Consider the following 57,671-nt stretch of genomic DNA (forward strand, 5'->3'; position numbering starts at 1 on the left):
TTTCTCTACACCGCGATGGAGGTGGTGGAGGGGCAGACACTGCAGCAGTGGATGACGGACAACCCGGATCCCGGCCTCGAAGCCGTGCGCGGTATCGTCGAGCAGATCGCGCGGGGCCTGCAGGCGCTGCACCGGGCGGAAATCCTGCACCAGGATCTGCGCCCGGAAAATATAATGATCAGCTGCGCCGGCACCGTCACTCTGATTGATCTCGGTTCCGCGCGCGTCGCCGGTATCGCGGAGGCCGCGGAAGAAAATGGCCAGCTGATTCTCGGCACGGCACTCTACAGCGCGCCGGAATATTTTCTCGGCGACGGGGGCACGCCGCGTTCGGACCTGTTTTCCCTCGCGGTGCTCACCTATCACCTGCTCTCGGGGGAATTCCCCTACGGCACCCAGGTGGCCCGCTGCCATACCGTGGCCGCGCAGCACAAGCTGCGCTACCGCAGTGTGCTGAGCGAGTCCCGCGCGATTCCCGCATGGATCGACGCCACCCTTAAAAGAGCACTGCAACCGAACCCGCTGCGCCGCCACGAGGCGCTGTCGGAATTTGTGTACGAACTGCGCCACCCGAATCCCGAATACCGGACCGCCACCCGTCCGCCTTTGATGGAGCGTTACCCGGTGCGTTTCTGGCAGTCGGTGAGTGGCGTTCTACTGCTCGTTATCGTTTATCTGTTGAGCCTGATTTCCAGCGCGATCTGAAATTAAAAACCGTCACTCAAGGAGAAATGCCATGATCAGCAATCGCCAGCAAGTTACCGAAATGATCCTCGCCGCCAAGGTCCAGAAGGACCTGAAATGGTCCCAGGTGGCCGATGCCATCGGCCTGTCGAAGGAGTGGACCACCGCCGCCTGCCTGGGGCAGATGACCTTCAACAAACAACAGGCCGAAATTGTCGGCGAACTGTTTGACCTGAATGACGAGGCCATCGCCTGGCTGCAGATCGTACCCTACAAAGGCTCGCTGCCCACTGCGGTGCCCACGGACCCGCTGATCTACCGCCTGTACGAACTGGTGAGCGTGTACGGCACCACTATCAAGGAGCTGATTCACGAGGAGTTCGGCGATGGCATTATGAGCGCCATCGATTTCTCCATGGATATCCAGCGCGAAGAGGATCCCAAGGGCGACCGCGTGAATATGGTGATGTCCGGCAAATTCCTGCCCTACAAATCCTACTGAACCATTGAAATTGCCCTGACGCTGGCGGCCGCTGTGCCGCCGGCGTCACACGGTGTCATACTGGCGCAACCTCCCGCTGCCAGACTCGCTACAATACCGGTCCCGAAACCTTTCCGAATCGGCCCGAACCATGAGTCTGAGCACGCTTTCCTCCTCTCCCTCACCCAATGAAAACGCGGTTGCCGATACCGGGTTATCCACGGATCTGGCTGCACAGCAACTGGCAGACTTCATTCGCCGTTATCCGCGGCTTACGGTGCTGACCGGAGCCGGTGTGAGCACGGATTCCGGCATTCCCGATTACCGCGACCGCAACGGTCAGTGGAAGCGCAAGCCGCCGGTGGATCATCGCGACTTTATGGCGAGCTCGGCGACCCGCCAGCGCTACTGGGGGCGCGCGTTGATCGGCTGGCCGGTAATCCGCAATTCGGCGCCGAACCCGGCGCATTTTCATTTGGCAGAGCTGGAGCGCCGCGGGCATATCCAGTTGTTGATTACACAGAATGTGGATCGGCTGCATCAGCGTGCGGGCAGTGCGAGGGTGATCGATCTGCACGGGCGCGCGGATGAGATCCGATGTATGGCCTGCGATTACCGGGCGATGCGGCAGGTGGTGCACGATCGCAGTTACGACCTGAATCCGGATTTCCGCCACTACACGGCGGAGACGGCGCCGGATGGGGATGCGGATCTGGAGGTGGATTTCAGCAGCTTCCGGGTGGCGGATTGTCCGGATTGCTCGGGCATCCTCAAGCCGGATGTGGTGTTTTTTGGGGACAATGTGCCGAAGGAGCGGGTGCAGTTGGCGATGGATGCGCTGCGGGCGAGTGATGGGCTGCTGGTGGTGGGTTCTTCGTTGATGGTGTATTCGGGGTTCCGGTTTTGTCGTTATGCGAAGGAGTGGGGCAAGCCGATCGCGGCGTTGAATTTTGGCAAGACGCGGGCGGATGATTTGATAGATCTGAAATTGAGTGCGGGGATTGGGGAGACGTTGGCTGCTACTCTATCGCTTCTCTAAGGCTCCGATAACTTCGTAAGATACTTTGGCAGCGGCCGGTCACTGGGCCGGACATTTCAAAGCCGCTGTGAATACCCGCAAGCGGGCCCGGCCGCGCCATCGCGGCGCCTTCGGCCCCTGTTTCCGACAGTTTTGAAATGTCCGGCCCTGAGCCCGTCCTGCGCTTTACAGAGTAAAATTCTTAATTACCTTCTGATTCACCAATCTTGTCTTGCGTGCGCAATTCGAAGTCACTTGCGTCATGCCGCTCGTGCAATTGCTCAGCAGGCTCCCCCCAGGTCCGGTTCACCATTTTTCCACGCTGTACCGCAGGCCTCGCCGCAATCTCGTCTACCCAGCGAATGACATTTCTGTAGGTATGCGCTTCAAGGAATTCTGCCGCCTCGTACGCCTGGTTTTTCGCCACCGCGCCATACCAGGGCCAAATGGCCATGTCGGCGATGGTGTACTCCTTTCCCGCCACAAATTGATGCTGCGCGAGCTGGCGGTCGAGGACGTCGAACTGGCGTTTGACTTCCATGGTGTAGCGGTTGATCGGGTATTCGTATTTTTCCGGTGCGTAGGCGTAGAAGTGGCCAAAACCGCCGCCAAGGAATGGCGCGGCACCCATTTGCCAGAAAAGCCAGTTGAGGGTTTCGGTGCGCTGTTCCGGGGTGTGCGGGAGGAAGGCGCCGAATTTTTCCGCCAGATACAGGAGGATGGAACCGGATTCGAATACACGGATTGGCGGGGTGGTACTGTGGTCCACCAGAGCGGGGATTTTGGAGTTGGGGTTGATGTCGACGAAGCCGCTGCTGAACTGGTCGCCTTCCATGATGCGGATCAGGTGAGCGTCGTACTCAGCGCCTTCGTGCCCCAGTTCCAGCAATTCTTCCAGCATGATGGTGGCTTTCACGCCATTGGGTGTGGCCAGTGAGTAGAGCTGCATGGGGTGTTTGCCCACGGGCAGCTCTTTGTCATGGGTGGGACCAGCGATGGGACGGTTGATATTGGCGAACTGGCCGCCGCTTTCCGCATCCCACTTCCAGACCTTTGGGGGCGTGTAGTTGTTGTCAGACATTGAAACGACTCCTGATGTTTCCCGTGAGATCCACCTTAGTTTTGGGGCGGAATCGGGCAGTTAAAGGGCGAGCGTTAAAAACAGGCTGTTCGGGTCTTCTTTGTAGTTGGCGAACGGAGAACAGGGCTCGAAGCCAAAGCGCTGGTACAGACGATGCGCTTGCCTGAAGAATGCCATCGAACCGGTTTCGAGACTCAGACGTGTATATCCTCGCCTTTTCGCCTCTTCAATGAGATGCTGCAACATAGCACTGCCAACACCCCTGCCCCGCGCATCCGCGCCGGTGCGCATGGATTTTATCTCAGCGTGGACTGCCGAGAGTTCTTTCAGTGCCCCGCAGCCGACCAGAGCACCGTCACAATACACTGACCAGAAGGTAATCTCCGGATGGCGCAGTCCGTCCAGGTCCAGCGCGTGTTTGCTTTCAGGAGGCGAGGTCGCGCGCATATCGTCGATATGGGCCTGTAAAAAAGCCGCGATTTCTGGCCCGGCCAAATTATCCAGAACAATTTTGAGATTTCCACAAGACATTCGAATGCATTTCCTGAAGGCCAATAATTTGGGCCTATCGTACCAATTTAATTTTTTTCTCCAAGCAGATTTACCCACCAAAACAGGACGTAATCAGTAGATACAGCAGACTCGATTCGATAGACTCCGGCACAGGCTCGAAATCGGATTTCAACGAGCATTGTTCCAGCACTTGATCAAAAGGAAACAGCGGATGTTTTCCAACACTCCCATTAAGCGCGAACTGCGTATCGCCGGCAATCACTCCGGCAAACCCGTCACAGTCACTCCCCAGGCAGAGCCCATCTACCACGAACTGGTCAAACTTGCCCGCCGCGGCAACCACTGGGCCCAGATCACCGTCAACGCAATCAATCAGCTGGCTTCAGGCCGCCTGCACCAGAACAATATCTTTATCAAACCCAGCGCCATGAACAAAGGTGGTACAGAAGAGTTTGTAATGATCCTGCCGGGTTGCAAGGTGACAGTAGAGAAACTGGAGAGAGATGGGTTCCGGATTCTGTTTTTTGAGGCGGATCTGAATTATGGGGAGTTGATTGATAGAGAGCTAAAGCCCGGCCTTTATAGTGCAAAAAAAGTGGCGGGCGAATGGCTGGCTAAGCTAAGGAAGAGCGGCAAGATTGAACCCGATAAGCATCGGGTCATTTCCGTTTGTGATAGCAATCATGAAGATCCAGGTACTGCAGCTGGCACATCCGCCAACAGAATATCTTCCTCTTCATTGTCCGGAGGCGGGGTGACTATTGACAGCGAAGGCTTCGACTTGCATTACACGCCAAGCAAACGGACACTCGGCAGCCTTCGCAACTACAGGGATGCTATTCGGCCGTTGGAAAATCAGAAAATTCATGAATCTTCAATCCTGCTCGCGAAAACCATGTATGACGCACGTGAAATCAAGGGAGTACGCTGGATTTCTGAGTTCGGCGGCTCCGCAGTATTAACCCAGGCCATGAAAATCCTTGCCGACCAGAATATTCTGCTAAAGCAGCACTATGTGTTTCTGGTCAACCCTACCACATCACCTAATATTGCCTATAAAGCAGCACAGGCGGCAGGCCTGAATTTCGACCGAAAATTCAGCAGTACTGATATTCTGAATTATGTTGGCAACCGGGATCAGCTGGAAGTTATTCTTAACCGCCTGCGCTACGAAAAGAAAAATTACAGTCTTTCCAAGGCATCTGCAGACGTCCTTGAGCATGCTAGAAGTCTGCAGGGTGCTGGGGCGTTTATGGGGACTCTGGCCGCAACCGCCGGACTTTCGGTCAGCGCCCCGGCTTCCGCGGCCGCATTTCTTACCGCACTTGGTGCGGCAGCGGCCACTGCAATTGGTATAGGAGAAATGGGTAATGCCATGATCAGGGCATGGCTACCTAAATACCATGACAGATTGAAAAGTAAATTCTGATGCTCGACCTTATTAAAAATTCTTCTCTCAAATTAAGAGAATTTGAAGGCACTTGTGTCCCCCGTGGCCCAGCGATTGGAAACGCGCGACCCGTCGTCATTCGTCTACCGCAAGGGCTACTTGGGATAGATCTCCCCAAACACCAACCCATGCGAAATGAAAGTGCCGAAGAGCTGAGAATCGTCAAGGACGTGGAAGCACTTATCGGACATGCTCACAGTACTAATTCAATGCCCAGCCAAAGTTGGGAGCACGCACCCATCGGCAATCGGAAATGGGCTTTTTACGGCCCCTGGTTCAGTGGATTCATGGGGCAGGTGAATTTTCACATCGAAGGCCTGAATCTGGCCAAGCCGAATAGCAAACTCAATTTTTTGCACCCCAATGGTTTTGAAAACGGGGTCTTGGGCTACCTTTCAGCGGTTTGGGGGCACGAGCTTCACGACGAAGCCCAAAGCACTCCGTATTACCAATCCCCCATCGACTGGAAACCAATTCGAATACTGCCGGTACCTGCAGTGCAATTTGACGTTCGGGAGACAGTCACTTCCGGGGCGCGCTACCGCAAAGTGTTTTTCCCTGTATCCCATGACAAGCTGATCCATATTCACTTTTCATACCGCCAAGCCTGTGCTGGCTCTCAAGAAGAAAAAGACCAGAAAATCGATCCAAAACCCATGCAGAACCTGATCGACAACATTATCCGCAGCATCCAGCTTACCCCCTCTCCCCAGCTGGAAGCCGAGCTCGCGGAAATCCGTAAAACCTGCCCGAATCTCAGTGTCAGCCCCGAGTGTGCCCCCTTAAAGTGGCCAGCGGATGTGGACAAGGACGGCATCACCATTCTCGAGTACGACAAACACCGCTACGCAGCACCCGGTCGTTGAGCGGGCCCCATATATCAGTCACGCCACCCGGAGCCTGCACCACAGAGGCGGCTCCGGGCCAGTCATTGTTGATGCCCCTCCGGCGCTCCCCCATAATACCGCCCCGAATTTCAAGCAATGCGTCGCCTGTCGCCAGTAGTCCGCAAGTGCCCTTGCCTGGCGGCTTGCTAGTCTTGCATTGACCGGCGCCCAATTTTTGACCTGCGTCAATCCAGTACCCGGGGTCAGTGCGATGGCCCGAACGGAACGCCTATGACCGAATTTACCGTCATCCTGCTCTCCACCATTCTGGTGAACAACTATGTGCTGGTGCAGTTCCTCGGCCTGTGCCCGTTTATGGGGGTCTCCAACAAGCTGGAGACGGCCATCGGCATGGCGGGGGCCACCACGTTTGTACTGACTCTGGCGGCGATCTGCTCCTACCTGGTGAATACCTACCTGCTCGAACCCTTCGGGATGGAGTATCTGCGCACTATTTCCTTCATTCTGGTGATCGCGGTGGTGGTGCAGTTCGCACGCATGTTCATAGAAAAGACCAGTCCGCTGCTGTACCGGGTGCTGGGGGTCTTCCTTCCTCTTATCACCACCAACTGCGCGGTTCTGGGTGTGGCGCTGCAGAACACCATGAAGGCGAACAATTTTGTGCAGTCCACCCTGTACGGCTTCGGCGCTGCGGTGGGCTTTTCACTGGTACTGATCCTGTTCTCCGCGATGCGCGAGCGTCTGGCGGTGGCGGATGTACCCAAGCCCTTCAAGGGCGCGGCCATCGGGATGATGACGGCGGGGCTGATGTCCCTGGCGTTTATGGGCTTCAGCGGATTGGTGTAAGGGGGGCGACGATGGACTGGTTGTCGGATGTTTCCACGCCACTGCTGATTCTCGGCGGTATGGCCCTGATATTCGGTGCCCTGCTGGGCTTTGCCGCGGTGCGCTTCAAGGTGGAAGGCGATCCCATCGTCGACCAGATCGACGCCCTGCTGCCGCAGACCCAGTGCGGCCAGTGCGGCCACCCGGGTTGCCGCCCCTACGCTGAGGCTATCGCCAATGGTGAGGCCATCAACAAGTGCCCTCCCGGCGGCCAGGCCACCATCAACGAACTGGCGAACCTGCTGGATGTGGAAGCGGTCCCGCTGGATGCCGAGCACGGTGTGGAAGACGTCAAAAAGGTAGCGTTTATCCGCGAAGCGGAGTGCATCGGCTGCACCAAGTGCATCCAGGCCTGCCCGGTGGATGCCATTGTCGGAGCCGCCAAGCAGATGCATACGGTGATCGTGGATGAGTGCACCGGTTGCGACCTGTGCGTGGAACCCTGCCCGGTGGACTGTATCGATATGGTGCCATTGGAAGTCACGCTGCAACGCTGGCACCCGAGCAAACCCAAAGACGGCATCCAATTGATCGCCAGTGACAGACCTGAACTGCACACCGATGACCGGAGTGCCGCATGAGCCACACCGAAGAAAGAATGAGCGCTAGCGAGCGCCGCGCGGCCCGCGAGGCACACCTGATTGCCAGCGAAAAAGCCCGCGACCTGTCCCGCGAGTTAAAGATCAACGATTTCCACGGCGGCATCCATCCACCGGAGAACAAGCACCAGTCTACCGGTGAACCCATCGGCAGTATTCCGCTGGCGGCCGATTTGATTGTGCCACTCAACCAGCACATCGGCGCCACCGCCATACCGCTGGTGAAGCTTGGCGACCAGGTATTGAAAGGCCAGAAAATCGCCGAGGCGGATGGCCCGGTGAGCTGCCCGGTACACGCCCCTTCATCTGGCAAAGTGGTGGCCATCGAGCCCATGGCGGTACCACACCCCTCAGGTATGGAAACGGACTGTATCCAGATCCGCACCGACGGTCGCGATGAATGGTGTGCGCTCACTCCGCTGGAAAACTACGCCGGGTGCGATCACGATGAGCTGCTGGAAAGAATCCGCGACTGCGGCATTGCGGGCATGGGGGGCGCGGGCTTTCCTACAGCGGTGAAGCTGACCCCCCGCGGCAGCGCGGAAATCGACACCCTGATCATCAATGGCACCGAGTGTGAGCCCTACATCACCGCTGACGATATGCTGATGCGCGAGCGCGCGGAAGAGATCATCGGTGGAGTGGAGATCCTTGCTCACCTGCTGGACCAGCCGGAGCGGGTGCTGATCGGCATCGAAGACAACAAACCGGAAGCCATCGCCGCGATGAAGCAGGCCGCGGAGGGCACCCGCTTCCATGTAGTGGTCTTCCCCACCAAGTACCCTTCTGGCGGTGAAAAGCAGCTGATCCAGATTCTCACCGGGCGCGAGGTGCCAAACGAGGGGCTGCCGGCACATGTAGGTATCGTGTGCCAGAACGTGGGTACGGCACGTGCCGTCTACCGCGCTGTCCGGTTTGGCGAGCCGCTGATCAGTCGGGTAACCACGGTGGTGGGTGAGTCCCTCAGTCATCAGCGGAATATCGAGGTGCCGCTCGGTACCCCCATTCGCCATATCCTTGAATGCCATGGCCTAGACCGTAAAAAGCTGCAGCGCATTGTGATCGGCGGACCAATGATGGGATACACCATCGCAGACGAAACCGCGCCGGTGGTGAAAACCACCAACTGTATCCTCGCCCCCACCAACAAGGAGCTGCCGCCGCCACCGCCGGCTCAGGCCTGTATCCGCTGCGGTCTCTGCGCCGAGGTCTGCCCGGCGAGCCTGTTGCCGCAGCAACTGTACTGGTATGCGCGCGCGGAAGACCGCGACAAGTTGCAGGCCTACAACCTGTTTGACTGCATCGAGTGCGGCGCCTGTTCCTATGTCTGCCCGTCGAGCATTCCACTGGTGCAATACTATCGCGCCGCCAAGGGTGACATCCGCGAGGCGCGCGCGGAAAAGGAAAAGGCCGATCGCGCCCGCGAGCGTTTCGAGTACCGCAAGCTGCGTATGGAAAGGGCGGAGCAGGAAAAGGAGGCCAAGCGTCTCGAGCGCAAGAAGGCGGCCGAGGAAGCGCGCAAACTGCGCGAACAGAATGCCGACAGCCAGGAAGCCCAAGCCGCCAGGCAGGAGGCCGATGTGGTGGCCGCGGCGCTCGCCCGGGTAAAAGCCAAACAGGCCGCGCCGGAACAGGTGCTGGCCCGCGCCCAGCGCACGCTCACCAGTGCCGAGCACCGGGTCGAGCGGATGCAGCAGAAGCTGGCGGACGCCGATGACACACAGCGCCCGCAGCTGGAAGCCCAGCTGAAAACCGCTGAACTGAAGTTGAAAGAAGCCCGCGACAAGCTCGCGGAAGCCGAGAAGCAGGTTGCGGCGCACCCCCTTGAGGTCAGTAACCGGGAACCCGCCGCGAAACACGCGCCGGAACCCTCAATTACCGGAGACAAACTCGCCGTGGCCGGTGCTTCATCATCCGCTGCGAGCGCTGCCATCGAGAAGGCCAGGGCCGCGGCCGCCGCACGAGCCAGCATGAGCCCGGAGCAGAAGCTTACCGCGGAAATCGAAGCACTGAAGTCGCGGGTGGAAAAAGCCAGCGCGCGGCTGACAAAGGCCCGCAGTGAAGACGATCCCAACACCGCCGCGTTTGAGAGCGCACTTGCCAAGCTGCAGGAAAAACTGGCGGACAAACAACGTCAGGCCGGCGAGCAGGACTGAAGCAAGGGAAAACAGAGAAATACCATGTCCCTGATGCGAATCACATCTCCCCACGCCCATTCAGGTCAAAGCACGTCCATGGTGATGCTGCAGGTGGCTGCGGCCACTATCCCCGGCGTGCTGGCGCTGGTGATCTACTTTGGCCCCGGGGTTTTGTTCAACATTGCCTTGTGTACGGCCACCGCCCTGGCCTGTGAAGCGGCGGTGATGAAGCTGCGCAGCCGGCCCGCAGGCTTTTATCTGAAAGACTACAGCGCACTGGTCACGGCCCTGCTGCTGGGCATCGCCCTGCCCCCCTACTGTCCCTGGTGGATTCCGGTCATCGGCAGTGCCAGCGCCATTGTGCTCGCCAAGCAGCTCTACGGAGGTATGGGTTATAACCCATTCAACCCCGCCATGGTGGGCTACGTGGTGCTGTTGATCAGCTTTCCGGTGGAGATGACCCGCTGGGCCGGGCCGGCGGAGCTGATCCAGGGCGCGCCGGGATTGGATGAAACCTTCGCACTGATCTTTGGCAACATGAATGTGGACGGCTTTACCCGTGCCACGCCACTGGAAATCGTGCGCCACAACAAGTCCACCATCCTCACCCAACTGTACGAGATGGAACCGGTGTTCAATCACGGTACCCTCGCGGGACTCGGCTGGGAGATGGCCAATGTGGGCTTCCTGCTGGGTGGAGTATTCCTGCTGTTCCGCCGCCTGATCACATGGCACGCGCCAGTGGCCATGCTCGCAACGCTCGCAGTGCTGTCCCTGGCCTTTTACGATGGCGGCAGCTCCCTGAGTGAGGGCTCACCTCTGCTGCACCTGTTCTCCGGCGCCACCATGCTCGGCGCGTTCTTTATCGTGACCGATCCGGTGAGCGGCTGTACCAGCAATAAGGGGCGCTTCATTTTTGGGACCGGCGTCGGCCTGCTGGTGTTCGTGATCCGCGCCTGGGGCGCCTACCCGGATGCTGTAGCCTTCGCAGTGCTGCTGATGAACTTTGCCGCGCCGTTTATCGACAACTACACCCTGCCACGCACCTACGGTCACAAGGCCGCACGCAAGGCAACCGACCTGGAGGAACAGTAATGCTGACGCGCTCCATCGGTATGAATGCGACGGTACTGGCGTTGTTCGCACTAGTGACAGCCGGCACCCTCGCGGTCACCCAGATCACCACCAAAGAGCCCATTGAGCGGGCCATTCGCGAGGCATCCGCGAGAGCCTTGCTGGAGATCCTCCCCATTGACCGTCACAGCAACGACCTGCTGGTGGACACCTACCCCATCCCCAAGCAGTACTGGGCGATGCTCGGACTGAAACAGGGCGGCGATATCAATCTGGCTCGGCAGAGCGATGGCGCCATCGACGCGGTGATTGTTCCCACCGTGGCACCGGACGGTTACTCCGGGCCGATCCAGATGCTGGTGGGGGTCAATCGCGATGGCTCGATCGCCGGCGTGCGAATCACCAACCACGCCGAGACGCCCGGCCTTGGGGACAAGGTGGAAGTAAAGAAAAGTGACTGGGTGTTGTCGTTCAACGGCAAGTCTCTGGACAATCCGGGTCGGGACATGTGGAAGGTACAGAAGGACGGCGGCGCCTTCGACCAGTTCACTGGCGCCACCATCACCCCGCGGGCGGTTGTCAAGCAGGTACGTACCGTTCTCGACTTTGTCGCCGAGCATCAGAACGCGATCTTCAGCGCGCCGGTGTCCAAACGCGCCGTAGAAGTAGAACCACCGCCGGTTGAACAGCCACAGCAGGACCAGGGGGAGAACAACTGATGGCCACCCCGAGCTACCGCGAAATTACCCACAATGGCCTGTGGAAGAACAACCCCGCGCTGGTCCAGCTTCTCGGCCTGTGTCCGCTGCTGGCAGTGACCGGCTCCGTGGTCAATGCCATCGGTCTCGGCCTCGCCACCACTGCGGTACTGGCCTGCTCCAACCTGGCAGTCTCCCTGGTCAGGCATCAGATGCCGGAAACCGTGCGCCTCCCCGCCTCGGTGATGATCATCGCCACCTTCGTAACCTGTGCCGAACTGCTGATGAAGGCCTTTACCTACGAACTTTACCTGGTGCTGGGCATTTTTATTCCGCTGATCGTGACCAACTGTGCGATTCTGGGCCGAGCCGATGCGTTCGCCAGTAAAAATCCCGTGCTGCCCTCGTTATTGGACGGCCTGATGATGGGCGCAGGATTCAGCGCAGTACTGATTGTGATTGGCGCAGCGCGGGAAATCATCGGCCGCGGCACCCTCTTCAGCGACATGGACTTACTGCTCGGCCCCATGGCGGCAAACTGGACACTGCCGGTACTCGGGCAGGATTATTCGGGCTTTCTGGTCGCGGTATTACCCCCGGGCGCATTTCTGGTAGCGGGACTGTTGATTGCCGCCAAGAACGCTATCGACGCGAGTGCAGAGAAGCGCCGCAAGGCTCAGGCCAGCGTAGTGACCGGCAGCAAGCGGGTGAGGACCACCGGTAAAATACAGTAACTCGACCGTCCCACGCTTAGAAATTTCTGACGCCCCCCTTAAGAGAAGGGTATCAGCTGACATCGTTGCGTTGAGTGTCCCGCTGCCCCCATAAAATGCCGGCCAAAGCGCCGGTATTTTCATGACCAATTATCCCCGTCAATCCAAACCAATTTTTCCGCCGGGCCCAACCAATTACGGAATTTTCGAAGCATTCTTCAGTAAATTTCCGGCTGTAATGAAATGTAATGGGATTTACCTCACAAACCAGAATTCCTTGCTAGTCACTGTACGGCACATCGCTAAAATAGCGCGGCCGTTCCAGAATGGCTCACCGGTCGAATCTATTCATGGTAATGCGTCGGCAACATTCGTTAGACTCATTGCACAACGATAAGACCCGAACATTCTGAGAGCGGAATACTGTGTACAGGCAATATCGCCCCAATTTTTTTTACCACGCTATTTTTATCCGGATCCCGTTTTACCTGATTGCCGATAGCACTCCGCTCACTGCCGTAAAGGAATTAACCTCGCCATGACGTTGGACAATGGAAAGTCTGAACTGGTCTATCAAGGGCGCAAAGCCCAGCGCACCGACAGCCGTCAGCGCCGCAAAGCCATTCTTGAGGCCACTCTGCGCCTTATCGTGAAAGAAGGAATCCGTGGCATCCGCCATCGTGCGGTTGCCAAGGAAGCAGCCGTCCCTCTCGCTGCGACCACTTACTATTTCAAGGATTTAAACGATCTGATCAGCGATGCCTTCACTTTTTTTGTGGAACAGAATATTGATCAGACCCGGGGCCTCCAGGAGGAAAGTTTCGCCGCCGCACGACAGCTGACGCCGGAGCAGCTTGCCTCGCCCGCCGGACGCCGCCAGCTGATCCAGCAGCTGACGCGTTTTGTGCTCTCACATATTCGTGCCCAGGCAACAAGCCGCGATCACCGGGTAGTGGAACTGGCCTTCAAAAATGAAGCATTGCGCAACGACCAGCTGACCCGCGCCGTCCGCATGGCCAACCAGTCCACAGAAAGAATGATCGTGGAATTTTTTGAATTACTGCAAGTGGCAGACCCCTCAGCCGCCGCCCAGATTGTTCATGGCACTATTCTGAATCTGGAATTCCAGGTGTTGTGCGGCGCGGTTTCTATTGAATCACCGCTTCTCGAGCGGACGATTACCATGATGATAAAAGGGCTGATTCCCTCTGTACGGGAGGAACGCAGCGAGGATCAGCTGGTGGAATCCCAAACCGCCTGATTCCCCCCATATATTGCGCCACTTACCATGCTGGCGGTGACGGTCGACCTATCAGACTGTCCCGTCATCATGCGCGGACATCCCTTCACCGCCATCCCACAATTTTCACCCCGGCGCATCCGCCATCCACTTTCCTCCTCCACTTCGGAAGTGGCAGTCAAATAGACGCATCCCATTCCCGCCTCCCACCAGTGACTTAGGCTTTAGTGGTCAGCCAGCACGTCCAAGCAACTAAACTGTTAGGAATCACATCGGATGTATTGAAGAAGTACCATGGATTTTCGTGCCCTCCACCGACTGCTCTGCTGTATGGTCGTCCTGCTTCCGATCACCGTAGCGTGCGAAAAAGAAACACAAGCGCCAGCACCCGAGCCCCCAGCGACGGAGAATTCCTCCAAACCTGTCGACGCCACCACGGAAGTCCCGACCGACCAGCCGCAAGCGCAAATTCCCGAAGACGGTAAGGAAGCAGCCCTGGAACCGGCAAAGAAGGGGGATTTGCGCCCCGAAGCACAATGGCCACCAGAGACGACCTCCGGCTTTCCTGTCAACGCATTTAAAAACTATCAGGAGTCCGGCGATCTCGATGGGATCGTAAAACGTGGAAAGCTGAGGATTCTCGTTGATATCACCAACACGGATTCATTGCATCGCGCCGCCACCCAGCAGGATATCGAAATTGACGAAGCCCGCCGCCTCGCCGCGCACCTGGGCGTGGAACCCGTGGTCCTCTACGCGGAACACTTTGATCAGCTGATACCACTGCTGGAAGCGGGGAAAGGCGACATCATAACCAACAATATGCTGATCACCGAGGCTCGCGAGCAACGCGTGGATTTTTCCACACCCATAGCAAATACCCAGCTCATCCTCGTCTCTCGCGAAGACTCTCCTCCACTGAGCGAGGAAAAGGATGTAACAGGCAAGAAAATTTACGTAACAAAAGGCACCGCCTATGTGGATGCCGCACAGGCATTCGTAAATAAATACCCTGGAATTGAACTGGTTATTGTGGAAAAAAATTATGTCGAATTACTCGTGAATGTCTCGGAAAGTCTGATCGATTACACCATTGTCGAGACGCAGACTTACGACATGGCAACCCAGTTTCTGGAAAACCTGAAGAAAAACTTTGTGTTTCCCAAGGAGCGACAGACAGCCTGGGCCATGCGCAAGAATTCACCGGAGCTTACCAAAGCGGTGAATGATTTTGTGCGCCAGAGCAAGCTCACCCGGTCTGTGGAACGATCGATCGGGGATCTGGACAAGATCAAGGAACGAGGCTACATCCGCATCCTGACCCGCAATCACCCCGGGACCTATTACATGTGGAAAGGTCGGATCATGGGTTATGAATTCGAACTCGCAGAAGCTTTTGCCAAGTACCAGGACCTGCGCCTGGAAATTGTGGTCGCCCCCTCACACGCAGACCTTCTGAATATGATCAGGGATGGAAAGGCGGATATCGCGGCCAGCCTGCTTTCCATAACCGAACGTCGTGACAACGCGGGAATGGATTTCGGCCGCCCCTACATGCAGGAGCGCGTTGTCATTGTGGGAAGAGATGATGACAAGCTCGATAGCCTTGACGATCTGGCGGGTCGCACCATTTATGTCCGCCATTCCAGCAGCCACTACGATGTGGCCATGGAGCTGAAAAAGAAAGTGCCGGAGGTCAAAATTGAACTGGCTCCGGAAGAACTGAATATACAGCAGGTCATCGATCGAGTTGCGGATAAGGAATACGACCTCGCCATTGCGGACAACGTCTCCCTGAAGCTGGAGCACGCCTGGAGAAATAATATCGTCGAGCTGATCGACCTGGAACAACATGACAACATCTACGCCTGGATGGTGCGCGAGAACAATCCGGAGCTGCTCAAAGCAATCAACAAGTTCTTCGATAAGAGGAGCACCAAGAAACTACGCAAGATTCTTTACACCAAATACTTCGATGCGCCGAAGAAGACCCGTCCGGAAATCAACGAATTGAACGCGGATGGCACCATCTCCCCCTTTGACAAGCACGTCAAAAAATATGCGGAAGAATTTGACTTTGATTGGCGGCTTGTCGTGGCACAGATGTTCCAGGAAAGCACGTTCAATCCGAAGGCAAAATCCTGGGTGGGGGCCCGCGGATTGATGCAGGTCATGCCCGATACCGGCAAACAGGTCGGAGAAAAAAATCTGTTCGATCCGGAAACCAGCGTCCGGGCCGGCATGAAATATCTGGAGTGGCTGCATCGAAAATTTGAAGACAAAGGCATCAGCCCGGAAAACATGATGTGGTTCACCCTCGCCGCCTACAATGCCGGACTCGGGCATGTGTACGATGCTCAGGATCTCGCGGAAGAAAAAGGCTGGGATCGCAGGGTCTGGTTCGACAATGTTGAAAACGCGATGCTGCTGCTGTCAGAAAAAAAATATTATGAAAAGGCGCGATTCGGTTACGCACGCGGAAGAGAACCCTACGATTATGTTCGCAAGATTCAGGCGCGTTACCGCACCTATGTCGCACTGCTGGAGGACTATGAGCGACAGCACGCCGATGAAACCAGCGGCCTACTGGATATGCTGTATCCGGGGTTTCATCCCGCCGCCTTGGGAGCGGCAGATTGGCTGACGGACACGCGTTGAAGGGTATAACAATCAGATGAAAAACGACGGCGGTGAGTCCCGCCGTCGAACGCTATAAAAGCAGGAGATATCAGCTGCAATTTCCGGGCATGGAGGCAATCCACTCCTTGAGCAGCTCGGTTCCCTCTTTGTGTACCAGACTGCGACCGAGCTCCGGCATCATCGCGCCGGGAGAGGTGGACTCCACCCGGAAGTTGAGAATGGACTCATCCGGGCTACCGGGCACGATAGCAAACAGGCGATCCCCAGAACCCGTGCCCGCCGCGACCGGCGGTTTGCATACCCCCAGACGGCGCCTGTCACTTTCCGCGCCGTACAACATCAGCCCAGAGGTATCCGCCGCTCCCGCCGGGTTATGGCAGTGGCCGCAGTTGATATCGAGGTATGAACGCGCGCGCTCTTCCAGTGACGCCGTCTTATCCTTGTAATCCACGTTATGCGGCACCTGGGCCAGTTCCGGCAACCCACTCAGGAAGCCCACCTGCTGCCAGTAAAGCAGCTGGTTTTCCGTTCCCTCCTGGTAGGCGTAATCCTTGTTCAGGTGACGCGCACGGGGACCGATGGGACGCACGGCCTTCTGGGTATGGTTGTCGGCGTGGCAACCGGAACACTGATTGGCATCCGGCACTACATAGGTGAAACCCTCGCTGCTGCCATCCGTACCCACCAGCTGCAAGCGCTTGGCATCTCCGGCGATTTCCAGTACAGCATCGGTCTGCGCGTCGTTCCACACATAGGGCAATGCCTGCCAACCGTCCGCACGCTTCACCAACAGTCGTGTTTCAATCAGCTTTACCTTTTTCAGGTTAAGGCCACTGCCGGCGAAATCCTGCGCGTAGTCATCGGTATTCAGCACACTGCCATCCGCCGCGAGCGGGTAGTAAAACGTTTTGCTGATGATGGTACCCACCGGGTAGTCGAAGTCGTCTTCACCGTACGCTGCACTGGTTCCCTCCGGCATCCACACCGTGCGCAGCTTGTGCGCATAGTCGGTAAACAACGCGGTGTTGAGGTCGTAGGGAGTGACCCGATCGTTGAGCGACAGCTGTCCGTCGATGGCCTCCACCACATGCCATTCGCTCAGGTTGTCTGGAACGGCATTGCGCTCATGGATGGTGACTGCCTCACGGGGTGCACCGCACCCCGTGAGCATCAGGGCCAGCACCGCGCCCCAACAGAGTTTACGCATCAGTTACCTCGTTAGCTGCGTGTTGCTCTTCCTGAGGTTTTTCCTGCTTGCTGTCAAAGTCGAGCACGATCTGCGGCAGTTTTTTCAGACTGCAGTGGTGCTGAGAAATATCGGTGGTGATGTTCTTGTAGTTGTTCATCACATCGACGTTGATGATGCCAACACCTTCGTTTTCGATGCACAGTTTCAGATCATCTGGCAGTTTGCCGTCTACCATTTTTTTCTTGTCCACGGCACCGTCCCACATGACATCGGGCAGGCTGCCGGTGAGGCCGAATTTTGCAATCTTCAGCGCCTTCAGCTCCATGTGGTCGGGAGAAGTACCGCCACCGGTAAAGGTGTTGTTGTAGATGTAGATACCTTCCGGATAGGGGTCGAAGTTTTCCTGGGTGGACTTGTCGCTGTAGTAACCGGCGGCAAAGTAGCTGCTCACGATCACGTTGGCCGTATCGTTATCGGAAATCTCGTTGTTGAAAATTTCCACGTAGTCATTGGAGTTGATCACTACACCAGAACCGGCCGGTACAGCGGCAACTGGCGTACCCTCGTGACCGAAGTTCTCGGTGTTGTTCTTGTACACCTTGTTGTTGTACACGCGAGTGCTGTGACCAGGCTGCGGCAGGTTCGGCATGTTGAATACCAGAATACCGCCGGTGTTGTTGGTGGCGATGTTGTCGTACACATCTGCGCCGATGGTGTTCTCGATCTCGATACCGGCGACATTGAACTCGGCGCGGTTGTTACGCACGATCACATTGCGGGACTGGCCCACATAAATGCCGGCGTCGGAGGCACCGATGGCCACGTTGCCTTCCACCAGCGTGTTTTCAGTCTGTACCGGGTAAATACCGTAGGCGCCATTCTCGGTGGATGGGCCGTTGGTCCACTCCACGCGGATATTGCGAATGATGATGTTCTTGCCTTCGTTCACCTTCAGCGCATCGCCGATGGTGTCCTCGATGGCCAGATCCTCGAGGGTAAAGTCGCTGGCGTTGACCAGCAGACCTTCCGCGCCCTGGATCTGATCCTTGAAGGACAGCACGGTTTTGTCCATACCTGCACCGCGAATGGTCACGCCGTCCACGTTCAGAGACAGGCTGCGGTTCAGCTGATAGTGACCTTCAGGAATTTCGATGATATCGCCAGGCTGCGCCTGGATCAGCTGCTTGAGCAGCTGCTTCTGGAAATCCGCGGACGCCGCGGAGACTTCCTGCCCTCCACCGCTACGGCCGTTGTCCTGGGAACAGGCTGCCGCCAGCGCGGCAATTAACGCAACGCCCAACTTGACTGGTGCTTTCATGGATTCTCCCGCTTTCCTTATTTGATTGTTTTTACTGTTATGTGTCGGACATATACGGCTCGAACCAACACCGAATGGATTGCATCACCGGCAACCCCGATCAGCGCCACAAAGACCACCATTTATGACCAAGAAAATGCTTTTCGTCCCACTTAGCACGGATGTACCAATTTCGGGGCGAAAAAAATGGCGACTGCCGCTAGCCGGATAGTATCCAATGGTCAGAAAGGCAGCAACCGCTAAAACGGAACTCCGTCTCGTTTTAACCAGACGGCGCCCGACCCAATGGTCGCGCGCCTTCGGAAATCTGGAGGATGAAGGGGGATCAGCGGACCATCGGGCAGCCAGAAACCCGCGCGGTCTTTCCCCGCACGGGTCACCAATAACCGGAACGAAGATTCTCCCCGGCAAACTGGCCCGCAGGCGCTATTTCAGTGCTGGAATACCGGTGCCGCCACAAAGCTCCAGAACAGTACGGTGGACACCATCACCACCACCGCCATCACCAGGCAAACCGTCACAACCGCACTGGCGAACAGAAACCCCCGCTCCTCGGACACATTCATCACGATGGGTATTCCCACATACAACAGGTAGACCGCGTAGGCGACAGCCACGGTCGCCAGAAGGATGTCCAGCCAGAGGATCGGGTAAAGACCGGCAGCGCCGGCAACGAAAATGGGTGTGGCGGTAAACCCGGCAATGACCATTCCCTTCATCGGGTGGGTTTTTGCCCCATAGGTTTTCGCCATCCAGTGGATAAAGTAACCGACGGCAATCACCGACAGAATCATGGTGACGTAGAACACCGCCACTAAAGAAAGTGCGCTGTTACTGGTCAGCGTGCGAACCTGCCCTCCGCTGCCTATATTCCAGCCGATTTCCGTGGTACCGAAATACCAGCAGAGTGCCGGCAGCAGAGCCAGAACAATGACGTAAGGTACCTGACGATTGAGCCCTTTTTCAGACAACCCGGCAATTTCGCGCCATTGTCTGCGAGGTTGTACCATCAGGCCATAGAGATGATTCAGCATTCCCATTCTCCTCACTCGCGAGGAACTACACGGCTTGTGGCCGCGAGGGAGAGCCTTTCAGGAGCCACAGACTCCTGTGTCTCAAATTGATCTGGATACTACTTGTCAAAGTGAGGGATACCGCCAAAGGCCATTCCCAACAGTTCCAGTTTCTTGTTTTCTGCGCCTTCAGGCGCCTGCTTGCAGTCTGCCGGGCGGATTTGCGCGGCCACCAGCCCGGTGCTGGCTCGCACTAACCAGCGCGTTAGTGGAATGCCTCCCGGGCTCGATCAAGTTGTAACACCTCGGTCATGCAAGTCAACGCGGGGATCGCAAATGGTAAAAATAAAAACGCGGCCGTTTCCGCTGGAAACAACCGCATTTCGAAGAGTGCTACCGAATCACTCGATCAATTTGTGCCGTCGCAATTATCAGCAGGGGCACAAAGAAATCCGCCGGTATTTTTTTCGCAAAAAAGGAATTGGTGTAGATCGACGTCAGAATCTGGCTGTCTGCACCATTTGCATCCAGCCGAAGCGGTCTTCCGCCCTGCCCTCCTGAATATCCAGTAACATCTGCCGCAAGCGCGTCGCAATCGGCCCCGGCGCCTGCGCCAGTCGATAGCGCTGCTCGCCATCACCCAACTCGCTGATCGGGCTGACAATAGCCGCCGTGCCACAGGCAAACGCCTCGGTACAGGCGCCGGAAGCCACCTGTTCCAGCAGGTCGTCGATGTCGATGGCCCGTTCCTGAACCTCAAGACCCATGTCATTCGCCAGCGTCAGCAGTGATTCCCGCGTGACACCTTCGAGGATCGAGCCGTTGAGCGCGGGGGTGTGCAGCGCGCCGTCCACCACCGCGAAGAAGTTCATCCCGGAGAGTTCATCCACGGTGCGGCGGTTGCCGGGGTTGAGCCACAGGGACTGATCGTAGCCCCGGGCCTTGAGTCGAGAAATACTAAGCAGCGAGGCCGCGTAGTTCCCGCCCACTTTGGCGTCACCAGTACCGCCGAGCGCGGCGCGGCTGTCTTCGCGCTCCACCCACAGGCGCATATTGCCCGCATGGTAGGCTTCCGAAGGACTGGCAATTACATAGAATTCATAGGCGCGGCTGGCGGTAACCGAAAGATCTGCCTGAGTCCCCATAAGGAAGGGACGGACGTAGAGGGATTCACCACTGTTGCCCGGCACCAGACCGGCGCAATGCGCCACCACGGTGTGAACGGCATTTTTAAACAGGGTTTCGGGCACTGGTGGCATACACAGCCGTGTCGCCGAGTGCGCCATGCGCGCTGCATTGCGTTCGGGGCGAAACAGACCGACGCCACTGCCGCAGCGATAAGCCTTGAGCCCCTCAAAGCAGGATTGGGCGTAATGCAAAACCTTGGCCGCGGGATCCAGTGCCAGGGGGCCATAGGGTATCAACTCGCCGTCGCTCCAGCGGCCATCCTGATAGCGGGCGCGAAACATGACCGGAGCCATGACAGTTCCAAAACCCAGCCTTTCCGGCATTTCGAACCCTCTCAGGCTGGCGATGGCTTCCGGTTGTATTGTTATGCTCACAAAGCTCTCCCACAGACGGTTATACAGTTTCGCTTAACCAGCGAATTATGACCCTAAAGCGCACCCTTTCCAAACTCCCCAACCACAAAACAAGAATCCTAAGCAACAATTATCACAAATAAGAAATTAAATTAGGATGTAAAACTCAAGCGAGATGAATAACCCTCCAATGAGCGGTCCGACATCTTCACGCACAAGCTAGACCGGCCTATGCCCCCAGGCTCTCACAAGCGGCGGTAATTCCCTCTTTCGGGAAATTATTGGCACCAGCTTGTTTGAGAATGCCATCCCCTCCTTCCCACGACTGCCAGACTCAGTGAACCCTGAACAGGTTGCCACCTCCACAGCCACTGAAATTCTCACGCCTTCACGCGCTGGCGCCCCACCCCACGCGAGGAGGTAAAGCGCGAAAATTCGTTGGCTATACTCAGAGATACATGGGCGGTGCTCGCCAATTGCAAGAGAAACCAGCGTCAGGTTGAAGATTGTTTAACCTGAAAAGCTCCCCCGGCACCAAAGCCCAGCGTCGATATCGACAACACACCGGGAAACCGGCAGGAAAGTGAACGAACCACACTTCAGGGAGAGAAGTTCCGCGCAGTCGAAGCTGTCGCAGACGTGTTACGCCTGTATTCAGCGTCGGATTGATGGCGGAATTCGCGCTCACTGCGCGTCCACCCAGTGGATGCCGGAGGGCCTGGCACAACATGGAATGGAAGTGGTTCAACCGTGACACAGACAGATACCAGCAACGCTATTGCTATCGGCTTGATGTTTACAGCCTCAGCTCTGCTGTGTGGCCCTGTTGCGGCGGAGGAAATATCCGCTCTCGACGCTGCCGTAAACAACACCAAAGCTCCTCCGGCCGCCTATATAGAAGCCGCCTCTAAACCACTGGAAAAACCGAAACGGCAGCTGCGTCCGTCGAAAGCAGCCGATGAGTACCGCGATCGCATTGAAGAAATGGAAGCGGAATATGGCGCCTACGGCGCCGGTATAGACGAACAGCTGATTGGTCTGGGCAATGCCCTGCAGCGCAGTGGCGCGCACGAAGAAGCCATCAGCCAGTTCCGCCGCGCGATGCTGATCAACCGGGTCAATGAAGGGCTCTATTCCCTGAATCAGGTGCCAATGATCGAGCGCATGATCGAAAGCCAGATCGCGCTGAATCAGTGGGAAGATGCCAACGACAATCAGGAATATCTGTTCTGGCTGCACGCAAAAAACTACGGGGAAAAAGATCCGCGCATGCTGCCGATCATCAATCAGCTGAGCAGCTGGCACCTGCAGGCGTACATTGATGAAAAAGGTGCGACGCTGTTTGAACACCTGATCAATGCCACCAATCTGTACGCACTGGCGGTAGATATCATTTCGCAAAATTTCGGCGCCAATGATCTGCGCCTTGTGGATGCCCTGCGCGGCCTCAAAGCCACCAACTATTACCTCGCCACCTACAGCGGCGAGCCGCAGGAAGCCGTAGTGATCAACACCAGCTTCGGCGGTGGCGATCTAAGCCCGGACCGGCGTGCGCAGCTGGATCATTATCGGATGAACAGCTTCAGCTCCGGTAAAACGGCGATTACCAAAATCATGGATGTGTATCAGAAAAATCCGGCGTCACCGCCCGCGGCTTCCGCCAAGGCCAAGGTCGAGCTGGGGGACTGGTACATGATGTTCAATAAGTGGCACTCCGCCCGGGAAACCTACGGCGAGGCCTACCAGGCGCTGTGGGACAATGGCGCCACCAACCGGGAAATCGAGGAAATATTCGGGCGCCCCGCGGCTCTGCCCACTCTGCCTTTCCTGGAAGAAGACCGCGAGGCACTGGCAAATTCCTACGTTACGGTTTCCTACGATGTAACGGCATTCGGCAAGGCGCGCAACATCCGCATTATCAGTGCCAAGCCGGAAGACAAGGTCAGTATTCGCTCGCGGGTTCGCAACGTATTGCAGAAGGCAAAATTCCGCCCGCGGTTTGAAAATGGTGAGCCGGTCGAGACCACCGGCATCGTACAGAAATTTGTATTTGAATGAAGGAATCGTGTTCGACTGATGTAGCGATGTTGGTTTGACTCTGACGAGTGCCCGTAACAGTGCGAAAAACTGGCAGCGAATAATTTATGCCAGGCAAACCTCGAAAGACAAAAACTGTCGAACGAATAACTGAAAACGGGCCGCTGCGATTTCGCCGCGGCCCGTGAACGCATCAGGAGATGACCCATGGCATTACGGACGATTGCACAGCGCTTTACCCATTCATCCCCCCATTCGCATAGTCTGCGCTGGCAAACGCTGGCGTCGGTATTTGTACTGGCCGCCGTCATCAGTGGCTGCAAAAACCAACAGACACAGCAACAGCCTCCGGCGCAGCCACAGCAGTCCAAGTCCCAGTCGCAATCTTCGAGTTCATCGCAGTCGCAATCACAGTCGTCCAGCTCGTCGTCATCCAGTCAGCCGTCGTCGAGCCCGTCGACGGCCAGCAGCATGCCATCGCCCAGCTCCCCGAGCAGCAGCCGCAGCCCGAGCATGTCCACGGCCAGCAGCCGCGCGCAGCCAAACAGCTCGCTCCCGAGTATCGAATCCGGTGACCGCTCCAGCCAGCAGTCCAGCACGTCGTCACGCAGCGGAGAGGAATCATCGAGACAGTCCCGTTCCCGGAGTAGCAGTGACGGCGAACCCACAGCCAGCGGAGATCCGTCGACGCCTGTGTACAGCGATTCCGACCAGCGCCCCGATGAATCCCGTATGCCGCCGGATCCTTCGTCCAACAAAGAGGGGCAGCCGCCGGATGAGATTGATTTCTCCGAAGAGCAGCAGACGGCAAGTAGCAGCTCCTCCTCAAGCTCGTCTTCGAGTTCCTCCTCAAGCTCATCGGCGAGTGCGAGCAGCGCGTCCTCCAGCAGTAGCGCCAGCAGTGCTTCCGCCAGCGGCGCACCGAGCAGCGCCAGCAGCAGTTCACCATCAAGTAGTTCACCATCCAGCAGTTCTCCGGCGGGAGGACAAAGCGGAGGCCAGTCAACCGCCGCAACTGGAGGCCAGTCCGGCGGTGGTGCACCCGCTAGCGCATCCAGCGCCGGCTCCCCGCCAAGCGGCAGCGGCGCGCCCAATGAAGCGCCCATGAGTTCCGCGGAGCGTGTGGCCGAACTGGAGGGTCGGTTCGAAACCACCATTGCCACTTACGACGGCATGATCCTGCGCGAGCGGGATTACGTGCGCAATCGCCCCGCCTCCGCTGAAGAAGAATCAGCCGAAGACGAAGCGCCCCCGGGGGAATCCCTGGAGGACCTGATCGCCGACGCAGAAGCGGAATTACCCCCGGCGCCACCGGCTGGCGGCGGTGAACCTGGCGGCGGCCCGGAAGAAAATACGTCCAGTGGTCAGGCAACCGGCCCCGGTCTGCCCACCAAGGGGCGCAAAGGAGAGTACAACCACACCAATACTGCTGCCGTTGTGCCGGCGGATATTCCCACCGGGGATGACGATGACGTGGTGGCCCGGCAGATCCGCGAGGCCGCCATACGAGAATCTGATCCGGAGCTTCAGGAAAAACTCTGGGAAGAGTATCGGAAATATAAAAAGACACAGAAATAAAGATGACGATTCATCAGGGAGAGTAGTGAAATGTTTTTCTCGCACGCACGTAGCGCACTGTACAGCCTGACTCTGGGTCTTCTCACCCTCGTCGGCTGTTCCACCACCGAGGTACGCACCACGGCCTACACTCCGCTCACCGTGGAGGATGCCGCCATCGCGGAAAACCGTCTGCTGGATGTGGGGATTGTCCAGTTCGATGCGGGACTGGAGCAGGAGGAAGAGCTGGAAGAAGACGATCTGGTATTCCCGGAGTTGCGCCGCGCGGAGTCCCGTTATGTCGCCGTTACACTCGCGGATGCGGTGCAATCCAGCCAGGGATGGGGGGCGGTACGGGTAATCCCCAGTGAGCGCACCAATATCGATGTTTCCGTCACAGGTAAAATCGTGCAGTCCGACGGCGAAACCCTCACCGTGGACGTCACGGTTACCGACTCCCGCGGACAGGTGTGGTTTTCCAGGCAATACACCGAACAGGCTTCCCACTACGCCTATGACCGCAAGCATCCTACGGAAGGCGATGCCTTTCAGGGTATTTACAACCGTATTTCCAACGACATGCTGGTATACCGCCAGGGATTATCTGACCAGTACATCGCAGAATTGCGCACCATTTCCGAAATCAAGTTTGCACAAAGTTTTTCTCCCACTGCTTTTGAGCGCTTTCTGGTACATGACGATAACGGACTCTACAGGCTCACCGCGCTGCCCGCAGACAACGACCCCATGCTGATGCGTGTACGTCAGATTCGCGAACGGGATTACCTGTTCGTGGACACGCTGCAAGGCTATTACGACACCTTCGTCAAAACCATGGAAACGCCCTACCAGGAATGGCGTGCAATGAGCTACGAAGAAGTGAAGGAAATGCGTGAGCTAAAACGCAAAGCCCGTAACAACACCATCATGGGTGTGGCCGCAATCGTCGGTGGTATTGCCGCCGCCGGCGCCGGTGGCGGAGCCGCAAGACAGGCGGGCAATGTGGCCGTGGCAGGAGGCGGTTATCTGGTAAAAAGCGGATTCGATCGCCGCGCCGAAGCCAAGATGCATATCGAAGCCCTGCAGGAGCTGGGAGACTCCATGGAAGCGGAGGTGGAACCCCGTATCGTGGAACTGGAGGACCGCACCGTCACCCTCTCTGGCTCCGTGGAAAATCAGTACCAACAATGGCGCGAACTGCTAAAAGAAATCTATGAAGTGGAAACCGGTGGCATGAGCGATATCTGATCCGCCAACAGCCACTCCGAATACACGCTGTCGGCGGCATTGCATCCATGCCGCCGACAGCGATCTGAAAATAACAGTGAACGGTGCGGAACATCATGCAATACCGCGATCCATCATCGGACGATGAATCCTTTATCCAGCCCGCCGACCTTTCCTTTGGCGGCACGTCGCAAGCCGATAGCGCCGGCAGTGCGGCAACCTCCGACCCGAGCCGTCATAGAACGACACTGAGGCGCGCGACGGCAAAGCTGGTCCCCTGGCTGTTGGGCGGAACCATGATCTCAGCACTGGTCGGCGTGTTCTGGGTACTGCCGCAGGTTGTGGAAAAGCCAGTAATAAACACCCCGGTTACCACCGGTACCGAACCCTCCCAGCAGAAAGCCGCACCTAAGGCGGAAGTATCTCCTTACACCGAGGCGGAAATCACCCAACAGCGCCGGGATGTCCAACAGGTGCTGCAGGAAATCCTGCAACTGCAGGAGGAATTATTGGAGCGCAAGGTAGAGACCTGGGCGGCGGAAGAGTACTTTGCCGCACGCACGCTGGCGGAAGAAGCGGATGGCATTTACCGGCAGCGCAGATTCATGGATGCGCTGCAGCAGTATCGCCAGGCACTCACCAGCATGCAGACATTGCGTGACAGCATACCCGAGCGCCTGGAGCAGCACCTGACAGAGGGGTACGCCGCACTGGATAGCGGTGACGCCGCCGCAGCCCACAAGGCCTTCGACCTGGTGCTGACCATTTCCGAGGGTCATCCTCGTGGCACCAAGGGAAAGTCCCGCGCGGAATTGTTACCGGAAGTCTGGCCGCAATATACGCAAGGCCAAGACGCGTTTGCGGAAAATGATCTGGATACAGCCAAGGCTGCACTGGAAAAAGCCCTGAGTCTGGATGCAGAAACTGAACCCGCCAACGCGCTTCTGTCAAAAGTAAACAGCGCTATTCTCGAGCGAGACTACAGTCAGGCCATGTCTGCAGGTTACGCCGCTATCGCCGCGAGCGACTATGGCAAAGCTCGGGAATTGTTTCAGCAGGCAAAGCGCCTCAAGCCGGCAGCCAAAGACCCGGACGTGGGCCTGACGCAGGCGGAAAATGGTATTGCCAAAGCCCATCTCGACCACCTGTTTGCCAGCGCTTCAGAGCATGAAATGCAGGAGCAGTGGCACCAGGCGGCAAACCAGTATCAAAAGCTGATTGAGCAGGATGGAAGTCTGGTAGAGGCCATCACCGGCAAGGCCCGGGCATCTGCCCGCGCAAAACTCGACGACCAACTCCAGGACTTACTGAGTGATCCTCTGACCCTCGGCCAGAGTAAACGCAACCAGTATGCGCGTAAGGTGCTGGCGGATGCGCGTGCGCTCAAGGCCGAGACGCCCAGGTTAGAGGGACAGATAGAACGGCTGGAAAACGCACTGACAAAAGCGCTGATCCCCATCACGGTATTACTGCAATCCGACGCCAGCACCCATGTAACCATTTATCACGTCGGGAAACTGGGGAATTTTTCTGAACGGGAAATCGCACTCAAGCCCGGTCGCTATACCGCAGTCGGTACCCGCCAGGGGTATCGGGATGTACGCCAGGAGTTTGTCGTCGATCCCTCCTCGGAATCTCCCGTCGTTACCATCCAGTGCGCGGAAAAAATTAACAACGCCAATAATTCCTGAGTCAGGAAACCAACCGACGCGCGGGCAGATCAAAATCCATACAACATGAACGTTGAATGGATTTGAAGTCGCTGCCCGCGGTGCCCTCAGCTTTCCGACCGCCCGCTCAGATTCCCCAACCGATCCCGATCCAACTTTGGCGCCAAAGACGCTCCGCAGACGCAGGTTCTGGCAGTGGACGAAATTGTCGTCCCGGTGTCGGTAAAACGAAAAGAATCACGCCAAAAAGCCTGGTGGTCAGGCTGCCGGCGCGAGAGCGGACTAAGCTGAAATGCGCGGCTCTGCCTTTCGGGCTTTTACTAACCCGAACACCCCGGACAGGAAACCGGTGGTAGCAGCAGCGTCGGAAAAATCAATAAGTACGCAGTAAGGGGCCTCTAGAAATCGTCGCGAACGGACGTCATCAGACGCACACGCCGCGAGTGTTGAAGAAGTCCCGCAACAGGAAACCATAAATGACAGCTAAGGAAGCGGTACCCGTTCGCGACAACGAGCCGGCCAGGGACGACACCTCCGTCATCCAGCCGATCGGATTCACCCCTGCGCAGGTTTCCACCGGAAGCAACAAACTTCTGCTCTCACCCAAAGCCATCGCTGTGGTCACCTGTCTCTGCCTCGGCGCACTGATGCTGGTATACCTGTTGGTGGCGCGCTCTCTGATCTTTGAAACCCAACCTGCGGATGCCGATGTTTCCGTCAGCGGTTTTGCCCTGCGCCTCGGCGACGGCCACCTGGTACTTCCAGGCAAATACTCATACACCGTAACCGCTACCGGTTATCTGCCACAAAGTGGTGAAGTGGAAATCAGCAGTGACAGCAACAGCCGCCATGCGGTCAAACTTGAGCGCTTGCCAGGACATCTGCAAGTCGTTACCGAGCCGCGTGTGCCGGTGCGTATTCTGGTCAACGGTGCCGAGGTGGACAGCAGTGATGGTCTGGCGCAATCCATTCCCGCCGGCCGCAAGCGCATTACTGTACTGACAGAGCGCTACCTGCCCTTCAGCAAGGAAGTGGAGATCGAGGGTCTCGACAATACACAGACGCTGACTGCCAGCCTGCGTCCGGCCTGGGCCAACGTACACATCACCAGCAACCCCGCCGGCGCTACCGTCAGTGTGGAAGGCAAAATTCTCGGTACCACGCCGCTCACCGCGGAGTTGGTACAGGGTGACCGCGTCGTGGATATCTCATTGCCGGACCACAAAACCGTACAGGTTCCCGTGCCAGTCACGGCCGGTGTCGATCAGACCCTGCAGACCGTTGATCTCGCGGCCGCCGATGGCACCCTGAGGGTCGTAAGCACCCCTCCCGGCGCCAGCATCACCGTCGATGGGGAGTATCGCGGTCAGGCGCCCATGGATGTAGCGCTCTCTTCCAACCGCCGTCACCAACTGCGCTTTTTTCTCGATGGTTACAGTTCCGTCGAACATACCGTGGACGTGCGAGCCGGCGACCTGCGCGATTTGAATGTGGAGCTCACCGCGGTCTTCGGCGATGTCGCTGTCACCAGCAGCCCGCCCGAAGCCCAGGTCTTCATCGATGGCAAACTGGCCGGCACGGCCGGTGAAACCTTCACCCTGCCAACCCGCAGCCACACCATTACCGTGCGCAAGGCGGGATATGAGGATTACCAGACCACCATCGTCCCCTCCAGCAAACTCAAGCAAAGCGTGCGCGCAGTTTTGCTCACCGGTGAGCAGGCTCGCTGGAGTAATGTGCCCGCGGAGATCACCCACGGCGCAGGCGGGAAAATGCTGCTGATGCGACCTAACTCCGAGTTCACCATGGGGTCATCGCGCCGCGAACAGGGGCGTCAGGCCAATGAGGTGCTGCGCAAGATATCTCTCACCCGGCCCTTCTATATCGCGACCACAGAAGTCACGAACCGCGAATACCGTCACTACCAGCGCATGCACAGCTCCAGTCACGCCAATGGTGTCAGCCTGGATAACGACAGTCTGCCGGTCGTGAATATCAGCTGGAACGATGCCGCGCTTTTCTGCAACTGGCTGAGTGCCCGCGATGGCTTGAAAGAGGTCTATCGCACGGAGCGGGGACGCGTCGTGGGTTTTGACGCGAGCGCCAATGGCTACCGCATGCCGACAGAAGCGGAGTGGGCCTGGGCCGCGCGCTATGAACGTGGCTCCATGCGGAAATTCCCATGGGGCGACTCACTGCCCGTGGGTAAAAACTCCGGCAACTACGCCGATAGCAGCGCCGGTCAGATCGCCCCCGCTGTACTGCGCACCTATAACGACCGCTATCCCGCAACCGCGCCGGTCGCCAGTTTCAGTCCAAACCACCTGGGGCTGTTCGATATGGGCGGTAATGTGTCCGAGTGGATTCACGATCTCTATACCATCGGTACCGGCCTTTCCACCAAGGCTGAGGAAAATCCGGTTGGTCCGCAAGACGGCGATTACCATGTCGTGCGCGGTTCCAGCTGGAAGCACGCGGGCCTTACGGAATTGCGCCTGGCCTACCGCGACTACGGCGCGGAAGCGCGTAACGATGTTGGTTTTCGTATAGCACGCTGGGTCAATTGATCCCGGGATCAAATAACAAAGAGGCATTGGTATGCAACGGAAGCAATGCACCACACGGCTGCGGTTCCTGCCGCTGATGTTGATGATTGGTCTCACTCCGCCCGCATTGGCCCAATCCACCGGCGAGAGCAAAGAAACCGATCAGAAACAGCAGGAAGAAAACGTCACCGCAAAGCCCGTATCGGTGGATTCCTCAAAAAAGGCGGGCTCAATTAAAGCACAGAGTGCAAAGAGCGCTGACAGCTACGAAGCAACGGAAGAAATTTCAGAAGACCTGTCGGTCTCCTACCCGGTGGATATCTAACGATCGTACTTGCGCAAAAGATCCAACGGAAACCAGAGCAATACCCGGGCCTCGCCAAGGAATGGCCCCAACAAAAAGCGGGAAACCCCATGAAATTCAAGTCCTCAGATTTTATGTTCCAGCTGTTCGCCCTGCTCGGGGCCATCATCCTGGTACACGCCATCTACGTGGCCATCATCCGTCCCAATGCCGATGCGCTGATTCAGGAACAAATGGCGCGAGAAGAGGCGAGAGAAACCTACATTCAACAGCGTTCGATGTACATCGTGTTGCGCGACTATGAACAGGAAGCCTGTTTCGTACTGATGCTGTGGGCCATGGCCATCATGGGGCTGAAGGCACGCCGCAGTATGCGCGAGCGCAAGCTGCTGGATCAGGCACTGCTCAACGTCAGCGAGGGCACCCCCATTCTTCCCGAGGATGCGCGCGACCTGTCGCGTCCAATCCAGGCCCTGCCCGAAGATGAACGCAATTTCCTGCTACCTCGCGCGCTGCTCACTGCACTGCAACGCTTCGGCTCCACGCGCAATGTGGCCGCGGTGTCCAACTCGGTGAAAGAGGTATGTGAAACCGAAGGCGACCGCTTGGACAGTGAACTAGCCATGGTGCGCTATATCACCTGGGCCATCCCCTCCATCGGCTTTATCGGCACCGTGCGCGGTATCGGTGAAGCGCTGGCACAGGCACATCGCGCGGTTGAGGGCGATATCGCCGGGGTTACCGTGAGCCTCGGTGTAGCGTTCAACTCCACCTTCGTCGCCCTGGTCATCAGTATCGTGATCATGTTTTTCACCCACCAACTGCAGTTGATGCAGGAGCGTCTGGTACTGGATACCCAGAATTACTGCGACAACAACTTGTTGCGTTTTTTGAAAGTGAGCTGACCCGACCGGATCACCGATACCCGGGTCACGTAAAGAGAATGTGTACGAAATAATTCGCGGCTAGCCGGGGAATGGGTTACCGCAACAGGGAAATAGGAGCTCCCATGAGCAAAGGTGTACTGGAAATCAACGATTGCGGCCTACGGGTCTTTGAAGGCACCAAGGAAGTGCTGGAAAGCCCCGGCGTGGCCATCGTCAACAACCGCGAGATCATCACCGGCACCGGCGCGCTGATGCGCGCGCGTAGCCACCCCACTCAGGTCAATCATCAGTTCTGGCGGCGGCTCAGTCTGGAAACGGTGAAATCCACCAACCCTGGCTGCCGCCACCATGCGGACCTGGCTTTTTTCCATCTGAAGGAGATCGCGGGGCTGTGCGACCTTCCCGATGAAGTGGTGCTCGCGGTTCCCGGCAATTTTACTCGCGAGCAACTGGCATTGCTGCTTGGTGTGGTTAAGGAAAGTCCGTTCAATGTCGTGGCACTGGCGGATGCCGCCACAGCCTGTATCAGCAGTTGCGCACCCCGTGGCGTGCACCTGCATGTGGAACTGCATCGCCACCAGACACTGGTAAGCCGCGTGGCTGTGCACGAGCGCGCGGAGCTGGATATCGCAGAAACCGTTACCGATGCTGGTTTGCACCATTTCCAGGAAGCCTGGGCGAGGATATTTACCGATGCCTTCATCATGCAGTGCCGCTTTGATCCACTGCACTCCGCAGAGGCGGAGCAACAGCTCTACGATATGCTGCCCCAGTGGATTGCCCGCGCCATGCGCCAGGGTGAAGTCATGGCGGAACTGGACGATCGCACCGCCAAGGTGAGTCTGCGCCAGCTGCAGGATGCAAGCACTCCGATCCTGTCACGGGTGCGGGCCATGATCGAAAATCTCGGTGAAGCCAACAGTGTGGTGTTTGTCTCCCACCGCTGGGCGGAGATTCCCGGCGGTGCTCAGCTGGCGGAACGTATTCACCTTCTGCCCCACAATGCAGTGGCACTGGCCGCCGACAAACGCTGGCAGGAGATGCATAGCGAAAACGGCAACCTGCGCCTGATTACCGAACTGAGCGCGGCGCCTGTCAATGACGTCGCTGTGCAGATCAACACAGCCACCGAGGCCGGCGCCACCCACCTGCTGTTCGGTCACCGCGCGCTGGCGGCACAGCAACCGCTGTTCGTGAGCTGGCAGGAAGGAAAGCTGCAAATCACACCCACGCCGCCAAGCCACCCCGCCGCCACCATCACCCACCATGCGGGCCGCCTGGCACTACGAGTGGATGCAGGCGCGCAACTGATGCTGAACGGAAAGGAAATTTCCGCTCCCGTCAGCCTTACCGCCGGCGACCGTATCGGCGCGGCGGATTTTGCAGAAGTCATCACAGCGATCAGCGTGGAGCACTATGGCGCGTAAGAACCGGCGGTTTACTACCTTCAGCCTGTCGTTCCTGGACATTATGTCCTGTGGGTTCGGCGCCGTAGCGTTGATTTTTCTGATCATAAAACACGGCTCCGACCACGATATCAAGGCCGAAAACCAGGATCTGACAGCAGAGGTAAACCTGCTGCAGGAGGAGGTGCAGTTCGGACTGGAACATCTGGTATTGGCCCGCAACACCCTCGATACCACCAGCGATGAACTGGCCAAAACCCAGGGGCTGGCAAGGCGCATCATGGAGCAGATTGAGGAGGTGAGAGGCAATATCGCTGAAGTCGACAGCACAACCGATGAAATGGATGTCGCACGTCTGCAGGAAAAGCTGAAAAAGCTTGAGCAGGCAAAGCAGAAGCTGGAAGAGGAAAACAAAAAACTCGGCAACAATGTGCGCAAGTTTGTCGGCGATGGCGACCGCCAGTACCTCACTGGTCTGCGCCTCGGTGGCGATCGTATTCTGATCCTGCTGGATTCATCCGCCAGCATGCTCGGCGATGAGCTTATCAAGGTCATTCGCACCCGCAACATGTCGGACGCAGTAAAACGGGATACGGAAAAATGGCGTCGGGCCAAACAGACCGTCTCATGGCTGGTTTCGCAGTTTCCCCAGGACAGCCAATACCAGATCTACACTTTCAATACCGGATTCCGCGCCGCCATCGTCGGTACCGAAGACCGCTGGCTGAATGTGGACGACCGCGCGCAAATCGACGAGGCCATCAAACAGCTGGATACCGTGGTGCCGCAGAATGGTACCAGCCTGGAGCGGGTATTTAATGCGGTAAATGGCATGTCTCCGTTGCCGGACAATATCATCCTCATTACCGACGGTCTCCCCACCCAGGGCATGCAGGTGGCGAAAGGCAACACGATTTCCGGAAAGGACCGCCTCAAGCTGTTCCACAAGGCGGTGGATGCACTGCCGAAAAGTATCCCGGTCAATGTGATTCTCGCGCCCATGGAGGGTGATCCAATGGCCGCCAGTGAATTCTGGAAACTGGCCATGGATACCCAGGGTTCGTTCCTCGCACCGTCAAAGGATTGGCCATGAGTAGCAAACGCAACAAACGGCAACAGGAAGAGTTCAGCATCTCGTTTCTCGACGTGATTTGCTGCGGCTTCGGTGCCATCGTCCTGCTGTTGATGATCGCCAAAACCGTGGAACCGATTGTTCTCGAAGAGGCCGAACTGGATCTCGATGGTCAGGTGCAGGAACTGCAGGAGCAACTGGCGGAAATTCGCGGCGAGACCAGTGTCCTGAACCGCGACCTGAACGCCAAGAAAGAACAACTGGATATAGAGACCAAGCGTATCGCCAAACTCAAGGGTGAGCTTGAAACCCTGCAGGCGGTATACGCGAAGAAAACCGAGAGCGACTCCGAGGAGGGCAAACTCAAGGGTGAACTGACCATCGCGCTGCAAACCATGACCGACGAAATGAAGCGCCTGCTGGGTGAAAACTACCAGCGCAAGAACAATGTCATTGGCGGTATTCCGGTCGATAGCGAATACATTCTCTTCATCATCGACACCTCCGGCAGTATGTTCAATTACGGCTGGGACCGCATGATCCAGGAAATGGTCAACACCCTGAATCTGTACCCCAATGTTAAGGGGATTCAGGTGATGAACGACATGGGAGACTACATGTTCTCCAACTACCGCAACAAATGGATTCCAGATACCCCCGGGCGCCGCCAGGCGGTGCTCGACCGTCTTCGTTCCTGGAATCCCTTCAGTAATTCCAGCCCGGTGGAGGGTATCCAGAAGGCAGTGCGCACCTTCCATGATCCCAACAAGAAAATCAGCATCTACGTACTCGGCGACGAATTTACCGGAAAATCCATTCGCAATGTGATGATGGCGGTGGATCGAGTGAACGCCCAGCGGGGCGAAAATGATCGCATGGTCCGTATTCACGCCATCGGTTTCCCGATTCAGTTCTCGCGACCACTGCACCTGCAAACTACCGGGCTGCGATTTGCCGCACTGATGCGAGAGCTGACATACAGGAACGGCGGCACCTTTGTGGGGCTGAACGATTTCCGATGAACCGAATAAAGAGGATGGGTAGGGAGCAACGCATGAATCGCTTGTCAAAAGGACTTGGGGCAGTAAAGACCACCGCGATACTGATATTCGCGGGGCTACTGACGGCCTGCGCACACACAGTTTCCGTAGATGGTCAGTTTCCCACACCGGTGGGCAACCAGCACCCGCTTACTGTGGGAATCTACCTCAGTGAGGATTTCCGTCAGTTTACGTACAGCGAAAATCGCGATGACAGAGATGAATGGAACATCAATACCGGGCGCGCACAGAAAAATCTGTTCGAGACCGTACTCGGTTCCATGTTCAAAGAAACGGTAAACCTGGCGCAGTATCCGAGCAACCTTCCACAGGGTATTGACCTGGTGATCGTGCCTGAGGTACGCGAACTGCAGTTCACCATGCCCCGCGAAACCCGGGTAAACATTTTCGAGGTGTGGATCAAGTACGATATGCACGCCTATAACCAACAGGGTGACTCTGTGGCGGAATGGGTAATCACCGCCTACGGAAAAACCCCCACGGCGTTTCTGAAATCCCAGGAGGCCGCCCTGGCCCAGGCCATCAACGTGGCCCTGCGGGATGCAGGTGCGACCCTGTACACAGGATTTGAACGGGTGCCGGAACTGCAGGCGTTTCTCGCCAGCAGGCAGCGGGCCCTGACCATGAAACGGACCGACGCTGATATCCAGTAGCGCAACGTTTCTTTCCGATGGATCGGTTCCCTTGCGCCCCCACAGATGGGCACCCTTGCAGGGGATTCAAGGAGGATGTACCAGTGAAATTTCTGAGATCCCTGTTTTCCGCATCGACTCTGCTTTCCGTATCAATTGGGGCGGTTCTAAACAGCGGCTGTACCACTGTAGTGATCGACGAGTACCGCCGCAGTAATGGCGAACTGGCCGCGGGTGATACCGTTGTGATTCTCGGGCGACGGCACTCCAGCGAGTACGAAACCGAGCCGGACCTGATCGATTGCGTGGGGCAGACCCTGCACAACCCCAAGGCCGGAGTGAATGTCATTCCCGAGCAACAGTTCGTGGATGCACTCTACCCCTGGTTCGAGCCTCGCACCGCGCCAATGCATATCAAATCCCTTAGCAAGCTGATGGATGTTCCGGACGTGCGCGACCGTATGGAGAAGTACGGAGTCAAATACATCGTATGGATCGACGGTAATACCGAGACTACCTCGAGCGCGGGCTCCATCGGCTGCTCCATCGGCACCGCCGGCGCCGGCTGCTTCGGCTTCGGCACCTGGGACAAGGAGTCCGACTATGAAGCCTCGGTGTGGGATTTCCGCGATCAGGAGCTGTCGGGAAAAATCAGTGCCGACGCCCAGGGCACCTCTTACATGCCCGCCATAGTGGTACCCATTCCATTGATCGCCCGGGTACAGAACAACGCCTGCAAAGGCATGGCCGCTCAACTTCAGGAATTCTTATTACCACCACAATCCGCCAGCCGCTGAGCCCGACAGAGGTTGTCGCAGCGGCTATCTGACTGGAGAGAATAAATACAGGAGCCTCAAATGCACACGCTCAAGAAAAGACTGTTAGCCACCTTGCTGCTGGTTACCGCCACCGGTTGTTCTTTCAACCCCGCCACCAACAGACCGGATCTGGTCCTGATGTCGGAGGAAAAGGAAATCAAGATCGGACGCGAGATGCATGAAAAGCTGGTGGCCAGCACCCCCATTTACAACGATCCAATCCTGACCACGTACGTTGAACACGTCGGTCAGAAAGTCGCCAAGGCCAGCGACCGCCCCGATCTCACCTATCACTTCACCATTATCGACAGTCAGGACATCAACGCCTTTGCCCTGCCCGGTGGTTATGTGTATATCAACCGCGGTCTGCTCACCTACCTGCACTCGGAAGCAGAAATGGCCGCGGTACTCGCCCACGAAGTTGGGCATATCACCGCTCGCCACGCGGTGCGCCAGAAAACTGCGGCCACCGGAGCCGGTGTGGCCTCGGTGTTATCGGTACTCGTGACTGGTAGCGGCGTCGTGGGTGATGTGGCGAACCTGTGGAGTACCGCGGCGGTGAAAGGCTATGGCCGCGATATGGAGCTGGAAGCCGACCGTTTCGGTGCGCAGTACATGTACAACGCCGGCTATGATCCACAATCCATGATCAATGTGATCGGGTTGCTGAAGGATCAGGAAACCTTTGCCCGCCGTCGCGCACGGGTAGAAGGCAAACAACAGCAGACCTACCACGGTGTGTTTTCGTCCCACCCGCGCAACGATGTGCGCCTGCGGGAAGTGGTCGAAGCCGCAGGCAAACTGCCAGAAGACAAAAAAGTGACCAAGGTGGAGTACTACCGCGAGAAAACCGACGGCATCGTTTACGGTACCAACGCACATGAAAGCGAAAAAAATCGCTTCAACCACAAGAGCCTGGGCTTTTCGCTACTGTTCCCCGAGGGCTGGACGGTGGAAAATCAGCGCTCGGCGATCGTTGGCACCGCGCCGGACAAATCCGCAACTCTCACCATCAAGGTCGACAAGCGCGATGGCAATCAGCCTGCAGATATGGCCCTGCGTGGCGTCTATGACGTGCGCAGTCTCGAACAGGACGAGGCGTTAAATCAGTATCGCCTGGAAGGGCACACGGGAAAATTACCGGTCAAATCCAGTGACAGTCCGGATCGGGTAGCCATTCTGTTCTATGGCAGCCGCCAGTACATTCTGGAGGGTAAAGTCAGTGAAAATCCCAAAAACACCGAAGCCGCCGCCGAACTGGACAATCTGTTCATGACAAGTATTCGCAGCTTTCGCCCTCTGCGCCAAACCGACATCGCCAAGCCGGATATCAAACGCGTTCGCTATGTGCAGGCCAATGACAAAACGACCTTCTCATCGCTGGCGCGGCATATGGAAATTGGCGAGTACGCAGAGGAACAGCTGCGCCTGCTGAATGGCTACTACCCGCGTGGTGAACCACAGCCGGGAGAGTGGATCAAGATCGTACAGTAGATCCTCATCGGCAAATGATCTGAATCCAGTAAGAAAGCCGTGGGTCGTGGACCCGCGGCTTTTTGTTGTCGTAGAGTCGGAATAATCCGATCAGGTCGGTTCCAGACTCAGCGCCGGTTCAGTGCTTGCGGCCTCAGAGTGAGACGGTCCGGAAGCATCCGGTCCCCGCTCCGCGGTGTACTCCACCACAATATTTCGCCCGCGCTCCTTGGCACAGTAAAGCGCGTGGTCCGCCCGTCGCAGCAACTGCTCTACAGTCTCATGCTCGGTGCCGAGGGCAACACCGATACTTGAGGTAAACTGCACGCTGCCAGCAGGGCACTCGACGCGGATCTGTGAAATGATGTCGCGTAACCGCTCCGCGGTGTGCAGGGAGTCCGGACGGGTCTCCGTAATCAGCAGGGCAAATTCCTCACCACCAAGGCGCCCGAACACATCGGTTTCTCGGAGTTTCCGCTGTATGGTCTGGCTGAACTGACGCAGTGCCTCATCACCAACACCATGACCGTGGTTATCGTTGATGGACTTGAAGTGGTCAATATCGAACATCAACAGGCTCACCGGTTCACCTTTGCGCTGGGCTCGCTTGATAGAAAGATCGGCATCGGCGAGGAAGCTGCGCCGATTGCGGATCCCTGTGAGTGGGTCGGTGCGCGCTTCCAGTTCCGCCTGGTGCTTCGCTTTTTCGAGTTCCTCCGTGCGGGCACGCACCAATCCTTCCAGTTTCACCTTGGATTGTTCGAGATGACGGCGATACTGACGTTCTGACTCCAGTCCCTGAAGACGCAGGCGGCGCAGCTTTATTCCCATGGCCGCCATGATCGTTACCATTTCAATAAAAGAACTGAGTGGCGGCAGGTAGTAATTCACCAGATTGTGATGGACGTAACCCAGATCCCTCAGCGCCTGGAAAAACAATCCCGCCAGCAGTAGCGTCCAGCCCACTGCAAACACCGCCGCTTCGCTGGAGCCCTGACGCCAACGCACTATCGCGATCACCGTAGAGGCCGGATACAGCAACAGCGCCAGGGTAATACTGACCAGCGCCACCGCCTTGATCTGTAACAAGGCACTGCCAAGCAGTACCAAGGCATTCAGCATCATCAGGATCATGACCAGATCCAGCTTGGGAGTATATTTACGTGTCTGCAGGAACAAGCGATCGAAGATGACGCCGCACAGGATACTCACAGCGCCAGCAGCAGACATATAGCTCCAGTGAAACCCTTCGCGCAGCACATACTGGTGCGTGAATCCAAGAATCGTGCCCCATGCCACAATTTTCGATAGGCCATAAACGAAATAAGCGAAGAAGCTCGGCTCGCGTGTCGTAAGCCCGACAATCAGAGAGAACAGCGAAATCAGGGTGATACCGCCAAACAGAAATGAAAGTACCGCTGTTTCACCGGTGTGGGATTTACTCAGCGCATCGGGTGACCAGATACGCATGGAGGGAAATACAAACCCTACCTCTTCCGAATCGAACCGCACCAGAAAGGCTTTCGATTCCCCCGCTTCAAGCGCGACTGGCACCACAAACCGATTGTGAAAAACCGGTCTCTTCGTGAACCCTTCGCCCATGGCGAGATTGGCGACCTCCACAAATTCCGGGGTAGTGTTGGAGGAGCTTGCAAACGCCTGCAGCCGGATCAACTGGTGGTCCACATACTCCAGATGCAGCGGTACCGGAAAGTCTGTAGGGTTGTGCAGCACGAAGAAGGACCAGTAACTCCCTTTCTGTAGCCCGGTAGAACCTGCGCCGGGCAGAGCTCGAAACGCTCCCGCTTCCAACGCTTGCAATGCCGCCATGAGGTCCGCCCGGCCACTGGTATCGTGCCAGACGGCGGCCTGTCCCGTGCGCCGGCTGCCATCTTCAGTGGCGCCGACGTCAATGGTCATGCCGTAGGAGCTCAGTGGTTCGGACAGGGAACCCAGCTGCGCGCCCTTCCCGGCACCGACGGACACCCCGGCGTGCGCCTGCATACACAGCAAGGCCCAAACGGTCCCGGACAGGCCCAGGAAGAAGAGGCGGGTCGATACTCCGGCAAGGCGGGAAAAAAGAGCTAAGACGTTCATGGTCCTGAAAACCAGGTTATCGCAGAAACCCTGCACAATTTCGGATGTGGATGCTTCAGCCGCGGGTGAATCTTATCTGTTGGAAAATTGCCCAGCGGGACTCGGGGCCCTCGGCGGGCGACCGTGCAATAAAGTGTACCGGCTCACACAGCCTTAATCATGCCCAATTTATCTCTGCGCAAAGCACCGGTCATGCACCAGACAACTACGACAACAAAGTAAAATGGAATAAAACTTCAAGAAACACTGAAAATATCATAAAAAAAGGTCGCCGATGGCGACCTTTTGAAACCTGGTTTCGTTACGGCCCGGCCTGACAAATACCCGGCCGCACCGCAATCAATCAAATCGGGAAAAATCCGCCGGCCTTTTCTCCATAAATGCCGTGGCCGCCTCGCGAAACTCCTCAGATAACAGGCGGGTTTTGAAATGATTCGCCTCTTCCCGAATCGTCGCCAGGCCGTTTTCGTGAATACCCTGGCGAAGCAGCTTCTTGGTCAGGCGCACCGCCTCCGGTGCCTTCTCGGCGAGTTCCGCCGCATAAACCCGGGCTCGGTCCAGCGCCTCTCCCGCGTACACGACTTCATTACAGATATTCACATCCGCCGCGGTCTGGGCATCGAATTTCTTACCGAGTAACAGGAGTTCGGACGCTTTGGCGTGCCCCATGATACGCGGCAACAGGAAACTGGAACCGTATTCCGGGCACAGGCCGAGATTCACAAAGGGCATCTGAAACACCGCGTCGTCTTCGGCGATGGAGAGATCGCAATGCAGTAGCAATGTGGTACCAATTCCCACCGCGGGGCCCGCCACAGCGGCAATCACCGGCTTGGGGAAGTTATACAATGCCTGCATGAACAGGTATACCGGCGACTCATCCCCTGTGGCGGAACCGCCAAGAAAATCCGTCAGATCGTTGCCACTGGTAAAGATACCGGCAGCCCCGGTGAGTATGACGACTCTCACACTTGGGTCATCCGCCGCCGCGTTCAGCAGATCCGCCATCGCGGAATACATGGCCATGGTCAGCGCATTCTTGCGTTCCGGCCGGTTGATGGTGATCTCCAATACCCGCCCGGATATCTGAGACTGAATTTCCGCACACTGGCTCTGCATGTTGTTGGGCTCCGCCTATTCTGTGGTTATCGCGCCCCTAGTGTAGCCACTCCCCCCCAACACACGAGGTCCAATTCGACCAGTTTGGGTTGCCAATTCTCAATCCAGCCTCTGTCTCCCGTGGGATAAAGGAATTTTCCAACTGTTTTCGATGAGACCTTATAATGCGGCCACAGATCGGCGAATTTACGCAATTTAAGATTCACATCACTGGAAAAACCGGTACATCCATTTCGGTCGCAGTGTTTTCAAGACAGGAATATTCCCCAAATGACGGTGACATACAGCTCCTACCTGAAAGTCGACGAGCTGCTGCAGTGCCAGCAGCCACTTTCCGATGGCCCGGAGCACGACGAACTGCTGTTTATCGTAATCCATCAGAGCTATGAGCTGTGGTTCAAACAACTGCTGCACGAGCTCGATTTCCTGGTACGCCTGTTTAACGGCGGTGAGCGCAACCGCGCCCTGCATACCCTGAAGCGGGTCGACGCCATCTACCGCACCCTGATCCAGCAGGTAGATATTCTGGAAACCCTCACGCCGCTGGAGTTCATGTCCTTCCGGGACAGACTGTCGACCGCCAGCGGCTTCCAGTCTTACCAGTTCCGCGAGCTGGAATTCCTCTATGGCGCGAAAGACGCAAAAAAGCTGGGTAACTATGAGCCCGGTTCCGAACACTACCTCCGCCTGAAAAAACGTCTTGAGGCGCCAACGCTGTGGGATGCCTTCCTGCGCTTCCTCGTTCACGAAGGACATGAAATCCCGAAATCCGAGCTGGAGAGGGATTACAGCCAGGTCGCAGCCCCTTCTACCGCAGTACAGCAGGTGCTGATCGACGTATACCGGAATGATCCGCTGGTGAGTGATATCTGCGAAGCACTGGTGGATATCGATACCTCCCTGCAGCAGTGGCGCTATCGCCATGTGAAGATGGTGGAGCGCACGATCGGCCACAAGATGGGAACAGGAGGTTCCAGTGGTGTGGGCTACCTGCAAAGCACCCTGTTCAGGCCGGTATTCCCGGACCTCTGGGCCATTCGCTCCGAGTTCTGACAGATTCCAGCGCCACAGGTCCCTGACGCGCGGTGCAAAACCGCGCAGTCATGGCAGACACAGATGACCTGGCGGATTACAGACATAAAAAAAGCCAGCGAATGCTGGCTTTTTGTACCCGGTGGGTAGACGAAGCGTTAGCGCTTGTCTTCGAACGGTACCAGGGAAACCTGGATGTTCGAGTTTACCTCTTTCGCCGCATCCGCAATGGTCACGTATGTGTCCGCGCTGGATTTGATGTGCGCACGTACGATGACGATAGCCTGCGGGTTCTCAGCGTAGAGCTGGGCAATACGGGCGCGGACCGCACGACTGTCGATACGGCTGCTTCCCATCCAGATCTCATCGGCGGAGTTCACCGTCAGCAGGATGTTCTGCTTGTCCTCATTTGGCGGGGTCTCAACTTGCTGATCGGGATCGGGCACGTTCACGTCCAGCGCCTTCTCTTTTACGAAGGATGCCGTCACGATAAAGAAGATCAGCATGATGAACACAACGTCCAGCATGGGCGTCAGGTCAATATCGGCCTTCTCTTCTTCTACGGCCTTACCGCGTCGTCTACTCATAAAACACCGTACTGTTTTTTAATTCGAATTGCGCCGGTTACCCGGTCTAATCAGGTGGGGAAGATTGCCGGGAAATGGCCAGCAATGCAAGTGCAACCTTTGCCCGCCAAAATAACCCTTAAAAATCAATCACTTACCAATCAAAGACCGGCAAGGCGCACAAAAATTACACAATGATTTCGAGCTTTCTCTGTGCCAGATAGCCCTGATAGTCAGGTACCTGCCGGGAGAAGCCCTGCGCCATCAGAGTGGAATGGATCATCATATCGGCACTGCTGGCATTACACGCCACAGGGATATTCCACACCGCGGCAATGCGCAGGAGTGCTTTTACATCAGGGTCATGGGGCATGGGTTCAAAGGGATCCCAGAAGAAAATCAGGATATCCACTTCTCCCTGACAGATTCTGGCTCCCAGTTGCTGGTCCCCTCCCATAGGGCCACTGAACAGTTTCTCCACCGCCATACCGGTCGCAGCTTCAATCTGAGAACCTGTAGTCCCGGTTCCCAGCAATTGGTGCTGCGCCAGAATATCGCGGTGCTGTTGGCACCACTCAATCAGACTCGCCTTGCGGTTGTCGTGTGCCACCAGTGCGATGCGTTTCTGCGCGGCAATTGGCTGATCTATATAGTTCACTCGGGCCCCCGGGCAACTGTGGATAATAACGCTACGGCTCCCGGCGGCCGGATCCAGTCCAACCGTAATTCCTGGAGAATGGGGCGATTATGCTAAATTCCGCTGCAGCCATCCATTCATACGACAAAGCGCACCACATGACTGCGGGGCGAGTATAATCCGCTCCCCCGCAATCCCCATGCTTTCATATATAGGAGTAACCATGAGTGTCGGCGCCTGGGAACCCACCCAACCCGCTTCCAACGACCAGTTGCGCAAAGACATCGACCGCGAGCTGCTGTCGAGGATCATCGATGCTCTGCAAGAATCTGATGAGGGAAAGACGCCCGGTACGGCGGCACCGGAGCTGGAGACACTGGACTCTTCGCTGACATCCGCAAGCTGGCTTTCCCTGTTGCCCTCGGCACAGTGGCTGGACGAGGCCAAACACTGGAGCGGCGAACAGCTGTGGGCATTGATTCGTTTCTTTACTCTGGCGGAAACACAGTTACAGGGCTGGCAGGGCGGCGCCGGCTCTCCCGTGATCCCACTCGCGAAATCCCTGCGCCTGCGCAAATCCCCGCTCACTCGCGAGCAGCTGCTGTGGATTCGCCAACACTCCGACAACCGCTACCTGCCATACGGACCGCTGTAGTCATTGAAACTGTATTTCATGCAGCAACATGCTGGTTCATCCAATAGCCCATTGGGGCTATTCAATGTAAAAGGCGTATCGACACACGATACGCCTTTTACATTTCTGGCTGGAGAATACTGCAGCCCATGACATCAGATCAGAGCCCTACTCGCCCCGGGTCCTTTCCGGACGGAACCAGCTACCGACAAGCGCTGCTTACTCCTGCAGACGAAACAATTGGCCACGCAGATTAGCCGCCGTAACCGGCGTTCGGTAATTGGCCGCGAGTTCGCGCCACAAAATATATCCCTCGGCATTCACCAACCATGCGCTCGGGCGCGCAGCGTCCTTAACCCACGGCCACAGAAGAATGGGCGCAGCGTTGGTAGCCACAAACAGTTCTGGCAGCGGCGGCGCAAGCTGTCTTACCTGCAAGGTATTCATATACTGCTCACCGGCCAGCAACCGGTGCGGCCATCGGTCTGTCGGCTGTACACTCCAGAGTACCAGGCCGACTTTTTTCCTCTGTAACTCCTCCTGTAACGCATGAAGCTGGTGTAGTTGATTGCGGCTATCCGCGCAATAACTCCCGCGCAGGAAGAGCACAATTGCACCCTTTATATCCCGGTCGCGACAGTACTCCGCCACTCGCCATCCCCCCATATTCATTTCTTCGATATCCGGGAACAAGGTTTCCCGCGCTGGCATTGTCGGCCAGGCAACCGAACTCAGGTGGTAGAGATAAAGCAGAAATACAAACAAGTTGTATATCGCCAGGTGAACGGGCAATCCGCGTGAACTATCCGCCAGCAGCACGAGTGCAAGCCCAAGAAGCACCCCGGCAAATGCACCTGGTTCACGCAAGTCCCCGGATATTTTTCCGGGCAACAAATAGCGCAACAGCATCCACACAGGTAATGCCCAGGCATTAATTAATAGACCGATCCACGCTGCCGTTGTCCTCGAGTCCGCCCCCCACAACATGGAGAACAAAGCCCAAAAACCGCAGACCAACAACCAGAAAAACCCGACAAAGGTTAAAAAAGCCTTAAATTTATTCATTACTGAGTAAAAACACCCCTAAAACACTTGCATTCAAGTATATAAATGAGCTGCAATTAGCGCGATGAATTCCACTCATCCAAAATAACATCTAGATATTAAATTCAGATACAGGGATATTTTATGGCCGCACGTAGAAAAGCCAACAATTCTCCGGTGAGCGCCGTCGCGAAGTTGGAAGCGGAACTCGCCTCATTGAAAGCCCAGCTCGAAAAAGCCCGCAGTGGCCAGGAAGCTGAAGCCAAAAAAGAAGCGGACAAGCTGTCCAAAGATGCCGACGCCGCCGCCAAGAAGGCAGCCGCCGCACAGGCCAAGGTAAAAGCTGCTCGCGCCAAGAAAAAATCAGCCGCTCAGCAGAAACAGCTGAAAGCCGCGCAGGAAGCCGCCGCCGCCGCCAAGAAAGCCGCTGCCGCAGCCAAAGCCGCCGCTGCTGGCGCCAAAGCCAAACTGGCCACCATCAGCGCCGAAAACAAGCTGATGGCGAAAGTTGCCAAGGCCGTAGCCAAAGAAGAAGCGGCGATCACCAAAAAGCTGACTGCCGCGGAGAAGAAGAAAGCCGCTGCCGAGAAGAAGAAAGCCGCCGCTGCTGCCAAGAAAAAGGCCGCTGCAGAGAAGAAAGCCGCTGCCGCTGCCAAGAAAAAAGCCGCTGCCGCTGCCAAGAAAAAAGCTGCTGCAGCCAAGAAAAAGGCCGCCGCTGCTGCCAAGAAAAAAGCCGCTGCAGAGAAGAAGAAAGCTGCCGTAGCCAAGAAAAAAGCCGCGGAAAAAGCCAAGAAAGCATCCGCCAAAGCCAAGGCCGCCGCCAAGAAAAAGCCTGGCCGTCCGAAGAAAGCCGCTGCTGACGCTGGTGCAACCGCAGCCAAGAAGCCTGGCCGCCCCGCCAAAGCTGGCGCCGCCAAGAAGAAGCCCGGTCGCCCACCCAAGGCTGGTGCAGCCAAGAAGGCCCCTGCTCGCCGCGGTCGTCCGCCTAAGGCCTAAGCCTAAGCTGTCATTTCTGGCAGACGGAAATAAAAAACCCCGGGAGATCCGGGGTTTTTTATGGCTGTCAGAAAGTCAGTGGAACCTGGCCACAGGCCCCCTGAGGACTATTCAACGCTCTTATTCAACCAACGGGGTTTTGATTTCCGTATCGCATCGCCAATGATTTCCCTGAATGCCGAAGGAAGCGCAAGCATCACCGGAGTCACAATCAGGGTAAGGATCGTGGAAAAGCTGAGGCCATAAACGATGGCGCTGGCCAGTTTCACCCAGAAAGACGCGATCACGCCGTTAACGACCACCGTGCGCCCAACCATATCCACACTTACTCCCAACGCCAGCGGCAGCAAGCCGAGAATAGTGGTGGCCGTTGTAAGGAATACCGGGCGCAGGCGCTGTGCAGAAGCCTTGACCGCAGCCGCGCCGCAACCGAGCTCAGGCTCGGCTTTACGCACAAAATTGTAGGTATCGATCAGCACGATATTGTTGTTCACTACAATCCCCGCCAGTGCCACGATACCCACCCCGGTCATGATTACGCTGAACGTGCTCTGGGTCAGGGTAAGTCCCAACATTACACCGGCCGTAGACATGATCACCGAAGACAGGATCAATGCCGACTGGTAGAAGCTGTTGAACTGGGTAACCAGCAAGATAAACATCAGGAACAGCGACAGCGAAAAGGCCACCTGCAGGAAGACCAGTGATTCGTTCTGATCTTCATCGGCGCCGCGGAACAACAGCTCCACCTCTCCGTCCAGAGGGTGCGCCGCCAGCCACTGTCGGATTTCGCGCACCTTGTCATCCGCCAGTACGCCGTCGTTCACATCCGCTTTTACCTGCATCCGCGTGACGCCGTCGATACGTTCAATTTTGTCCACCTTGGGTCCCGCCACGGTGGTTACAAAACTGCTGACCGGTACCGCGCCACTCGCCGTATTCACCTTCAATTCATCGAGCGCGGTGATGCCGCGAGCATCTTCCGGATAGCGGATACGAATATCCACCTCCTCGTCGGAATCGTCGGGCCGGTACTCCGCCATCAGTACGCCGTTCGTCACCAGCTGCACGGCGCGACCAACCCCCGTGAGGTCGGCGCCATACAGAGCCGCCTTGCCGCGATCGACCTTAACCTCCCACTCAATCCCCGGCAGTGGCGCGGTATTGACGATATCCCGAAGACCGTCAAACTCGCTTTCCAGCGCGCGGTGCAAGCGCCAGGTTTCCGCCAGTAACTTATCGTAGTCGCGACTGCGCAGCTCCAACACAATATCCTTGCCCACCGGTGGACCGCCCTCGAAGGCGTTGGCGCTGGTCTTGATCCCGGGAAAGTGACCAGTGCGCTCGCGGATATCGGCAAAAATTTCCCGACTTTTACGCTCGCGTTCCATGGAAGGCTGCAGCTCCACCAGAAGATTGGCAATTTGGTCCGGAGACTTTTCCGAGTTTCCGGAAATACCACGTGTGCCAATGGCCGTATATACCACCCGCACTTCCGGCACCTGCATCACCGTGGACTCCACTTGCGCTACCAGTGCTTTCTTCTCCTCGACCGACAGGTTGCCCTGCGCGCGCACCTCCACGTTGCCGTATTGCTCTTCCGTCTCGGTAAAAAATTCCACACCTGGGTTAAAACGACCGAAAGCGACGAAAATCCCGATCAATACCAGGATCGTTACCCCAAACGATACAAATGGTCGACGTACCACCGAGTCGAGCATCCGCGCGTAGAGACCAGTGATGCCACCGAGAGAAAGCGGGTCGCCATTTTCCAGCTGCTTGAGATATTGCTGGGTCTGCAGGTCCATATTGCTTTTACCGAATACCGACCCGAGCACCGGAGCAAAAAACAGTGCGTATACCAGTGATCCCGCCAGCACCGCAAAGACGGTAACCGGCAGATAGCGCATGAAATCCCCCACCACGCCCGGCCAGAAGATGATCGGCAGAAACGCGGCCAGCGTCGTTCCCGTTGACGCGATGACCGGCCAGAACATTCTCCGTACGGCGATGGAATAGGCCACCCGCGCCGATAGCCCTTCCGCCATTTTGCGATCGGCAAATTCGGTGATAACAATGGAACCGTCAATCAGCATGCCGAGCGCCAGCAGCATGCCGAACATCACCATGAAATTGAATGAGTAGCCCAGATACCAGGTAATGATGGAGCCAAACAACAGGGAGAAGGGAATACCAAACCCAACCAATAGCCCGGAGCGGAAGCCAAGCGCGCTGACCACGATGATCATCACCAGCAGCATGGCGGTGAGAATATTCCCCTCCATTTCGCTGACCATATCCCGCGCGACTTCCGACATGTCGAATACGAAATCCACCTTCACACCGCGCGGCAGGTAATCCCGCTCCCCATTCACTACCGCGCGCACACTGTCGGCAAGATCCACCGCACTGGCCCCGGTGCGCTTCTCCACATTGATGGCAAGCCCCGGGCGTCCATTAACACTGGTAAAGCTGGTCGCATCCTTGAACGTACGGCGGATATCCGTCACCTGTCCCAGCGTCACCACGCCGTGCTCAGACTGCTTGAGAGGGATCTGATAGACGTCATCAGCAGATTCGATCAAGCCCGGCACCTTGACCGAGAAACGCCCTTTACTGACATCCATCTCCCCGGCCGGGATCAACAGGTTATTGCCGAGTACCGCGTTGATCAGTTCGCCGCTGGTGATCTGGTAATGCTCGAGGCGCACCGGATCAATGGTGGCTTCCACAACCTCTTCCCGGTTGCCATTGATATCCGCGCTCAGTACTTCACCGATATTTTCGATCTTTCGTTTCAACAGTTGTGCACTGCGCAGCAGCTCCCGCTCAGTGGCCCCCTCACCTGCCAGGGTTACCACTATGGCGGGGAATGGTTGCGCTGACGCTTCTTCCACGATGGGCTCATCCGCATCGCGGGGCAACTCTGCCTTGGCCCGGTCCACGGCATTGCGAACTTCATCCACGGCGTGGTCTATATCCAGCGCGGAGTCGAATTCGATCACCAGATACACCAGGGACTCCCTGGCGGTGGCAATCACCTCTTCGACCCCTTCCAGAGAACGGATTTCCTGTTCCAGCGGCCGAATCAGGAGCCGCACACCATCTTCTGGAGAAATACCCTCGTGCCGGACCTGCACAATAACAACCGGTGGATTGACTTCAGGGCTGGACTCAACGGTCATGGCACCGCGTGCCGCGATGCCCATGATGACGACCAGAAGCATCAGACTGATACTGCTGCGGAATCGCTCTACCGCACTCTCCAGAAGCTTCATGGCTGCTCCTCGATGGCCGCGCGATCCGTAGACTGGACGACAGGAGCAGGCAGGTCGGCGGCGCCATCTTCAAATACCGCCGCCACCAGCTCCCCCTCACTGGCATATTCCTGCCCCACGGTGATCAACGTCACCCGTGGCGGTAATCCGGTAATCCACACCCCCTCGCGCTCGTCGCTGACGAGCTGCACGCGGTTAAATCGCACCCGCTGGGTGTCGTCCAGGGTCCTCACCCCCAGCTGCCCTTCATCGTCCAGGGTTAGCAGCGAAGAATTGATGCGGTGCGCCAACACTTCCCCGGTGGGCAGGGCCATGCGTCCGCTGATACCACTGCGCAATTTCCCATCCGTATTGGCAACCGCCATTTCCACCCGATAGGCGCGAGTGACCGGGTGTGCTTCCTGGCTCACATACCTCAGATTGCCCTGGATCACCTGCCCGTGTTGCAACTGCGCACTGGCCTCAGCGCCGGGCTCAAGCCGAGCCACCTGAGCCTCGGAAACCTCGCCCACCAACAGGATCGGATCGAGATCCAACAGGGTTGCGCACTCCTCGCCGCGGCGGACGAAGTCTCCCAGCTCTACCGCGCGGCTGTTGACCAGACCGGCAAAGGGCGCGCGAATCTGGAGGTTGCTCAGGTTTACCTGCGCGCGCTTCAGATCCGCGCGCGCGTTCGCCAGCGCCACCTCTTGCTGCGCCATGGCCGCTTCGGATTGCAAACCCCGGCCCTGCAGTTTTTTGGCACCGGCAAAATCCAGCTCGGCTTTGCGCAGGGCCGCACGGGCACGATCCAGCTGTTCAGGCCGGTCCTCCGCCGCGATCTCACAGATCACATCGCCCGCGGCAACTCGCTGCCCCTCCGCAACCGGCAGCGCGGCAATAACCCCATCCAGTTCCGCGCGCACCCGCACACTGCGGTTGGCCTCGGTACGGCTGTTTACTACCACACGTGTGAGGTAGGGCTGCGCCTCCAATACACGCGCGCGGACGCTCAGAGGTTCCTCTATCGCACGCGCCGCCGCAGTTTCCGCAGCCGGTGTTGCGCCTTTGCCGGTGGTACCACTGGAGAGCAGGCCAGTCATAAGCCAGGCGACTGCCGCAAGAGCGACCCCTATCGCCATCCGATAATTACGCTGCCGCCAGAGGTTCAACAGAAAATTCATACCCGTATTCCTACCCGTAAAGGAAAGAGAAAATATTCAGCCGGGAGGCTCAAGAGAAGCGCATTTTATGCACAAAGCCTTTACTGCGCAGTGACCATCGCTATCGGATTGCGAAATCCACAGCAGTCTCCTTATGTGAACCTGCGGAGCAAGCCTGTAGCGAGGAGCATTTATTCACATACGACCGACAGCCGGCAACGCGGCCGCGGTAAACCACACTCAATGCGTCAGATATATAGAGGAAGGAAGTAGAACTTTCCCGTCCGCTACGGACGGGAACCAGAAGGTCATTTATAAGAAGTGGAGCGGGCGCACCCGCTCAGGAAAGAATGGACTCGAGAAAGTCCGACATATCGGCTTCTTCCGCGGCCAGCTGTCCACTACCAAATTCCGCATTCCAGTCGAGCAGAATACGCGCCAGATCCCGCGCCTGATCCGCCAGTGCCAACAATTCTTCCCGGCAGTTTTTGGGCCCGGTATACAGCTTCAGGCGGCGATGACTGTTGGCCAGTTCATGGGCGGGATACTTGGAACGGTAGACTTCCAGTTTCCAGCGCAGTGAGTGCACCATATTGCGATAGAACACCAGCTTGGACGGCAGGTGCAATAGAGAGAAGTCTTCCAGGTCACCGAACAGGGTACAGTCGACGGCCAGCACCTGAATTTCCTGACCGACCGGTGCTGCCACGATGGTGGCGCTGCGCGGCTCCGCGAGCAACATGGACAGGTCACCGAAGAGTTCGCCCGGACGGATCACGGCCAACGGCCGTTCACCCCGCGCCGACGCCGCGTCGTCCACATGTACCTGTAGCTCTCCTCGCAACAGGAAATACACCCATTGGTCTACATCTCCCGCGTGCAGCAACGCCTCTCCGCGAGCCAGAGAAACCAGACGAGAACGCTTCACTAATACATCGTACTGCCACTCACTGGTGGCACGAATATCGCGAAAGAGATGAATGACATTCAGAAGCCGATCGACCGCGTCCCGCGGAAAATCACTAAGCGGTTTGTAATCCATGAAACTCTTGATTGTGTAAACACGCGTGGTTATGTGTTGGTTATTTAAACGCCCAGCGTGCCGACGGGAAACTCGTCTCTCACTTAATCCGGCATTTCTTGCCCGGCATTTATTTGACGCACCAGCGATAGGTTCTCACTGCTTTGTGCGCTACCAGATGCCGCATTCTAGGCGGAAAGTGACAGCTGTCTGCCCCGGCGGATCGCCGATTTGAAAAAACGAGACATTTTACCCATTTCAGGGTTGAACTCCATTGCAGTTGAAGTAGAGTTGAGCAGTGCCCCGATTAATCGCATTTTGCGCCTGGAGAAATTTCAACCAGCCGCATGTTGAGACTTTTTCGGTGCCCGCACCTTTCGGGGGGAAGGTGTGATCGAAGTGGCTGGAAATTTTGTCTGGGGTATTTGATTGATTTTTCAGCGCTTGATCTGCCGGTTTCTGCCCATCCGGCTTAAAACAAATATCAAAGCAAAAATGAAATCGATCAAACTCGTCATTGCCCTGCTGATGTTCGCCATGGCCCTGACTGCAAAAGCGGCGCCACTTCTGAACGGCCTGGCCCTGGAACAGCAGTTCAACAAAGACCAATACATCGCCGCGGTTTACGCCGAACGTCTGTCCAACGACGCTGCATCCCTGCTCGATAACAATATGCCACGGGCGTTGGAAATTCGCGTGGTGGCCGATCACCTGTCTGCTCGCCGTCTGCGCAACCAGTGGATGGAGGGAATTGCCATCAACAACCCGGGGGACACCCTGACCGGGCAGGCGGAAAACATGGTGACCTTCGCCAACCTGTTCAAGGGGCGCCTGGTGAGCGGCGACCGTCTGCGTATTGATTTCGAAGCGAACACCGGCGCCACCTCGGTCTCCTTGAATGGGGTCGAGCTGGGGAAAATCGACAGTCGCGAGTTCTTCAATACGCTGTTGCGCGCCTGGATCGGGCCCGTACCGCCATCCACCGAGTTCCGCGACAACTTAATGAAATCCGGACAGGTAACCGGCGGCCTGCTGGCCACCTTCGAGTCACTGCAACCCAGCGCCGAGCGCGTCAGTCAGGTTCGCGCGACCTATGAAGGTGAGGCCGAAGAAGTTGCCGCGGCGCCGGAGCCCGCCAAACCCGAACCGAAAAAAGAAACCAAGCCGGAGTCTGAAGCCATCGTATCGGTCAGCAAACCTGACCTGAGCGCGGATATTCCGGCCCCCACCCTGGCTGCCATCGGCAGTGCCGCCATAGAAAAGCCCGCTCCGGCGCGCCCCGAACCAAAAGCGGAAACCCCCGCCGTGGCACAGGCGTCCCAGCCCAAACCGCTGAAACCCACGACCACGCGCCCGGCAACCCCGCCGGTGGATGAAGAAGAGCTGGAAGAAGAGGAAGATGAAGCGCCGCTCACCGCGGATATGATTCTGGCCCGGCAGATCTACCACTCCATGCTGCTGCGTCATACCTTCAAGCACATCAACTACCCCAAGCGCGCCATGGAGCGTGGCCAGGAGGGCAGTGTGCGCCTGAACGTCACCATCGACAGCAGGGGCAATGTCATCGACGTCGCCACACTGCAGGAGTCCCGTTATTCGAGCCTCAACCGTGAGGCGCTGGATGCGGTAGAGCGCGCGGGCCCCTACCCCGCCACTCCACCTCAGCTGAAAATGACCGAATACAAATTCTCAGTACCAATTACTTTCCGCCTGCCGGACTGATAACCGTACGAAAACCCCGCTCCTGCGGGGTTTTTTATTGCACTGGCGATTCCATCCACATACTCCGTCGCCCGTTGCCGGCCACTGAACGCATGGGCGCTTGCCCATCGGCGCAGCCCTTGCATACTATGTCCAGTGATTTTCCACCCGGTCCGCGGACCGACCAAGACATAACAAGCCCAAAAGGCCATACATGAAAAAACTGCTTTTACCCCTGGCGATTGCCGGTGCCATTGCCGGAACCTCACTGACCGGTTGCTCTAAATCCGAAGGTCCACAGGCGGATACCGCCACCTCCAAGCCCGCGGCCGAAGCCATCGCCCAGGTAGAGCTCGGTTCCGGTATCGACCTCAGTGCCATGGACACCAGTGTGCGCCCACAGGACGACTTTTTCTCCTATGTAAACGGCAACTGGATCAAAAGCACCGACATTCCCGCGGACAAATCCAGCTGGGGTGGTTTCACCATTCTGCGTGACAAGGCCACCGAGGAAGTAAAAGCACTGATCATGGAGGCGGGGCAGCACGCGAACAATGCTGGCGCCAAGCAGATCGGCGATCTCTACAACAGCTATATGAATGAAGAGCTGATCGAGAAGAAAGGCCTTTCAGCCATCTCCGGAGAGCTGGCCAAGGTCGACGCCATCAAGTCCCGTAAGGACCTGACCGACTTCTTCGCCTACGCCGACACCGTTGGCTACGATGTCCCCTTCGGCGGCACCATCTACCAGGACCTGAAGCAGGTAGAAAACTACATCACCTTTATGTGGCAGGCCGGTCTCGGCTTACCGGATCGTGACTACTACTTCGACGACTCCGAGAAAGGTCAGAAACTGCAGCAGGCCTACCGCGATTACCTGGTAAAAATTCAGCAGATCGCCGGTCTGGAAAATGCCGAGCAGTACGCTGACACCCTGTACGCGCTGGAAAAGAGCCTGGCGGAACACCATCGCACCCGTGTGGATAACCGCGATCCGGACAAGTACTACAACAAGAAGACACTCAGCGAGCTGAAAGCGATGATGCCCGCGGTCGATTGGGACAGCTACCTGCAGAAAGCACACCTGGAAAAAGCCCAGGAGTTTATTGTCGGCCAGCCTGAATATCTGGAAGCCGCCAACCAGATCATCGCGGATACCGAACTGGATACCTGGAAGCGCTACCTCAAGCTCAAGGTACTTTCCGCCGCAGCACCTTACATGCACAGCGAGATCGCCCAGGCAGACTTCGATTTCTACAGCACCACCATTCGTGGCGTTAAAGAAATGGAGCCCCGCTGGAAGCGCGCCGTGCAGTTCGTAAATGGCTCCGTGGGTGAACTCGTTGGCCAGCGTTATGTGGAGAAATACTTCCCGCCGGAAGCCAAGGCGCGCATGGTCAAGCTGGTAGACAATCTGAAGGCGGCTTACAAAGAGTCCATCGAGTCCCTGACCTGGATGAGCGAAGACACCAAGAAGGAAGCGCTGACCAAGCTGGCCAATTTCACCACCAAGATCGGCTACCCGGACAAATGGCGCGATTACAGCGCACTGCAGGTGAACGCCGACGATCTGGTAGGCAACGCCATCGCCGCCACTCTGTTTGAGACCCTGCACGAGCGCGACAAGTTGGGCAAACCCCTGGACCGCGGCGAGTGGGGCATGAGCCCGCAAACCGTCAATGCCTACTACAACCCGGCGATGAATGAAATCGTGTTCCCGGCTGCGATCCTGCAACCGCCGTTCTTCAATATGCAGGCAGACGACGCCGTGAATTACGGTGGCATCGGTGGTGTGATCGGTCATGAAATCGGTCACGGCTTTGATGACAAAGGCAGCAAGTTCGATGGAAAAGGCTACCTGAACAACTGGTGGACCGATTCCGATCGCAGCAACTTTGAAGGTCTCACCGGCAAACTGGTGGCCCAGTACAACGGCTTTGAACCGCTGGATGGCGAGCACGTGAACGGCGAGCTGACCCTGGGTGAGAACATCGGCGACCTGTCCGGTCTCGGTATTGCCTACAAGGCCTATAAAATGTCCCTGAACGGCGGCGAAGCGCCCGTCATCGACGGTTTCACCGGCGACCAGCGTGTATTCTTGGGCTGGGCACAGGTATGGCGCAGCAAGATGCGCGACGAAGCCCTGAGCGAGCGCCTGAAGACCGATCCGCACTCCCCGGCGGAATACCGTGTCCAGGGCGTATTGCCAAACCTCGAAGCCTTCTACCAGGCCTTCGATGTGAAGGAAGGCGACGGCATGTACCTGCCGGAAGAGGAGCGCGTAGTCATTTGGTAAAAGGAATCTGGTAAAGGGAATTTGGTAAAGGGAATCTGGTAATCCAGACCCACGCCAAACGCCATCCCGAGAGCCCCGCAACCGCGGGGCTTTTTTTGCGCACGAGATAGCGCTGCATCCCCACCGCTAATGGCATACCATTGCGAAAACGGACTTCCAGGGGATTCATATGACCCATCAGAACCAGTTTGCCCTGCTCGGCAGCCGCCGCTTCCTGCCCTTTTTCTGCACCCAGTCCCTCGGCGCCTTCAACGACAATGTGTTCAAGAATGCACTGATCGTGATGATCGCCTTCCGGCTCGCCACCGATGAGGCCAACTTCCTGATCAACCTTGCCGCCGGGCTGTTTATTCTGCCGTTCTTCCTGCTCTCCGCCACAGCGGGGCAGATTGCCGACAAGGTAGACAAGAGCGTTCTGATCCGGCGTATCAAACTCGTGGAAATCGGCATAGTGCTGTTCGGTATCGCCGCGCTTTACAGCGGCAACAACTACCTGTGTCTGCTGATACTGTTCCTGCTGGGCGCCCAGTCCACATTTTTCGGGCCAGTGAAATACGCCATCCTGCCCCAGCACCTGCAGAAGACCGAGCTGGTGGGGGGCAATGCCCTGGTGGAAATGGGCACGTTTGTTTCCATCCTGCTCGGCACCATTGTCGGCGGCCTGCTCGCGGGCTTTACCGGCGAGGGCGAGTCCGGGTTGCTGTGGATTTCCGCAGTCATCACCGTCACCGCGGTTGCGGGCTATCTGGCGAGTCGTGCGATTCCGAGCGCAACGCCGCCGGCACCGGATCTGATCATCAATTACAACCCTGTCACCCAGACCGCACGTATTCTCAAGGAAGCCGCAAAAACGCCGTCGGTGTTTTACGCCATCATCGGCATTTCCTGGTTCTGGCTGCTGGGCGCAGCCTACCTCACCCAGATTCCGAGCCTTACCCGCAACGTACTGGGTGGCAGTGAAGCGGTGGTTACTCTGCTGCTGTGCTGCTTCACCATCGGTGTGGCCATCGGTTCCCTGTTGTGCGGGCGCCTGTCCGGTGGCCGCGTGGAACTGGGGCTGGTCCCGATCGGCGCGGCGGGGCTGACTGTCGTCGGCATTTTCCTGGCGTCCGTCACCGGTGGTTACCAGCCGCCGACGGACGGTAGTATCGCCGCCTTCTGGGCCAATGAAGGTTCGCTCGGTATTCTGGTCAACCTGACCCTTATCGGTATTTTCGGCGGTTTCTTTATCGTGCCCCTCTATTCCATGATGCAGGAGCGCTCGGCACCGGAAATCCGCGCGCGAATCATCGCGGTAAACAATGTGCTGAACGCGCTGTTCATGGTGGTGGCTGCGGTACTTGGTATCGTGTTTTTGAATGTGCTGGGCGCGAGCATCCCACAGTTTTTCCTGATCATCGCACTGATGAATGCGGCGGTGGCGATCTTCGTGTTCACCAAGGTGCCGGAGTTTGCCATGCGCCTGCTGATCTGGCTGCTGTCGCACACCATGTACCGGGTAAAGCATCAGGGGCTGGAACGGATTCCCGCGGAAGGTGCGGCAATCATTGCGTGCAATCACGTGAGTTACGTGGATGCGCTGCTGCTCGCCGGCGCGGTGCGCCGCCCGATCCGTTTCATCATGTACAAACCGATCTACGAAATTCCGGTGCTGCATTTCATCTTCAAAACCAGCCGCGCGATCCCAATCTGTTCCAAGGAAAAGGACCCGGCGGGGTATGCGCGCGCATTTGAAGCCATTGAGCAGGGGCTGAAAGACGGCGATCTGTTGTGTATTTTCCCCGAAGGCCAGCTCACCAAAGATGGCGAGCTGCAACCGTTCAAGGCCGGCATTGAGAAAATCCTGCAACGCACCCCGGTACCAGTCATCCCCATGGCGCTGCGCGGACTGTGGGGCAGTTTCTTCAGCCACAAGGACGGGCACGCATTCAGCACGCTGCCGAGAAGATTCTGGTCGAAGGTCTGTGTGGTGGCTGGCCAGCCGTTGGAGGCGGCCATGGTCAAGGCGGAAAAACTACAGGAAACCGTATTAGGACTGCGCGGCGATCATCGCTGAAGTATTCCCATTCAGAGTAATTTATTGCACCACTGCGCCAGCTGCCGTGCCACCGGCAGCTGCCAGCGCGGCCCACACCCCAGATCGAGGGACTCCTCCCAGGTGTACACCGCGTTGATCACCTTGTAGGCGAGCCACGGCACTGGCTCCGGCTCCCAGCCGCGCAGTAGATGATTTGCATCGCCACGAAGTGCCCAAGGCATAGACGTCAACGCCGTTTCCCGCCGCAGAATCAGGTC

49 protein-coding genes (2 of these 49 only partly in view) are annotated in these 57,671 nt (G+C 57.2%); 32 read left to right on the forward strand and 17 right to left on the reverse strand.

Going from position 1 to position 57,671, the window contains the following annotated elements; translation table 11 throughout:
• The 3 genes from C3938_RS03460 to C3938_RS03470 all read left to right on the forward strand — a co-directional run.
• Positions 1-705, forward strand: the 3' portion of a protein-coding gene (locus C3938_RS03460; RefSeq protein ID WP_105101845.1) for a bifunctional protein-serine/threonine kinase/phosphatase. 1,026 nt of this gene lie to the left of the window's left edge; the window shows 705 of its 1,731 coding nt (coding positions 1,027-1,731); its start codon lies off the left edge, out of view; it ends in the stop codon at positions 703-705.
• Positions 706-736: 31 nt separating this feature from the next.
• Positions 737-1,186 carry a cyanase gene (gene cynS, locus C3938_RS03465; protein WP_105101846.1) on the forward strand — a complete coding sequence of 150 codons (450 nt, stop codon included), beginning with the start codon at positions 737-739 and terminating at the stop codon, positions 1,184-1,186.
• 130 nt (positions 1,187-1,316) lie between these two features.
• Entirely contained in the window at positions 1,317-2,204 is an 888-nt protein-coding gene (locus C3938_RS03470; RefSeq protein WP_105101847.1) for an NAD-dependent protein deacetylase, read from the forward strand.
• A gap of 181 nt (positions 2,205-2,385) precedes the next feature.
• On the opposite strand, the gene yghU is transcribed toward C3938_RS03470, so the two are convergent.
• Together yghU and C3938_RS03480 are read right to left on the reverse strand one after the other, a co-directional pair.
• The gene (gene yghU, locus C3938_RS03475; RefSeq protein ID WP_105101848.1) at positions 2,386-3,264 is read right to left on the reverse strand and encodes a glutathione-dependent disulfide-bond oxidoreductase; all 879 of its coding nucleotides are present in this window, start codon (positions 3,262-3,264) and stop codon (positions 2,386-2,388) included.
• Positions 3,265-3,324: 60 nt separating this feature from the next.
• Positions 3,325-3,795, reverse strand: coding sequence for a GNAT family N-acetyltransferase (locus C3938_RS03480; RefSeq protein WP_105101849.1), 471 nt, complete (start codon positions 3,793-3,795; stop codon positions 3,325-3,327).
• 193 nt (positions 3,796-3,988) lie between these two features.
• On the opposite strand from C3938_RS03480, the gene C3938_RS03485 reads away from it, so the two are divergent.
• The 10 genes from C3938_RS03485 to C3938_RS03530 all read left to right on the forward strand — a co-directional run bounded on the left by C3938_RS03485 (position 3,989) and on the right by C3938_RS03530 (position 16,080).
• Entirely contained in the window at positions 3,989-5,206 is a 1,218-nt protein-coding gene (locus tag C3938_RS03485) for a hypothetical protein (RefSeq protein ID WP_105101850.1), read from the forward strand.
• Positions 5,206-6,093 carry a hypothetical protein gene (locus tag C3938_RS03490; RefSeq protein ID WP_158681551.1) on the forward strand — a complete coding sequence of 296 codons (888 nt, stop codon included), beginning with the start codon at positions 5,206-5,208 and terminating at the stop codon, positions 6,091-6,093. The genes C3938_RS03485 and C3938_RS03490 overlap by 1 nt, the downstream gene beginning before the upstream one ends.
• Positions 6,094-6,345: 252 nt before the next feature.
• On the forward strand, positions 6,346-6,921 hold the full coding sequence (gene rsxA, locus C3938_RS03495; RefSeq protein ID WP_105101852.1) for an electron transport complex subunit RsxA: 576 nt from the start codon (positions 6,346-6,348) through the stop codon (positions 6,919-6,921).
• Positions 6,922-6,932: 11 nt separating this feature from the next.
• Positions 6,933-7,541: an electron transport complex subunit RsxB gene (gene rsxB, locus C3938_RS03500; protein ID WP_105101853.1), complete on the forward strand. Its 609-nt coding sequence runs from the start codon at positions 6,933-6,935 to the stop codon at positions 7,539-7,541.
• Positions 7,538-9,715, forward strand: a complete 2,178-nt coding sequence (rsxC, locus tag C3938_RS03505) for an electron transport complex subunit RsxC (RefSeq protein WP_105101854.1) — start codon at positions 7,538-7,540, stop codon at positions 9,713-9,715. The genes rsxB and rsxC overlap by 4 nt, the downstream gene beginning before the upstream one ends.
• 24 nt (positions 9,716-9,739) lie before the next feature.
• Positions 9,740-10,792 (forward strand): electron transport complex subunit RsxD, encoded by a 1,053-nt coding sequence (rsxD, locus tag C3938_RS03510; protein ID WP_105101855.1) that lies wholly within the window; start codon positions 9,740-9,742, stop codon positions 10,790-10,792.
• Entirely contained in the window at positions 10,792-11,490 is a 699-nt protein-coding gene (gene rsxG / locus C3938_RS03515) for an electron transport complex subunit RsxG (RefSeq protein WP_105101856.1), read from the forward strand. Before rsxD ends, rsxG begins: the two co-directional genes overlap by 1 nt.
• Entirely contained in the window at positions 11,490-12,203 is a 714-nt protein-coding gene (locus C3938_RS03520; RefSeq protein ID WP_105101857.1) for an electron transport complex subunit E, read from the forward strand. Before rsxG ends, C3938_RS03520 begins: the two co-directional genes overlap by 1 nt.
• Before the next feature lie 517 nt (positions 12,204-12,720).
• Positions 12,721-13,443: a TetR/AcrR family transcriptional regulator gene (locus C3938_RS03525; protein ID WP_105101858.1), complete on the forward strand. Its 723-nt coding sequence runs from the start codon at positions 12,721-12,723 to the stop codon at positions 13,441-13,443.
• Positions 13,444-13,716: 273 nt separating this feature from the next.
• The gene (locus C3938_RS03530; RefSeq protein ID WP_105101859.1) at positions 13,717-16,080 is read left to right on the forward strand and encodes a transporter substrate-binding domain-containing protein; all 2,364 of its coding nucleotides are present in this window, start codon (positions 13,717-13,719) and stop codon (positions 16,078-16,080) included.
• Between the two features lie 70 nt (positions 16,081-16,150).
• Here C3938_RS03530 and C3938_RS03535 read toward each other — a convergent pair whose 3' ends face one another.
• From C3938_RS03535 to C3938_RS03550, 5 genes are all read right to left on the reverse strand, one after another.
• A complete protein-coding gene (locus C3938_RS03535; protein ID WP_105101860.1) occupies positions 16,151-17,269 on the reverse strand; it encodes an SO2930 family diheme c-type cytochrome in 1,119 nt (372 codons plus the stop codon).
• Positions 17,262-18,569, reverse strand: coding sequence for a parallel beta-helix domain-containing protein (locus tag C3938_RS03540; RefSeq protein ID WP_105101861.1), 1,308 nt, complete (start codon positions 18,567-18,569; stop codon positions 17,262-17,264). Before C3938_RS03540 ends, C3938_RS03535 begins: the two co-directional genes overlap by 8 nt.
• A gap of 431 nt (positions 18,570-19,000) precedes the next feature.
• The gene (locus tag C3938_RS03545) at positions 19,001-19,603 is read right to left on the reverse strand and encodes a Yip1 family protein (RefSeq protein ID WP_105101862.1); all 603 of its coding nucleotides are present in this window, start codon (positions 19,601-19,603) and stop codon (positions 19,001-19,003) included.
• Positions 19,604-19,701: 98 nt separating this feature from the next.
• Complete coding sequence (locus C3938_RS18295; RefSeq protein ID WP_267893014.1) at positions 19,702-19,836, reverse strand: hypothetical protein; 135 nt, start codon at positions 19,834-19,836, stop codon at positions 19,702-19,704.
• A 243-nt stretch (positions 19,837-20,079) separates the two neighbouring features.
• A complete protein-coding gene (locus tag C3938_RS03550) occupies positions 20,080-21,144 on the reverse strand; it encodes a branched-chain amino acid aminotransferase (protein ID WP_105101863.1) in 1,065 nt (354 codons plus the stop codon).
• 729 nt (positions 21,145-21,873) lie between these two features.
• Here C3938_RS03550 and C3938_RS03555 point away from each other — a divergent pair.
• Positions 21,874-23,181: a hypothetical protein gene (locus C3938_RS03555; protein WP_105101864.1), complete on the forward strand. Its 1,308-nt coding sequence runs from the start codon at positions 21,874-21,876 to the stop codon at positions 23,179-23,181.
• Positions 23,182-23,597: 416 nt separating this feature from the next.
• Here the strand turns inward: C3938_RS03555 and C3938_RS03560 are convergent, their stop codons facing one another.
• Positions 23,598-24,266 carry a hypothetical protein gene (locus C3938_RS03560; protein WP_105101865.1) on the reverse strand — a complete coding sequence of 223 codons (669 nt, stop codon included), beginning with the start codon at positions 24,264-24,266 and terminating at the stop codon, positions 23,598-23,600.
• Here C3938_RS03560 and C3938_RS03565 point away from each other — a divergent pair.
• From C3938_RS03565 to C3938_RS03620, 12 genes are all read left to right on the forward strand, one after another.
• The gene (locus C3938_RS03565; RefSeq protein ID WP_105101866.1) at positions 24,265-24,738 is read left to right on the forward strand and encodes a hypothetical protein; all 474 of its coding nucleotides are present in this window, start codon (positions 24,265-24,267) and stop codon (positions 24,736-24,738) included. The genes C3938_RS03560 and C3938_RS03565 overlap by 2 nt on opposite strands.
• Before the next feature lie 30 nt (positions 24,739-24,768).
• Positions 24,769-25,965, forward strand: a complete 1,197-nt coding sequence (locus C3938_RS03570; RefSeq protein ID WP_105101867.1) for a hypothetical protein — start codon at positions 24,769-24,771, stop codon at positions 25,963-25,965.
• A gap of 95 nt (positions 25,966-26,060) precedes the next feature.
• Complete coding sequence (locus C3938_RS03575; RefSeq protein WP_105101868.1) at positions 26,061-27,635, forward strand: tetratricopeptide repeat protein; 1,575 nt, start codon at positions 26,061-26,063, stop codon at positions 27,633-27,635.
• Positions 27,636-28,090: 455 nt separating this feature from the next.
• Complete coding sequence (locus C3938_RS03580; protein ID WP_105101869.1) at positions 28,091-30,181, forward strand: SUMF1/EgtB/PvdO family nonheme iron enzyme; 2,091 nt, start codon at positions 28,091-28,093, stop codon at positions 30,179-30,181.
• A gap of 31 nt (positions 30,182-30,212) precedes the next feature.
• Positions 30,213-30,485, forward strand: a complete 273-nt coding sequence (locus C3938_RS03585; RefSeq protein ID WP_105101870.1) for a hypothetical protein — start codon at positions 30,213-30,215, stop codon at positions 30,483-30,485.
• An 89-nt stretch (positions 30,486-30,574) separates the two neighbouring features.
• Positions 30,575-31,369, forward strand: coding sequence for a MotA/TolQ/ExbB proton channel family protein (locus C3938_RS03590; protein WP_105101871.1), 795 nt, complete (start codon positions 30,575-30,577; stop codon positions 31,367-31,369).
• 104 nt (positions 31,370-31,473) lie between these two features.
• The gene (locus C3938_RS03595) at positions 31,474-32,778 is read left to right on the forward strand and encodes a hypothetical protein (RefSeq protein ID WP_105101872.1); all 1,305 of its coding nucleotides are present in this window, start codon (positions 31,474-31,476) and stop codon (positions 32,776-32,778) included.
• Complete coding sequence (locus tag C3938_RS03600; RefSeq protein ID WP_105101873.1) at positions 32,768-33,850, forward strand: VWA domain-containing protein; 1,083 nt, start codon at positions 32,768-32,770, stop codon at positions 33,848-33,850. The genes C3938_RS03595 and C3938_RS03600 overlap by 11 nt, the downstream gene beginning before the upstream one ends.
• A complete protein-coding gene (locus C3938_RS03605) occupies positions 33,847-34,851 on the forward strand; it encodes a vWA domain-containing protein (protein ID WP_105101874.1) in 1,005 nt (334 codons plus the stop codon). The genes C3938_RS03600 and C3938_RS03605 overlap by 4 nt, the downstream gene beginning before the upstream one ends.
• Before the next feature lie 32 nt (positions 34,852-34,883).
• Positions 34,884-35,543 carry a hypothetical protein gene (locus C3938_RS03610; protein WP_105101875.1) on the forward strand — a complete coding sequence of 220 codons (660 nt, stop codon included), beginning with the start codon at positions 34,884-34,886 and terminating at the stop codon, positions 35,541-35,543.
• 83 nt (positions 35,544-35,626) lie between these two features.
• On the forward strand, positions 35,627-36,319 hold the full coding sequence (locus C3938_RS03615) for a hypothetical protein (RefSeq protein WP_233998629.1): 693 nt from the start codon (positions 35,627-35,629) through the stop codon (positions 36,317-36,319).
• A gap of 60 nt (positions 36,320-36,379) precedes the next feature.
• The gene (locus C3938_RS03620; RefSeq protein ID WP_105101877.1) at positions 36,380-37,834 is read left to right on the forward strand and encodes a M48 family metalloprotease; all 1,455 of its coding nucleotides are present in this window, start codon (positions 36,380-36,382) and stop codon (positions 37,832-37,834) included.
• Between the two features lie 90 nt (positions 37,835-37,924).
• Here the strand turns inward: C3938_RS03620 and C3938_RS03625 are convergent, their stop codons facing one another.
• The gene (locus C3938_RS03625) at positions 37,925-39,910 is read right to left on the reverse strand and encodes a sensor domain-containing diguanylate cyclase (protein ID WP_233998630.1); all 1,986 of its coding nucleotides are present in this window, start codon (positions 39,908-39,910) and stop codon (positions 37,925-37,927) included.
• A 339-nt stretch (positions 39,911-40,249) separates the two neighbouring features.
• Positions 40,250-41,029: an enoyl-CoA hydratase gene (locus C3938_RS03630; RefSeq protein ID WP_105101878.1), complete on the reverse strand. Its 780-nt coding sequence runs from the start codon at positions 41,027-41,029 to the stop codon at positions 40,250-40,252.
• A gap of 270 nt (positions 41,030-41,299) precedes the next feature.
• On the opposite strand from C3938_RS03630, the gene C3938_RS03635 reads away from it, so the two are divergent.
• On the forward strand, positions 41,300-42,082 hold the full coding sequence (locus C3938_RS03635) for a tryptophan 2,3-dioxygenase (protein WP_105101879.1): 783 nt from the start codon (positions 41,300-41,302) through the stop codon (positions 42,080-42,082).
• A 137-nt stretch (positions 42,083-42,219) separates the two neighbouring features.
• Here the strand turns inward: C3938_RS03635 and C3938_RS03640 are convergent, their stop codons facing one another.
• Both C3938_RS03640 and C3938_RS03645 read right to left on the reverse strand, forming a co-directional pair.
• On the reverse strand, positions 42,220-42,648 hold the full coding sequence (locus C3938_RS03640) for an ExbD/TolR family protein (RefSeq protein WP_105101880.1): 429 nt from the start codon (positions 42,646-42,648) through the stop codon (positions 42,220-42,222).
• Positions 42,649-42,814: 166 nt separating this feature from the next.
• Entirely contained in the window at positions 42,815-43,285 is a 471-nt protein-coding gene (locus tag C3938_RS03645) for a methylglyoxal synthase (RefSeq protein WP_105101881.1), read from the reverse strand.
• 202 nt (positions 43,286-43,487) lie between these two features.
• Here C3938_RS03645 and C3938_RS03650 point away from each other — a divergent pair, with 202 nt between their 5' ends.
• A complete protein-coding gene (locus tag C3938_RS03650; RefSeq protein WP_105101882.1) occupies positions 43,488-43,919 on the forward strand; it encodes a hypothetical protein in 432 nt (143 codons plus the stop codon).
• 198 nt (positions 43,920-44,117) lie between these two features.
• Here C3938_RS03650 and C3938_RS03655 read toward each other — a convergent pair whose 3' ends face one another.
• Positions 44,118-44,963, reverse strand: a complete 846-nt coding sequence (locus C3938_RS03655; RefSeq protein ID WP_105101883.1) for a hypothetical protein — start codon at positions 44,961-44,963, stop codon at positions 44,118-44,120.
• A gap of 123 nt (positions 44,964-45,086) precedes the next feature.
• Between C3938_RS03655 and C3938_RS03660 the strand changes: the two genes are divergently transcribed.
• Positions 45,087-45,938, forward strand: a complete 852-nt coding sequence (locus C3938_RS03660; RefSeq protein ID WP_105101884.1) for a hypothetical protein — start codon at positions 45,087-45,089, stop codon at positions 45,936-45,938.
• Positions 45,939-46,045: 107 nt separating this feature from the next.
• Here C3938_RS03660 and C3938_RS03665 read toward each other — a convergent pair whose 3' ends face one another.
• From C3938_RS03665 to C3938_RS03675, 3 genes are all read right to left on the reverse strand, one after another.
• Positions 46,046-49,216, reverse strand: a complete 3,171-nt coding sequence (locus tag C3938_RS03665) for an efflux RND transporter permease subunit (RefSeq protein ID WP_105101885.1) — start codon at positions 49,214-49,216, stop codon at positions 46,046-46,048.
• Positions 49,213-50,379: an efflux RND transporter periplasmic adaptor subunit gene (locus tag C3938_RS03670; protein WP_105101886.1), complete on the reverse strand. Its 1,167-nt coding sequence runs from the start codon at positions 50,377-50,379 to the stop codon at positions 49,213-49,215. Before C3938_RS03670 ends, C3938_RS03665 begins: the two co-directional genes overlap by 4 nt.
• Positions 50,380-50,698: 319 nt before the next feature.
• Positions 50,699-51,400 carry a cyclic nucleotide-binding domain-containing protein gene (locus C3938_RS03675; protein WP_105101887.1) on the reverse strand — a complete coding sequence of 234 codons (702 nt, stop codon included), beginning with the start codon at positions 51,398-51,400 and terminating at the stop codon, positions 50,699-50,701.
• Positions 51,401-51,874: 474 nt separating this feature from the next.
• Here C3938_RS03675 and C3938_RS03680 point away from each other — a divergent pair, with 474 nt between their 5' ends.
• The 3 genes from C3938_RS03680 (at position 51,875) to C3938_RS03690 (ending at position 57,432) form a co-directional block, all read left to right on the forward strand.
• Positions 51,875-53,101 carry a TonB family protein gene (locus C3938_RS03680; RefSeq protein WP_105103207.1) on the forward strand — a complete coding sequence of 409 codons (1,227 nt, stop codon included), beginning with the start codon at positions 51,875-51,877 and terminating at the stop codon, positions 53,099-53,101.
• Positions 53,102-53,294: 193 nt separating this feature from the next.
• Entirely contained in the window at positions 53,295-55,376 is a 2,082-nt protein-coding gene (locus C3938_RS03685) for a M13 family metallopeptidase (RefSeq protein WP_105101888.1), read from the forward strand.
• Positions 55,377-55,545: 169 nt separating this feature from the next.
• Entirely contained in the window at positions 55,546-57,432 is a 1,887-nt protein-coding gene (locus C3938_RS03690) for an MFS transporter (RefSeq protein ID WP_105101889.1), read from the forward strand.
• An 11-nt stretch (positions 57,433-57,443) separates the two neighbouring features.
• On the opposite strand, the gene C3938_RS03695 is transcribed toward C3938_RS03690, so the two are convergent.
• Positions 57,444-57,671: the 3' end of an NAD(P)/FAD-dependent oxidoreductase gene (locus tag C3938_RS03695; RefSeq protein WP_105101890.1), read on the reverse strand. Its footprint extends 1,206 nt past the window's final position; 228 of the gene's 1,434 nt are visible here — the last part of the coding sequence; its start codon lies off the right edge, out of view; it ends in the stop codon at positions 57,444-57,446.

Origin of the sequence: Microbulbifer pacificus, assembly GCF_002959965.1 — a bacterium.
GTDB lineage: Bacteria > Pseudomonadota > Gammaproteobacteria > Pseudomonadales > Cellvibrionaceae > Microbulbifer > Microbulbifer pacificus_A.

What these genes read in the sequence shown, in the direction of transcription:
- C3938_RS03585 (WP_105101870.1), top strand. Translation starts at nt 30,213, where the DNA reads ATGCAACGGAAGCAATGCACCACACGGCTGCGGTTCCTGCCGCTGATG.
- C3938_RS03685 (WP_105101888.1), top strand. Translation starts at nt 53,295, where the DNA reads ATGAAAAAACTGCTTTTACCCCTGGCGATTGCCGGTGCCATTGCCGGA.
- C3938_RS03595 (WP_105101872.1), top strand. Translation starts at nt 31,474, where the DNA reads ATGAGCAAAGGTGTACTGGAAATCAACGATTGCGGCCTACGGGTCTTT.
- C3938_RS03675 (WP_105101887.1), bottom strand. Translation starts at nt 51,400, where the DNA reads ATGGATTACAAACCGCTTAGTGATTTTCCGCGGGACGCGGTCGATCGG.
- C3938_RS03540 (WP_105101861.1), bottom strand. Translation starts at nt 18,569, where the DNA reads ATGAAAGCACCAGTCAAGTTGGGCGTTGCGTTAATTGCCGCGCTGGCG.
- C3938_RS03575 (WP_105101868.1), top strand. Translation starts at nt 26,061, where the DNA reads ATGCAATACCGCGATCCATCATCGGACGATGAATCCTTTATCCAGCCC.
- C3938_RS03545 (WP_105101862.1), bottom strand. Translation starts at nt 19,603, where the DNA reads ATGCTGAATCATCTCTATGGCCTGATGGTACAACCTCGCAGACAATGG.
- C3938_RS03470 (WP_105101847.1), top strand. Translation starts at nt 1,317, where the DNA reads ATGAGTCTGAGCACGCTTTCCTCCTCTCCCTCACCCAATGAAAACGCG.
- C3938_RS03565 (WP_105101866.1), top strand. Translation starts at nt 24,265, where the DNA reads ATGAGTTCCGCGGAGCGTGTGGCCGAACTGGAGGGTCGGTTCGAAACC.
- C3938_RS03625 (WP_233998630.1), bottom strand. Translation starts at nt 39,910, where the DNA reads ATGAACGTCTTAGCTCTTTTTTCCCGCCTTGCCGGAGTATCGACCCGC.
- C3938_RS03635 (WP_105101879.1), top strand. Translation starts at nt 41,300, where the DNA reads ATGACGGTGACATACAGCTCCTACCTGAAAGTCGACGAGCTGCTGCAG.
- C3938_RS03520 (WP_105101857.1), top strand. Translation starts at nt 11,490, where the DNA reads ATGGCCACCCCGAGCTACCGCGAAATTACCCACAATGGCCTGTGGAAG.
- C3938_RS03535 (WP_105101860.1), bottom strand. Translation starts at nt 17,269, where the DNA reads ATGCGTAAACTCTGTTGGGGCGCGGTGCTGGCCCTGATGCTCACGGGG.
- C3938_RS03655 (WP_105101883.1), bottom strand. Translation starts at nt 44,963, where the DNA reads ATGAATAAATTTAAGGCTTTTTTAACCTTTGTCGGGTTTTTCTGGTTG.
- C3938_RS03530 (WP_105101859.1), top strand. Translation starts at nt 13,717, where the DNA reads ATGGATTTTCGTGCCCTCCACCGACTGCTCTGCTGTATGGTCGTCCTG.
- C3938_RS03610 (WP_105101875.1), top strand. Translation starts at nt 34,884, where the DNA reads ATGAATCGCTTGTCAAAAGGACTTGGGGCAGTAAAGACCACCGCGATA.
- C3938_RS03660 (WP_105101884.1), top strand. Translation starts at nt 45,087, where the DNA reads ATGGCCGCACGTAGAAAAGCCAACAATTCTCCGGTGAGCGCCGTCGCG.
- C3938_RS03570 (WP_105101867.1), top strand. Translation starts at nt 24,769, where the DNA reads ATGTTTTTCTCGCACGCACGTAGCGCACTGTACAGCCTGACTCTGGGT.
- C3938_RS03560 (WP_105101865.1), bottom strand. Translation starts at nt 24,266, where the DNA reads ATGGGCGCTTCATTGGGCGCGCCGCTGCCGCTTGGCGGGGAGCCGGCG.
- C3938_RS03590 (WP_105101871.1), top strand. Translation starts at nt 30,575, where the DNA reads ATGAAATTCAAGTCCTCAGATTTTATGTTCCAGCTGTTCGCCCTGCTC.
- rsxC (WP_105101854.1), top strand. Translation starts at nt 7,538, where the DNA reads ATGAGCCACACCGAAGAAAGAATGAGCGCTAGCGAGCGCCGCGCGGCC.
- C3938_RS03670 (WP_105101886.1), bottom strand. Translation starts at nt 50,379, where the DNA reads ATGAATTTTCTGTTGAACCTCTGGCGGCAGCGTAATTATCGGATGGCG.
- C3938_RS03680 (WP_105103207.1), top strand. Translation starts at nt 51,875, where the DNA reads ATGAAATCGATCAAACTCGTCATTGCCCTGCTGATGTTCGCCATGGCC.
- C3938_RS03600 (WP_105101873.1), top strand. Translation starts at nt 32,768, where the DNA reads ATGGCGCGTAAGAACCGGCGGTTTACTACCTTCAGCCTGTCGTTCCTG.
- C3938_RS03690 (WP_105101889.1), top strand. Translation starts at nt 55,546, where the DNA reads ATGACCCATCAGAACCAGTTTGCCCTGCTCGGCAGCCGCCGCTTCCTG.
- rsxG (WP_105101856.1), top strand. Translation starts at nt 10,792, where the DNA reads ATGCTGACGCGCTCCATCGGTATGAATGCGACGGTACTGGCGTTGTTC.
- yghU (WP_105101848.1), bottom strand. Translation starts at nt 3,264, where the DNA reads ATGTCTGACAACAACTACACGCCCCCAAAGGTCTGGAAGTGGGATGCG.
- C3938_RS03525 (WP_105101858.1), top strand. Translation starts at nt 12,721, where the DNA reads ATGACGTTGGACAATGGAAAGTCTGAACTGGTCTATCAAGGGCGCAAA.
- C3938_RS03605 (WP_105101874.1), top strand. Translation starts at nt 33,847, where the DNA reads ATGAGTAGCAAACGCAACAAACGGCAACAGGAAGAGTTCAGCATCTCG.
- C3938_RS03490 (WP_158681551.1), top strand. Translation starts at nt 5,206, where the DNA reads ATGCTCGACCTTATTAAAAATTCTTCTCTCAAATTAAGAGAATTTGAA.
- C3938_RS03630 (WP_105101878.1), bottom strand. Translation starts at nt 41,029, where the DNA reads ATGCAGAGCCAGTGTGCGGAAATTCAGTCTCAGATATCCGGGCGGGTA.
- C3938_RS03665 (WP_105101885.1), bottom strand. Translation starts at nt 49,216, where the DNA reads ATGAAGCTTCTGGAGAGTGCGGTAGAGCGATTCCGCAGCAGTATCAGT.
- C3938_RS03485 (WP_105101850.1), top strand. Translation starts at nt 3,989, where the DNA reads ATGTTTTCCAACACTCCCATTAAGCGCGAACTGCGTATCGCCGGCAAT.
- C3938_RS03580 (WP_105101869.1), top strand. Translation starts at nt 28,091, where the DNA reads ATGACAGCTAAGGAAGCGGTACCCGTTCGCGACAACGAGCCGGCCAGG.
- C3938_RS03620 (WP_105101877.1), top strand. Translation starts at nt 36,380, where the DNA reads ATGCACACGCTCAAGAAAAGACTGTTAGCCACCTTGCTGCTGGTTACC.
- rsxA (WP_105101852.1), top strand. Translation starts at nt 6,346, where the DNA reads ATGACCGAATTTACCGTCATCCTGCTCTCCACCATTCTGGTGAACAAC.
- C3938_RS03480 (WP_105101849.1), bottom strand. Translation starts at nt 3,795, where the DNA reads ATGTCTTGTGGAAATCTCAAAATTGTTCTGGATAATTTGGCCGGGCCA.
- rsxB (WP_105101853.1), top strand. Translation starts at nt 6,933, where the DNA reads ATGGACTGGTTGTCGGATGTTTCCACGCCACTGCTGATTCTCGGCGGT.
- C3938_RS03650 (WP_105101882.1), top strand. Translation starts at nt 43,488, where the DNA reads ATGAGTGTCGGCGCCTGGGAACCCACCCAACCCGCTTCCAACGACCAG.
- rsxD (WP_105101855.1), top strand. Translation starts at nt 9,740, where the DNA reads ATGTCCCTGATGCGAATCACATCTCCCCACGCCCATTCAGGTCAAAGC.
- C3938_RS03640 (WP_105101880.1), bottom strand. Translation starts at nt 42,648, where the DNA reads ATGAGTAGACGACGCGGTAAGGCCGTAGAAGAAGAGAAGGCCGATATT.
- cynS (WP_105101846.1), top strand. Translation starts at nt 737, where the DNA reads ATGATCAGCAATCGCCAGCAAGTTACCGAAATGATCCTCGCCGCCAAG.